This is a genomic window from Rhizobium sp. L1K21 (assembly GCF_024055895.1).
GTDB lineage: Bacteria > Pseudomonadota > Alphaproteobacteria > Rhizobiales > Rhizobiaceae > Ensifer_A.
Genome location: NZ_JAMXLE010000003.1, coordinates 115344 through 172645 on the forward strand (window position 1 = coordinate 115344; position 57302 = coordinate 172645).

Consider the following 57302-nt stretch of genomic DNA (forward strand, 5'->3'; position numbering starts at 1 on the left):
CGGTATCGTGGCGGGCGGTCAGCAATTGGCCGGCATGCTGGTGCTGATTTCCGACGTTAAAAGTCTGGGAACCGATGTCGCCAACGGATTGAGTTTCACGTCTGCCTGGTATTGGAACCACGACGAGGAGTCCCGGGCCTGGAAGGAAAAGTACATGGCCTATTCCAACAATGCCGCGCCGACCTTCCCGCATGCTGCAGACTATTCGCTGACCATGGCTTATCTGAAGGCCATCGAAGCTGCTGGAACGGACGATGCCGATGCCGTTCGCGAACAGCTTGGCAAGATGAAGATCGACGACTTCTTTGCCAAGGGCGGCACGATCCGCAAGGATGGCCTGCTGCTGCATGACATGTATCTGCTGCAGGTTGAGCCGGGCAAGGAAGACCCGTGGGATGTGGCGAAGGTGGTTCGCACCATTCCGGGCGACGAGGCCTATTTCTCGCTCGCCGATGGCGGTTGTGCGCTGACACAGGAATAAAGCTTCACGCTTTGAAACCAGGGGCGGCCGCTCAAAACGGCCGTCCCGCTCGTGCGAACCGGGATTGCGACAACCCCACGAAAGCAGCAGGCACTACATGGGCGACTTCATTCTGGAGACCAAGGGGCTGACCAAACGCTTTGGCGGGTTCACCGCCGTCAACAAGGTCAACCTCCAAATCGAGCGCGGCACCATTCATGCCCTCATCGGGCCGAACGGTGCGGGAAAAACCACCTTCTTCAACCTTCTCACCAAATTCATAACACCGAGTTCCGGGCAAATTCTCTATAACGGCGAAGACATCACCCGCTGGGAACCGGCAGAAATTGCCGAACATGGCATTATCCGATCATTCCAGATATCTGCCGTTTTTCCCCATCTGACGGCGCTTGAAAATGTAAGACTATCCTTACAAAAACGTTTGAATGTGAGCTACCAGTTCTGGCGCTCGGCGCGGGTTCTTGCATCCTTGAACGACGAGGCCATGCAGCGGCTCGACCAGGTGGGTTTGAAACGCTATGCGGATCTGCATGCCGTGGAATTGCCGTATGGCCGCAAGCGGGCGCTGGAAATTGCCACAACGCTCGGCCTGGAGCCGGAGCTGATGCTGCTCGACGAACCAACGCAGGGCATGGGGGCGGAAGATGTGGGACAGGTCTCGGACCTGATCAAATCCGTTTCCGTCGGGCGGACCATTATCATGGTGGAGCACAATCTCGGCGTTGTCGCAAAACTTGCCGATCGTATTACCGTTCTTAACCGCGGCGAGGTTTTGGCCGAAGGCGGCTATGAGGAGGTTTCCAAAAATCCCGAGGTCATGGAAGCCTATATGGGCGTAACGGCGGAAGAGGCGAGCGCATGAATATTGCATCAAGCCAGCAAGCGCCGCTTCTGAAAATCAGCGATCTCAATGCCTGGTATGGCGAATCGCATGTGTTGCATGGGATAGATCTGGAGCTCGGGGAGGGGCAGTTGATAACCCTGCTCGGTCGCAATGGCGCAGGACGCACCACCACCCTGCGCGCCATCATGGGCATGGTGGACCGCAGAACAGGCTCCATCCTCATCCACGGCGACGAGTTCATTGACAAGCCCGCCCATCGCATCGCCCATCTGGGGCGCATTGGCTATTGCCCGGAAGAGCGCGGCATCTTCGCAACCCTCAATGTTGAAGAAAACCTGATGCTTCCGCCAACGGTGGGGGAGGGGGGAATGAGCGTTGCGGAAATCTACGACATGTTTCCCAACCTGAAGGAAGTGCGCAAGCGCATGGGCACCCGGCTTTCGGGCGGTGAGCAGCAGATGCTGGCGATTGCGCGCATTCTGCGCACCGGCGCGCGGCTTCTGCTGTTGGATGAAATTACCGAAGGGCTTGCGCCGGTGATCGTGAAAGCACTCAGCGAAGCCATTCTCGACCTGAAACAGCGTGGCTATACAATCATGCTGGTGGAGCAGAATTTCCGCTTTGCCGCACCGCTTGCCGACCGCCACTACGTGATTGAAAACGGCAAGGTGATAGACCGGATCGAAGCCGGCGAGGTGGAGGCCAAGATGGACAGGCTCAACCACTATCTGAGCGTTTGAGGAGGAGGCGCCGATGATGCTGAAACTGATACTCGCACAGGGCATGCTGGGGCTGAACAATGGTGTCTTCTATGCCATGCTGAGCCTTGGCCTGGCGGTGATCTTCGGCCTGCTGAATGTGGTGAATTTCGCCCATGGGGCGCTCTACATGAGCGGGGCATTTCTGGCCCTCATTCTTTATTCCTACCTCGGGGTGTGGATTGGTCTTGATGATTTCCATGTGAATTTCTGGTTCGCCCTCATCCTGGTGCCGTCGATGGTGGGCGGGCTTGGAATGATCATAGAACGCACGCTATTGAAATGGCTTTACCGCTTCGACCCGATATATAGTTTGCTATTGACGTTCGGGATCACGCTGATCTTGCAGGGTCTGTTCATCAACTTCTTTTCAGCCTCCGGCACGCCTTATCCGGGCCAACCCGAGAGCCTGAAAGGGGTGGTCAATCTGGGCTTCATGGTGTTTCCGAAATACCGGCTGTTTGCCATTGTCTTCTCGATCGCCGTCTGCCTGGCCGTGTGGTTTGTAATCGAACGGACACGCATTGGCGCATTGTTGCGTGCGGGCACGGAAAACCCGGATCTCGTCAAGGCGTTCGGCATCAATGTGCCGCTCATGGTGACGCTGACATTCGGTTTTGGAACGGCGCTCGCCGGGCTGGCGGGGGTTCTCGCCGCCCCGATCTATTCCGTCAGCCCGCTCATGGGTGCTGACCTGATCATTATCATTTTCGCCGTGGTGGTGATCGGCGGAATGGGATCAATCATGGGTTCGGTGGTGTCCGGCTTTGCGCTGGGGCTGATCGAGGGCGTAACCAAGGTTTTCTATGCACCTGCGGCCAATACCGTGATCTTTTTCCTGATGGTGGTGGTTCTGCTGGTACGCCCGGCCGGACTCTTCGGTCGACAGACTTGAGTGAGGATTTGATGAACCAGACTGCGAACGAAATGGGCGAGATGGGCGAGAGGGTTTCAATGGAAACCGGCAAGCGCAGCCAGATAGCACAGGGGATTCTCTGGGCGATCCTGATTGTATCGGTGCTGATTGCGCCAATGTTTCTCTATCCAATCTTCGTGATGCAGCTTCTGTGCTTTGCGCTCTTTGCGCTCGCCTTCAACCTGCTGATCGGCTTTACAGGGCTTTTGTCCTTCGGCCACGCCGCATTCTTCGGCAGTGCGGCCTATATCGCCGGTCACGTGATCAAGATGTGGGGTTTTCCACCGCTCCTCGGCATATTGGCGGGTGCTCTTGTCTCCGGCGCGCTCGGCCTCGTCATCGGCAGCCTCGCCATTCGCCGACAGGGCATCTATTTCGCCATGATCACGCTGGCGCTGGCGCAGATCGTCTTCTTTCTGGCTCTGCAACTTCCCTTTACCGGCGGAGAAAACGGGCTTCAGGGCATTCCGCGCGGCTATCTGTTCGGCCTTATCGATCTGAACCAGCCGCTTGCCATGTACTATTTTGTGGCGGCGATTTTCATAGCGGGTTTTCTGATGATCTTCCGGGTCATTCACTCACCCTTCGGACAGGTGTTGCAGGCCATACGCGAGAACGAACCGCGAGCGCTTTCGCTCGGCTACAATGTCAACCGCTTCAAGCTGATCGCCTTCGTCATTTCCGCCACCCTGGCGGGGCTTGCCGGTGCAACCAAGGCCGTGGTGTTTCAGTTCGCCTCGCTGACGGACGCCCATTGGCAGATGTCAGGCGAAGTGATCCTCATGACCCTGCTCGGCGGCATGGGAACGATCTTCGGGCCGATTGTCGGGGCCGTGGTGATCGTCACCCTGCAACATGAATTGAGCAGCATCGGTTCCTGGGTTCAGGTGGTGATTGGCGCAACATTTGTGGTTGCCGTCCTTCTCTTCCGCCGCGGCATCATTGGCGAACTGGCGCGCGCGCTCAAACTTTCTTCAGTCTAGTTCAGGCTTCCAACCGACTGATCGTGTCACGCCTGCCGGACGAGGGAGGCGGTGATCGGTTACGCCTGCTGCCCACCGCCCGCAGCCTTTGCGCCACCATAGCGTTGAACAGTTCACCACCGTCATATGCTGGAAAGCAAGGCTTCCAGGCAACCATGCATTCATCTGCCCATCAAGCAACTGCAGTCTAGCAAACAGTTGTTGACATATGCATCTGTTGTATGTGAGTTCAGACTGAAGCTCATTTGAAAGTTGGAACCATGAAGACTGAACTTAGCGCGCAGGAAGCGGCCGTTCTCGAAATCATCCGCGCGAACCCCTTTGCCGGTCAGCAGGAGATTGCAGGCGAAATGGGTCTGGCGCGCTCGACGATTGCGGCACATATCGTGCAGTTGATTCAAAAGGGCTATCTGCTCGGTCGGGGTTATCTGTTGCCGGACGCGCAACGGGCCGTATGCGTTGGTGGCGCTGTTCTGGACCGCAAATACCATGCGCACAGGCCGTTGATTGAAGGAACGTCCAATCCGGTGAACGGCTCACGCAGTTTTGGCGGCGTCGCGCGCAATGTCGCTGAAAATCTGGCGCTGCTCGGCACGCCAACCAGCTTTGTCTCGATCGTTGGCGACGATGAAACCGGACGACAGCTTCTGCGCCATCTGCGTGATCGGGGTGTCGATGTCAGCCAGGTCATAACTTCAAGCGAAAAGCCAACGGCCGAATATGCCGCCGTACTGGACCCGGCCGGTGATCTTGCCTACGGCATTGCCGACATGGGCATATTCGATCTTTTTGCCCCGGCTCATCTTGACCGCATATGGCCGCATCTGGCGTCTGCCTCCTGGGTGTTTGCCGATTGCAATCTGCCGGGAGAAACCCTTCAGGGGCTGATTTCGCGCAAGCATGCCGTCGGCTTCAAGCTGGCTGTGGATGCCGTTTCAACCCCGAAAGTGGCCAAGCTGCCGCAAAGCCTGAACGGCATTGACCTTATCTTCATGAACCTCGACGAAGCGCGTGCCTACCTGAAGACCGATTTCGGCTCGGGGCCAGAAGCAGCGAAAAAGGCCGCGCAGGGCCTTTTGGCTGCCGGGGCAGGGGAGTCTGTCGTCTCCATCGGCAGCAACGGGATTGCAGTGGCCAACGGCCAGCGCGCCGCGGCCTTTCCGGCCGTCACGGCCAATGTTGTCGACATCACCGGGGCAGGGGACGCCATGATTGCCGGTACGCTGCACAATCTGTTGAGCGGCGAAAATATATTCACCGCCGCCCGCATTGGTGCGCTGATCGGCACACTCACCACCGAAAGCGACGCGAGCGTCTGCAGCGAGCTTTCCGAAAATTTCGTACGGGCCAACATGCACCGCATGCCGGCCTGAAGCAGTCTTGTCCTGAGGAGTATCTTCATTGAAACCCAATGTTCACCTGAGCCCTGATGTGGCTGCCGCGCTTGCCGCAGGCAATCCGGTTGTCGCTCTGGAATCCACCATCATCACCCACGGCATGCCTTTTCCGGCCAATTATGAGACTGCCGTCGACGTGGAAGACGTCGTTCGCGCCAACGGCGCCGTGCCGGCGACGATCGCTGTCATTGACGGGCAACTGCGTGCAGGTCTTTCCGACGCGGAACTGAAAGCGCTGGCCGCCAGCGACGGCGCGGTGAAAGCGTCGGGCCGCGACCTTGCTGTGGCCATGGTGAAGAAGGCAACCGCCGGCACCACCGTTTCCGCCACCATGCGCATTGCCGCCATGGCGGGTATCGAGATTTTCGCAACCGGCGGTGTGGGCGGCGTGCATCGCGGTGCTGAAGATACATTCGATATTTCCGCCGACCTGACCGAGCTTGGCCGCACGGCGACGACGGTGGTTTGTGCCGGTGTGAAATCGATCCTCGATATTGCCAAGACGCTGGAATATCTCGAGACCCAGCGGGTTCCCGTGATTGCCTATGGCACAGATGATTTTCCGGCATTTTTCACCCGCACCAGCGGCTTCAAGGCCGATCACCGCCTGGACAGCGCCGAAGAGATTGCCGACGCCATGCGGCTTCATCACGCCCTTGAAACCGGCACCGGCCTGATGATTGCCAATCCCATTCCCGAAGAAGCGGCCCTGGAGCCGGCCTTTATCGACGGCACCATTGCCGATGCCGTGCGCGAAGCCGAAGAGCGCAAGATCGCCCGCAAGGACGTGACGCCGTTTCTGCTGGCGCGCATCAATGAGCTTTCCAAGGGACGCAGTCTCAAGGCCAATATCGCCCTGGTGAAAAACAATGCCGCTCTCGCCGCACGCATCGCCGCAGCTTATGCGCGGGCAGGGAAGGGGTAGCCCTTCCCGGCGGAATTTCCGCTTGGTCGCACTGTCTATCTTACGCTCACTCGCGCCGGCATGGCGTCAAGTTGGCACCGCCTGCTCATCGGCAAGACGTGAGGCAAAGACCTCCTTTGCTGTAAACAAGCCATTCAGCGCGGCGGGAAAGCCGGCATAGACTGCCATCTGCATCATGATCTCGATGATTTCATCCTTCGTCACTCCCACATTCAGACCGGCTTCCACATGCACTTTCAATTGGGGCGTTGCCGTTCCCATTGCTGTCAACGCCGCAATGGTCGCGATTTCGCGGGCGCGCAAATCAAGACCGGGGCGTGAATAGATGTCGCCAAAGGGGAACTCGAACAGGTAATTGGCGAAATCCGGCGCGATATCGGCCAAGGCAGCCACAACATTTTCACCTGCAGCGCCGTCAATTTCGGCAAGCGCGCGCTTGCCGCGTTCCAGCCGGGTTTCACCGGCGTTTAGTTTGTCTTGCATCATGAATTTTTATCCTCTCTTCGACGCCGGCATATCCGGCAATCTTGGTGTCGAGGACAAGAAGGCAGTCTTGCAGTTCGGCGACATGTGCGCGGACACGCTCGCGGTGCTCTTCCAGCAGTGCTTTGCGCTCAGCCTCCGTCTCCGTGCCGCGCGCCCGCAAAGCGGCATAAAGCAGCATGTCCCGTATAGGCATACCGGTGGTCTTCAGACGGTTCAGAAATTCTATCCAGGTCAGGATGGATACATCGTAGTCACGCTGGCCGGACCGGTCCCTGTCAGCTGGCGGCAAAAGCCCGATCCGCTCATAATAACGGATCGTATGGGCCGACAATCCCGATCGTTTCACCAGTTCGCCAATCTTCATGAATGCCTTCTTTCCTCACGACGCATGGGAAGCTACGGGTTAGAGTGCACTCTAAGTCAAGGCATAAAATGGAGACGCGTTCGGCAAGCTCACTTAAGGTCTGTTGATCGTGTTGCTGAAGCCGGCCCGAAATCCGCTCACATTAATAGGTCCTGACCCTTTGCCCATTCACCGCGCGGCAAAGCGCTTTTTGGCAGCCTCCGTCTCAGGCACGTAAAACGACACGGCTTCCGCCACTTTCGATGCGAGCGGATTCAGTCTGCAAACATTTGGGACCCGCCCATTGGGCTCAGACCTGGCGCGCTGCGACGCCGCTGGCAACGGTGGCGGGCAGAAGAGTTGTCTGCACTGAAAAGTCGCGCGTCTGAATAGAACCCACCCCATAGAACCCACCCCCTCCGTCGCACAAAGTTGCGAAAGACAGGTTATGGAACAAGGCGGAAGTTCGGGGCGAGACACAGCGACTATTCCACTATTTGTCAAACCTATATTTTAATTACCTATGGATTTCCGCGCCCGAACGTGGCATTGCTGTTGGGGTGTCAGGAAGGTTGCCAATCCATGGTTTTGAATTACGACACCGTTGTCAGGACCGGCATCGCCAAGCAGATTGCCGACAACATACGTCAGGCGATCTTGAATGGCGATCTCAAGGTCGATGAACGGCTGCCGACGGAAGAAGAGCTTGCCAAGCGGTTTGGCATTTCGCGACCGACTGTGCGCGAGGCATTGAAACGGCTTGCCGCGCAAAACCTGATCCGCTCCCGACGCGGCCCGACCGGCGGCAATTTCGTCAGCCGACCGGACCCCGAAGGCCTTTCCAAGACAATTACCGGAGCGGCAACCTTGCTTGTGGGCGTGGGCGCATTCGACATCGACGAGATCATCGCCGCGCGTATGGAAACCGAAGCCGTTTGCTGCCGGCTGGCATGCCAGAACCGGGAAGACGAACATCTCGACATCATGACGGCGGAAATTGCCGTGCAGCGCGACCGCGCCACGACGGACGAAGATTTCTGCGCCTCGGATGTGCGGTTTCACCGCGCACTGGTGGATGCCAGTGCCAACGGACCCTTGCGGCTGATGATGTACACGGTGATCGAGGCCTTCATTCCGATTACCAACATGATCACCTTCAAGGTGCGCGAGCGCCAACGGGTTGTGGAGCTTCACGAGGCCCTGATCGATGCCCTGCGCCGGCGCGATGACATAAAGGCGGTAGAACAGCTTTCCGTTCTGCTCGACTATCTCAAGGAAAATTACACCAAGGCGGTCGAGGCGCGCAGCCCCGCGGCTGAAGACAAGAACGCGAAGTGAGGAGCACGGATATGGAAAACACCTTTACCGCAATGATGATTGAAGATGTGGATGGCAAGCCGAAGGCGGGTTTTCGCACAATTTCCCTCTCTGACCTGCCCGATCACAGTGTTCTCGTCGAAGTCGCCTATTCGACCTTGAACTACAAGGACGGGCTGGCAATCACCGGCAAGGGGCGGATTGCCCGGCGCATGCCCATGGTCGCGGGAATTGACCTTGCAGGCACCGTGATCGAATCCGGTTCGGACGACTGGAAGCCGGGCGACAAGGTGATCGTCAACGGCTGGGGGCTTTCTGAAACGGAATGGGGTGCCTATTCGCGCTACCAGCGCGTCAAGCCGGAATGGCTGATCCGTCAACCCGAGGGCTTGAGCCAGAAGGATGCCATGGCGATCGGCACAGCCGGATATACGGCGGCTCTATGTGTCGAGGCTCTGGAACGATGGGGGTCGATCAAGCCTGGCGAAGGCGATGTTCTGGTGACTGGTGCTGCCGGCGGGGTCGGGTCCGTGGCCATCAGCCTGCTGGCGAACAAGGGCTACCGGGTGACCGCCGCCACGGGACGGCCCGAAACGCATGATTACCTGAAGTCACTCGGCGCGACTGCCTTTGTCGACCGGGCGGAACTGGCTGAAAAAGGAAAGCCGCTGCAAAAGGAAATCTGGAGCGGCGCGGTGGATGCCGTCGGCTCGACAACGCTTGCCAATGTGCTCGCCCAGACGGTCTATGGTGGCGCTGTCGCAGCGTGCGGCCTTGCCGGCGGTGCCGACCTGCCCGCAACGGTGATGCCGCACATTCTGCGCAGCGTGGCGCTGATCGGCGTCGATTCCGTGATGGCACCGCGCGAGAAGCGACAATCCGCGTGGACGCTTCTCGAAAAGCATCTCGACAAGGTGCATATCGACACGCTGACCATGGCGGTGGAACCGATGTCGAAACTGCCGGAACTGGCCGAGGCCATTATTGCCGGCAAAATCCGCGGCCGTGTCGTGATCGACATGTCGGCCTGACAGCGTCAGGCCTGACCGGCTGACATAGACGTGCCTTAGCCGCGCCGGGCAGCCTCGATGGCTGCGATATCGATCTTGTTCATGTCCATCATGGCTTCAAAGACACGCCTGGTTTCCTCACCGCCGGCTGCCAAAGCGACCGTCAGCACCCGCGGCATGATCTGCCAGGAAAGCCCCCATTTATCCTTGCACCAGCCACGAGTGCCCTCCTGTCCGCCATTGTCAACGATGGCATTCCAGTAGCGGTCGGTTTCCTCCTGGCTGTCGGTCGTAACCCGAAACGAGAAGGCTTCACTTTGCGGGAAAACCGGGCCACCATTCAAGCCCATGCAGTGCGTACCCAAAACGGTGAAATGCACCACCAGCAGATCGCCCTGCTTGCCACCGGGATAGTTACTCGGCGCATGAAATATGGAATCAACCGAACTGTTGGGAAACGTATCGGCATAAAATTGAGCAGCAGCCTCGGCGTCTTTGCTGAACCAGAGGCAAATGCAGTTCTTCGGAACGTCCATCTTCGTTCCTTCCTTCTGTTGTTTGCATTTGACCTCAAGAAGAGGAATATCCTCAAAAGCCGCCTCTCCACAACTGCCGATTTCGCATTGAGGCCAAGGCATAAGGCCGCAGCCTCCTCAACGTCCTGCCGCATAGGTGTTTCTGAAGCCATGCGCTGGGTGCACATCTCCAATGCACCTATTGAACGTTTTGCCAAAGCGGCATAGTTCAGACGTACCGTTTGCCGCCAGACAGCGCGATAAGCGACCTTGAAATGCTTAATAACCGGCAGGGGACGAAATGCCCATCGCAACGCTTGAAACGGCACGCATAGCCATCATCGGCCTCGGCTATGTCGGACTTCCCCTCGCCGTGGAATTCGGCAAGACCTTTTCCGTTGTCGGTTTCGATGTCAAAGACGAGCGCATTGCGCAACTGCGCGCGGGCGCAGACAGCACGCTGGAAGTGTCTGCCGAAGAGCTGCATGCGGCTGCGCATCTCACATTTTCTTCAAACCCTGACGATCTGAAGTCGTGCAACACGTTCATTGTGACCGTGCCGACACCCATCGATGCCTACAAGCGGCCTGACCTGACCCCTTTGCTGAAAGCCAGCCGCACCATTGGCGGCGTGCTGAAAGCAGGCGATATCGTGATTTATGAATCGACGGTCTATCCCGGCGCGACTGAAGAAGACTGTGCGCCGGTGCTGGAAGAGGTCTCAGGGCTCAAGCGCAATGTGGACTTCTACCTCGGCTACAGTCCCGAGCGGATCAACCCCGGCGACAAGGAACACCGGCTGCCGACGATTCCGAAAGTGACCGCGGGCTCAACGCCGCAGGCCGCCGACTTCGTGGATGCGCTCTACGCTTCCATCGTGAAGGCCGGAACCCACAGGGCACCCAGCATCAAGGTTGCCGAGGCTGCGAAGGTGATCGAAAACACCCAGCGCGATCTCAATATCGCACTCATCAATGAGCTGGCGATTATCTTCAACAGACTGGATATCGACACGGAAGCGGTTTTGAAGGCGGCGGGAACCAAATGGAATTTCCTGCCCTTCCGCCCCGGCCTGGTGGGCGGCCACTGCATCGGCGTCGATCCCTACTACCTGACGCACAAGGCGCAGGCGATCGGTTATCACCCCGAAATTATTCTGGCCGGCCGGCGTCTGAATGACGGCATGGGCTCCTATGTCGTCTCGCAGCTGGTAAAGACCATGGCGCGCAAGAACATCCCGGTCAGCGGCGCACGTGTTCTGGTCATGGGCCTGACATTCAAGGAAAACTGCCCGGATTTGCGCAATTCCCGCGTGATCGACATTATTGCAGAGCTGAAAGACTACAGCAGTGCGATCGATGTCTTCGATCCCTGGGTTGATCCCGAAGAAGCGCTTGGGGAATATGGCGTAAGTCCAATTGTTGAACCGGAAACCGGTGCTTATGACGCGATTATTCTGGCCGTGGGACACAAGGCCTTTCAGGATATGGGCGCCGACCGCATCCGCAGCTTCGGCAAGGGCGCACACATCCTTTATGACCTGAAATACCTGTTCAACGAGGATGAAACCGACTTGAGACTGTAAACCCGGTGACACGTGCAAAGCGTGTTTTCCAACGCGCTGTTTGGCGAAGAACCGTCTGCGAGACTGCGCCAAAAGGTAACAGGACTTTTCGACGTTCAAAAAAACGTGACAAACTTCGGTGTAATGTAACCTGGAACTTTAATTCTTCGCTATGAAAGCTCAAAAAAGGCGTTTATTGGAAGCTACAGGCTTTTGTCGCGACGTTGATGAATTTGACGACAGAAAGATATTTGATGCGAGTTCTTTTATACAGCCATGACACATTCGGTCTTGGCCACCTACGTCGATCCAGAACAATTGCGCACGCATTGACTGCACGCTTTCCGACCGCCGAGATTGCGATCGTCACCGGTTCGCCGTTTGCGGGGACGTTCAATTTTCACGATCACATCATCTATCTGCAGATACCGCCGGTCACGAAGCGATCCGACGGGACCTATACGTCTATGGAAGCCGGTGTTGCGCTTGACTACACCGTTGGCCTGCGCACGCAAGCCATTGTCGATTTCATGACCGACTGGAAGCCGGACCTCTTCATCGTCGACAAGGAGCCGCTCGGCTTCCGCCACGAACTCGTGACCGCGCTTGAAATTGCGAAAGAGCGCCGCATCAAGGTTGTCCTTGGCCTGCGCGATGTTCTCGATTCGCCCAACATCCTGCAGGAAGAATGGGAGCGGAAGGGGATTTTCGGCAAGCTCGAACATTTCTACGATGAGATCTGGATCTATGGCCCAGCCTCCTTTTATGACCCGCTGCAGAAGCTCCCGCTTGGCAAAGACGTGCACGACAAGATGGTCTATACCGGCTTTCTGGACCGCAAGCACGATCCCTTTCCCGATGACGATGGCGCGCCCAAGAAGCATGTCTTTGACGACTATATTCTGGTGACCGTTGGCGGCGGTGGCGATGGTTATCTGCTGATGAAATCGGTCATCAACATGGTGAAGACCCACCCCTCAGACAAGAACAATTATCTGATGGTGCTCGGCCCCTTTATGGGGCGGACAGAGGGTGAAGAGTTGCGCGGCGATGCGGCCGGCATTTCCAATATCGAGATCATAGACTTCGATCCGGAGCTTGAAGACTACGTTGAACGAGCCCGGGCCATCATCGGCATGTGCGGCTACAACACGTTCTGCGAGGTTCTGACCTTTGACAAGCCGGCCATGTATGTGCCGCGCTCGGTGCCACGGCTGGAACAGCAGATCCGCAGCTACCGGGCAGCCTCCATGGGCTGGTCGTCGGTTCTGGAAGCCAGCGAGGCACAGAACCCGGAAGTGCTCTACAATGCCGTGGAGACGCTTTTGACCCGCAAGCCACCGTCTGCCGCCCATTACCAACCGGACATGGCAGGCCTCGACACGATCTGCGAACGGGTTGAGGCATTGGTACCCGATATCCGCCGGAACAATGTTATTCGAATGAGCTGACATAATGGACGACAAACTGATCGTCCTTGTGCTCAAGGGATATCCGCGCCTGTCTGAAACATTCATCGCGCAGGAAATTCATTCCCTTGAGCAGAAGGGCTTCCGCATTCACATCGTGTCGCTTCGCCGGCCCAATCACCGCAAGCGTCATCCGGTTCACGAGATGATCAAGGCTCCGGTCACCTATCTGCCTGAATATCTCTATCAGGAGCCGATGCGGGTGTTTCGTGGCTGGCTTTCAGCGCGCAGGCTACCCGGTTATCGCAAGGCACTGAAAAGTTTCCTCAAGGATGCCTGGCGCGAACGAACGCCCAACCGGTTTCGCCGTTTCGGGCAGGCGCTGGTGCTGGCCGCCGAGTTTCCGGAAGGCGGCAAGCTGCTCTACAGCCATTTCATCCACACACCATCATCCGTGACGCGCTATGCAGCCGAGATGCTGGGCATTCACTGGACAGCGTCTGCGCATGCCAAGGACATCTGGACGATCCCTGACTGGGAGCTGAAGGAGAAGCTCGACAGTCTCGACTGGATCGTGACCTGTACAAGTTCCGGACGCGATCATCTGGCCGAACTGGCCAGCGACAGAAGCAAAGTCAATCTTGCCTATCACGGGCTCGACCTCGAGCGCTTCTCCTCATCCGCGCGTGTTGAAAGTATACGTGACGGGATAACCGGCGGCCCGGTGCAGATCCTGACCGTTGCGCGCGCGGTGGAAAAGAAGGGGCTCGACACGTTGATTGACGCGCTTGCCCTTCTGCCACCCGACCTGCAATGGCAGTGGCGCCATGTGGGCGTTGGCGAAGACTGGGAAAAGATCAAGCACTATGCCGCTGAACGCGGGATTGCCGAGAAGGTGGCGTTTCTGGGCGAGATGGCGCAGGCGGAAGTGATTGGCGAATATATGAATGCCGACCTCTTCGCCCTGCCCTGTCGCGTGGCAAGCTCGGGCGACCGAGACGGATTGCCCAATGTGCTGGTGGAGGCGCAAAACACCGGCCTGATGTGCGTTTCGACAACGGTTTCCGGCGTGCCGGAACTGATTGAGGACGGGCGAAACGGCCTGCTGGTGCCTCAGAACGATGCCATAAGCCTTGCGGCCGCACTCGAAAAAGCCATTCGCAATCCGAAGATGCGCGCCGAGATGGGCCGCATCGGCAGCGAGATTGTGGCGCGCGATTTTGAGCATGAAGCCTCGATCAAGCCGCTGGTGAAGCTGTTGCAGACCTCCCTCGACAAGGCTTGAAGCGCCAAATGACAGCCGATCATGAATAAGGATCGGCTGCATCACGCAATCCATCGCCCATGAAGTTGAAGGCGAGGATGACGAGTACGACCGGGATGACCGGAATGATCAGCCACGGATAGATCACCACGACGTTAATATTCTGCGCCTCGTTGAGCAGCACGCCCCAGCTTGTGACCGGCGGGCGCAGACCGAGGCCGAGGAAGCTGAGCGCCGTTTCGCCCAGGATCATGTTGGGAATGGTCAGCGTTGCCGAGGCAATAAGGTGGCTCATGAAACCCGGTATGAGGTGACGCCCGATGATGCGCTGCGGGCTTGCGCCCTGTAGCTCTGCGGCAAGAACATAGTCTTCCTCGCGCAAAGACAGGAGCTTGGAGCGCACCGCGCGCGCCAGTCCCGTCCAGTCGAGAAGGGCAAGCACGATGGAAATGGCGAAATAAACGAGAACCGGGCTCCAGTTGACCGGAATGATGGCCGCAATGGCAAGCCAGAGCGGAATGCTTGGAATGCTCTGCAGAACCTCGATGATGCGCTGAACGACGAGATCGACCCAGCCACCGTAATAACCGGCAAGCCCGCCGATCACCAATCCCAACACAAAGCTGATCGCAACGCCGATGAGACCGATGGTCAGCGATATGCGCGTGCCATAGATGATGCGCGAAAGCATATCGCGGCCAAGCCGGTCGGTTCCCAGAAGAAACACCGTTCCCGGTTTATCGACACAGAAGAGATGCCGGTTGGCTTCAAACAGTCCCCAGAACTGATAGCTGTCGCCCTCACAGAAGAACTTGAGCTTGTAAATATGTGACCTGTCCTCGGGATATTCGCGTTTCAGCGTTTCCATATCGAGACCATATGTCGTGTCATAGACAAACGGACCGATGAACTCTCCCTCGTGGAAAAGGTGCACCGATTGCGGCGGCTGGTAGATATGCCGGATGTGGCGATTGTTGAGATTATAGGGTGCCAGAAACTCGCTGAAGAGCACCGAAACATACATGATGCCCAAAAAGATCGCGCAACCGACAGCAACCTTGTGCAGCTTGAATTTCCACCACATCAACCGCTTTTGTGAGGCGAGATAGTAGTCTTTCTGCTCGGTATTCAGCGTTTCGATCGACAAGGGATCGAAAGGTGCGGCAGACACAAAATGGCCGATCTTCTCGCCATCGGCAGGCAACGGGCTTTTCATCGGGTACGCCCTCCGCTCAAGCGAATTCTCGGATCAAGAAGCGTGAGCGCGATATCGGAAATCAAAACGCCGATCACGGTCAAAACCGCAAGGATCATCAGGAAGGAACCGGCCAGATACATATCCTGGCTTTTCAGCGCGCGAATGAGCAGCGGGCCAGTCGTTTCCAAAGAGAGGACGATGGCCACGACTTCTGCCCCGGAAATGACCGAGGGCAGAATGCTGCCAATATCGGCGATGAAGAAATTGAGCGACATGCGCAACGGATATTTGACCAGCGCGCGGAAGGGCGGCACGCCCTTGGCGCGGGCAGTGATGACATATTGCTTTTGCAGTTCATCCAGAAGGTTGGCCCGCAAGCGGCGGATCATGGCCGCCGTTCCCGCCGTTCCAATCACGATCACGGGAATGATGAGGTGCTGGAGAATGGAGACGAATTTATCCCAGCTCATCGGCTCGCCCAGATATTGCTGATCCATGAGATGGCCGATGGAAATGCCGAACCATCGGTTGGCGAGATACATGAGGATGAGCGCCAGAAGAAAGTTCGGCGTTGCAAGACCCAGCAGGCCAACAAATGTCAGGCCGTAATCGCCCCAGGAATATTTATGCGTGGCCGAATAAACGCCGATCGGAAAAGCAACCAGCCAGGTGAAGACAATGGTGACGAAGGAGACCAGCATGGTGAGATAGACGCGGCTTCCAATCACCTCCGTGACCGGCAATTCATATTCGAAAGAATAGCCGAAATCGCCATGGAGCATGCCTACAACCCAGTCGAAATAGCGCTCGACAACGGGCTTGTCGAAACCATAGGTCTCTTTCATGAACTCGATTTTGGCTGGATCAACCGTTTCGCCAAGGGCTTCCTGTTCAGCGAGATAAGTCTCGAAATAATTGCCCGGCGGCAGCTCGATAATCGTGAAAATGAGCATGCTGATGAGGATCAGCGTGGGGACGGCGGTGGCAAGGCGGAAGAGCACATATCTGAACATGGAACTCACTCCTGACCGAAATAAAAGCTGTCCATCAGCGCAACACCGAAATAGGCAGTGGGCGAGAAGGTGAAGATGCCGCCGTCCGGCACGTTCTTCAGGCTTCGGCGCCGCACGATGGGCTGCAGGGCCTGATTGACGGTTCCGATGGTGAACACCTGATCGGAATAGATATTGAGCATACGATGCCAGATTTCCCGGCGTTGTTCCGTATCGGCTGACGTCGACCATTCTTTGAGAAGGTTCAACAGGGTGCGCGCCTCAGGCAGATCAGGGGCGCTGCCGCTTTTGCCGGCGCTATCGTAATAATTGCCCCATTGCGGCCAGTTCATCTGTGCCTGCGAGGTGGGCGCCAATTCATCCGGCGGCAAATCTGCCGTTGCCAGCCCGAAATCGAACCCCTGCCCCATGGCCATAACCGTGTTTCCGGCGAGCGCACGACGGCGAAGATTGTCGCGCGGCATGTCCCGCCCGAAGATGCGAATGCCGATATCCTCGAAATAGTATTTCAGGAGTTCAATAACGTCAGCTTCTTCGCTGCCGCCCGAACGCTCGATCACCAGTTCCGCCAGACGCCCATCGGGCAGCAGCCTGATCCCGTCATCGCCACGTTTGAGGCCCATTTCATCAAGAAGCGCATTGGCTTGTGCGGGATCATAGGCGCTCCACGCCTTTGCATAATCCTCACGGAAAAGCGGTGATTGCGGCATGACGGTATTGGCGCTTTCATGCGCCAGCCCGAAATAGAATTGCTGGTTGATTTCCTCACGGTTAATCGCCAGCGACAATGCCCGGCGAAAGCGCACATCGCGCATGACGCTGCGCCACGTATCATCATTGGTGTTCAAGTTGGGATAGAGTGCAATCTGCGAGGTTTTACCCTCCATCCAGAGGCTCGTTTCAATATCGTGCGTCTTGCTGGCAGACTTCAGGAAGGTGTAGTCGGAAAAACGCAAGTACCGCCCCTGCAAATCGACTTCTCCGCTGCCCGTTTTCGCCGGAATGATCTCCTCAGATGAGATACCGACAACGATGCGGTCGATGTAAGGTAACTGATTGCCCTTCTCGTCGGTGCGATGAAAATAGGGATTGCGCACGAAGATGAACTGCTCGGCCGGTGGTGCTGTCGTGTTGATCCAGGGGTCGAGACGCGGCAGATCGGGATTCTCAGGCCGGTAATAGCGGCTTTTGTCCACATGCAGCGCTACCCAATTGCGCGCGCCTTCTGCCTCGACCTCCTCTTTCAGCTTTTCCGGGTCTGCATATTTTTCGTGGAACTGACGCATGTAATGCGCTGGCATGTAAATCTGGTTCGGCACGGCGGCAGCCAGCGATGGCAGGAACAGCGGATTGGGCTTTTTCCACGTATAGCGAACCGTCAGATCATCGATCACCTCGAATGTCGGCAGTTCGCCGTTGACCGTCATCTCGGTCATCACGATGCTGCGGGAAAGCTCTTCGTTGAGCGCCACATCTTCCCAATAATAGCGGAAATCTTCTGACGTGAAGGGATGACCATCGGACCATTTATGGCCCGGACGGATGTGCAGCGTGAAAATCCGCCCCTCTTCCACATCGAAACTTTGGAGAATGTCGGGGACGATATTGAGGTTCTCATCAAAGACCACGAGCCGCGAATAGGAATAGACAACCAGCATGCGGATGTCTTTGGAACTGCCCATCAGCGTGTGCAGATCGCCGCCATAGGTGCCGATTGTCTTGCCCATCGCCTCAAGGTTCATGACCCGTGGCACCTGTGGCAGACGGTTCTTCATGGGTGGGAGTTTGCCGGCCTCCACATCGGCAGCAAGCAGCGGCGGCTCCTCGGCCAGGGCGAGACGTGGCTGGGTCAGCGCGAACGAACAGACGAGGCTGACAAGCAGGCACAGGAAGACCACGCCGGACAAAGGACTGCGTTGAAAAGACTGGCATTCACGCATTCGAAAGCACCCAATGACGATCGGAAACCTCGCGCAGACGCGTGTCCGGCGAGGGCATGGACCAGCAGCGATATTTCTCCTCCCAGAGCATTTCCACGTCCTGGATTTCCATATCGGGAACGGAGAAATCGAGCGGACTATCCGGGTCCGTGTTGGGGACTGCGTTCAGGAGCGCCTGCGTATAAGGATGAATGGGATTTGCAAAGAGCGAATCCCGGTCTGCAATCTCCACGATCCTGCCTTTGCGCATGACGGCGATGCGGTCGGCAATGTAGCGGACTACGGCGAGGTTGTGAGAGATAAACAACATGGTCAAACCGATTTCACGGCGCAGCGCATTCAACAGGTTGAGGATCTGGGCCTGGACGGAAACATCAAGTGCCGAGACTGGCTCATCGCAAATGAGCAGTTCCGGCGCCAGCGCCAGCGAACGGGCAATGGAGATACGCTGCCTCTGGCCACCGGAAAAACTGTGCGGATAACGGTTCAGCACGGTTTCATCCAGCCCGACCATGCGCACCAGATCGCCGGCCATCTTGCGGCGGCTCTGCGCTGTGCCAATCCCGTGGATTTCCAGCGGCTCCATCAAGAGGTTCAGGATTGTCGCGCGTGGCGTCAGCGAACCGAACGGGTCCTGGAAGACGAATTGTGCGCAGCGGCGATAGGTTTTGAGCGCCTCGCCCTTGGCGGTCATGACATCGATATCGCCCTTGGCGCCGTGAAAGGTGATGTCGCCATTGTCCGCGGTGAGCGCACGCATGATGAGCTTGCTCAGGGTTGATTTGCCGCAGCCGCTTTCGCCAACGATGCCAAGACATTCGCCGCGCCTGACCTTGAGGCTGACATCATCCAGCGCCAGGAAGGGTTTCGACGAACTCGACAGCCAGCTGCTTTCACGCACCTTGTAGGTCTTGGAAACATGCGACACGCTTAAAAGCGGGCCATCACCTTTTGGTCTTTCGCGGGCATAGAGCATGTCCGGCACAACATGGTCGACCTCGCGAAGGGCCTTGAGCCGTTCGTCGCAAGGCGTTGCAAGGTCGGGAACGGCTGCCATAAGCGCACGCGTATAGGGATGGCCCGGTTCCTTGAAGATGGTGCGCACATCCCCGCTTTCGAGGATATTCCCGTGATAGATGACGACCACCTCATCGGCCATGTTTGCGACGACACCCAGATCGTGGGTAATCAGAAGCATCGACATGTTCAGGAACTGCTGGGCGCGCTTCAAAAGGCCCAGAACCTGGGCCTGGACAGTCACATCAAGTGCGGTCGTCGGCTCGTCGGCAATCAAAAGGGCAGGCCTGCAGATGAGTGCCATGGCAATCATGGCGCGCTGGCGAAGACCACCGCTCAATTCCATGGAGTACATGTCATAGGCACGGGCCGGATCGGGAAAACCGACACGCCCCAGCATTTCGATGGTGGTCTGGCGGGCTTCCTTGCGGCTCACCTTGTGATGCAGGGTCAAGGCTTCCTCGATCTGATCGCCCACCTTGTGAATGGGCGAGAGTGAGGTCATTGGCTCCTGAAAGATCATGGAAATGCGGCTGCCGCGCATGGATTGCATATAAATGCCATCCGGACGTTCTGCCGCATGGTCGAATTCGAGCTGGTCCATTGCCGGATCCCGGAACAGAATGGAGCCGCTGGTAATTCTGGCAGCGCCCGGCAAGATGCCCATGATCGCCTGCGCGATGATCGACTTTCCGGACCCGGATTCGCCAACCAGCGCAACAGTTTTGCCGGCTGGAACGCGAAAGCTCGCGTTTTTGACGACATTCAACTCAAATTTATGCGTTTTAATTGCAATGCTGAGATTTTCCACGCGCAGAAGATCCCGCCCCGCAACAGGAACATGCTCACGCTGGAGAATTGGCTCCGACGCCAAATCCGTTGTCATTCCAGTGTATCTAACCTCTTCCCAACCCCTATGGCGGGACGTTATCACCGGCAAAAAGTGATTCAAAGTGAATTGTTAGGCCGTCGGTGAAAGGATATTATCACCGATCATTGTGATATATTGCGGCGTTTCATATATGTCCCTCTGATATCACACAGCAGGAATCGCTGTTTCATGACAGACTTTAGACGTCCATCCATTTCCCTTTTGGCAGTTTTTCTTGGCGTGCTTTGCCTCGCCTTCGCGCAATTTGGCACACCGGCCGCAGCCCAGAGCATTCCGGGTGTAAGCAGTTCAAGCCAGGATTCGACCTCCGAGGCACTTTCCCAGGTCATTGAAGATGCCAAGTCGAACGGCGCGCGCATTATCGTCATTGAACCCCAAAGCCAAACGGCAGCGCCAGCCGAGCAAATGTCGATGATGACGGTTTTTTCGTCCACCTCGCTTTTGAAGGCCCGTTGGCTGTTTGTCGATATGGTCGATGACGCGATCAAGTTCTATCAGGAGCTGCCGCGCCGCATGGCGGCCATGGGGCCGGATGGAACCTCCGCGTGGCTTCTGCGCGCAATCGCGACAGCAACAGCGGGCTTTCTGCTCGGAGCCTTCGTTTTCAGAATGGTGACACGCTGGGGCCGCAAACGTTTTGCCGAGGAATCGCTGGCCGCCAGCAGAAGCAAGCGTCTCTCCAACAAACTCGGGGCAACGCTCTTTCGCGTGGGCTGGATGGTTTTCAGCCTGATCATCGCCTTTGTCACGGCCATGTTCGTCGCTGTGATCTTCGATAGTGATCACCAGCCCACACGGGAGTTCATCTGGGATATCCTGACCACGTATACGGCCTACCGTTTCATCCGGACGGTGGTGTTCTGGAATTTCTTTGCCCCCGACATATCCGACTTCCGGCTCATAAACCTATCCGACCAAAGGGCACAACGGCTCTTTCGCGATTGGGTCATCGTCTTGTCGGTGGCGGCTTTGCTGGTGTGTTTCTGCCGTCTGATCGGTCAGGTGAAGGGTGATACGCTGGAAGCCTCCTATGAAGTCTCCGCAGCGGTTCGCATGACCATCATCGCTTGCGAGGTGATTGTCACGCTCATGCTTTTGGCGCTGACCATTTCGCACAGAGCAGACACCGAGATGATGGTACTCGGTGAAGGCGACCCCAGGTCCAAGCCGACATGGCGCAGGATCATGGCCGTTCTCGCCACGCCGCTGATGATCATTTACATCCTGTTTGCGTTTGCGACCAGTTCGCTGCGCATCATCCTTCAGGCCGAAAACGGGCTTTTGCCGCTTGCCGCACCGTTCATGGTCTTCATGGCTGCCATTTTCGTTTATGGCGTCGCCCTGTTTCTGCTGGAGAAAATATACGAGCGGGCGGAGCTCAATTATTACCGCCGCCGCAAAGACAAGGCTGTTACCGAAGCGAAAATGCGCCGGCGCGAACTGCAGGCCATGCGCATGGCGCAGGGGATGGACGACGAAGATGCGCGTCTGGCAAGCGGCGAAGAGATGGAAGTTCACCTGAGCGAAGACACGCCCATCCGCACGGTGAAATATTTCCCCGCCTTCAAGCCCTTCTTCGAGACTGCAATACAGGCAACCGTGCTGATGATTTCGATTGGCGAACTCTTCCGGCTATGGGGTTACGGCCACACGATGGAAGCGGGACATCCGATCTCCGCCGCATTGAATACGCTGCTGGTGGTCATCATCGCCTGGGGTGCTTATCGCGCGCTCAACAAATTTATCGATTTCAAAATCATCACCGAAGGCGGGACACTCGACAGCGATCCCATACAACCCGGTGAAAGCGATGGCGAAGGTGGCAAGGGACAATCGCGACTGGTGACGCTTCTGCCGATTTTCCGAAACGTTCTTGTTTCGCTTATTGCGGCCGTCGTTATCGTTGTCGTGCTTTCCAATATGGGTGTGGATGTGGCCCCACTCTTCGCCGGTGCCGGTGTTGTCGGTATCGCGGTGGGCTTTGGCGCACAGACCCTAATCCGCGACATTTTCTCCGGCGCATTTTTCCTGATCGACGACGCATTCAGAAAGGGTGAATATATCGAGATCGACACCACCCGCGGCATTGTCGAGAAAATCTCCATGCGCTCCTTCCAGCTGCGCCACCATCTTGGTGCGGTTCACACCATTCCGTTTGGCGAGATCAAGCGCATCACCAACTATTCGCGCGATTGGGTGATGATGAAGCTGCCGCTGCGGCTCACATACGACACTGATGTGGAGCGGGTGCGCAAACTCATCAAGAAGCTCGGCGAGCAATTGGCCAACGACCCGGAAACCGGCCAATACTTCCTGCAGCCACTAAAATCGCAGGGCGTCTATGCCATGGAAGATTCAGCCATGATCATCCGGGTGAAATTCATGACCCGTCCGGGCGATCAGTTCATCATGCGCAAGGCGGTCTATGCCGCCATCCGGGACCTGTTTCAACGTGAAGGCATCAAATTTGCCCATCGTGAGGTCACGGTGCGGATTGCCGATACCGGCCATCACCATGAACTGACGCCTGAGGAGGAAAAAGCCGTGACGGGTGCAGTGCGCACCATTCTCGACGAGGATGATGAAAAGGCGGCTGGCGGCAAAAGAAAGGCCGCGTCTTACGAGGATATGTAGGACACCTGAAAAGGCAGTTCACTTTTCAAGGGCAGCAAGCTCGAGCACCGATGCGGTTTGAAGGACTGTGTTTTCACAGATGAACTGCATCAGTGCCTCGCAGGTCTCCCATGCGGTTTCGTCGTGAACGAGGTGATGGGAGAGAATGCCGATGTGGTCGCGCCCGGTTTCGCGCGCAAAGCGCAGCTGCGCCTCCAGTTCCACGAGAATGGCCGCCAGCGCCTTACCCTTTTTGACGGGACGCCATTCCATCAGATCCAGATGGCAATCCATCTGCGCAACCGCAGGATTGAACCGCCGCTCGGCAAAGCCTGAAACGACCTTGAAGCCGGCCTGTGGAAGTGCCGCGGCAACCGCATCTGACATGCGGTTCCACGGCGGCACAAGCAGATCGGCAGCGGCATCTCCAAACAGCTGCCGCATACGTTGACGGGCGGTTTCGAGTTCGGTGAGGACCGTCTCCACGCTGCGGGACGGCAGGTTTTCGGTCAGCTCCGTCTTCTTCTGCTCTTTCGCTGAATGGTCGGTGTGCATATAGCCGTGGGTTGCCACACACACGCCTTGCGTTGCATCGAGACACACGCCTAACTCAGGCGTTACAAGACCGGGAATGACAGCAACACAGATCGGGAACCGAAACCGCTGCGCCAGACCCAGGAGCCGGTCAAGCGCCGCACTCGGCTCAATCGCATCGTCATCGCGCCACCATATGACCGGCTTGCGACCGGCTCTCGTCCAGGCGGCAAGCTCGTCTTCCAGCACAGAAAGCCATGTTTCAGTCATTTGAAGCCGGCTCCTTCAGGCAGGACGCAATTGTCTCGGCAAGGACTTGCGCGGCCGCCTCGAGGCTGTTGAGCCTGGCAACACGGGCCGGCCCCGCGGCACCGAGACGTTCACGAAGCTGCGGATCGGTTATCAGCTTTTCAAGAATGGCGGCATATCCGGCAATATCATCCTCGGCTGCCAAAAGACCCGTTTCATGATTGCCGACCACCTGGGAAACACCGAGCGAATCGAGTGCTGCGACCGGTAATCCGGTTGCCTGTGCCTCCAGATAAACCATGCCGATCGGCTCACGGTAACCCGGCCAGGCAAACAGGTCACTTGCGCGCATCAAGCCACGCACCTCCTTTGGCGTCACCGTTCCGCAAAACCGGATACGATCAGGCGCAACGAAGGAAAACCAGCTTTCGATATTTTCCCGTTCCGGCCCATCGCCGACCAGAAGCAAATTCCATTTGTCGCTTGAAACGCGATCAAGCGCATCGGCCAGGATGCGATAACATTCCGCCTTTTTTCCAGGCCGCATCATACCGACGGCAAGGATGACAGGATCGTCGTTTGCGAAAGGCTTTTCAGCAGCCAGACCGCGCTCTGCCTCAAACGGGCTCGTATCGATAAACGGCTTCAGCGGGACAATTGAGCCCGTGTCTTTCAAGACCGTTTCCAGATAATCGCGATCCGAGGATTTCAGGCAAAAGTTTGCCGCAGCCTGATGCATGCCCGCCTCGACAATCGCACGCCCTGCGGCCCAATCCTGCGGTTCGTTCTGACCGGTCCTGCAGGCCTCCGCCGTGAAATAGGGAATGCCGAGCGCCTTACTCACACGCGGGCCGATGGAATCGGGCGCTTTCCAATAGGTATGATAGGTGAACCATGCATCCGGCCTCTGATGCGGCTCGGCGCTCTTGTAATGCGCAATCAGCCTCTCGGCTTCGTCAATGGCCCCTGCCCGCCGTGCTTCGAACAGTTCAGCACCGGGACGCTTCTGATAACAGATATAGCGGGATGCAAGCTCGACCTCAAAACCACCGAGAGACAGCGCCTTGATGATGAGCCGCGCAATCTCGCGGTCGCCCGAGGGGATTGGATGATCCGGCGGCTTCAACGGGGCATAAAAGGCGATCCGGGTCATGGCAAGCGGTCGATAATAGCTTGGGCTGAATTGCCGGCACCGTTCAAATCGAAGCCGGATCTGTCGGGAACCGGTTTTGCCATCGCCGCATCAATGGCTGCGGCCAGCGTTTGCGGTGAGAGATCATCGGGGTGAATGACCTCGGCAAAACCAAGTTTTCGTAAAGCCTCACCACGATTGAGCTGCTCGGTTTCGACACCATCCGAAATCGGCACAACGACGGCGCGGGTGCCGGACTCAAACAGGTCGGAAATCGTGTTATAGCCGCAGCGCGAAATCGAAAGCTTCGTCTGCCGCATCACGCCCCTGAGATTATCGACAAAGGGAACGAGCGTCACATTGGGGCCGACCTCGCTTTTGAGCCTGCCGACAGTATCATCATCCATGTTGATGCCGTAGGCGATCAGCCATCTGGCGTCTTTCATGGAAGAAAGCGCCATCGCATCGATCACTGCCAGCAGCAATTCGTGCCCCAGCACACCGCCACCAACGGACACGACCACATCGGCATTGACCTCCGGAACCGGCTTGGTGTCCGGCTCCGGTGCAACGATGCCGGTGTAAATCAGCTTTTCGGCAAAGCGTGTTGCCGGAGGGAATGTTTCTTCAAGCCGATTGAGCGCACTGTCGCCGTGGACCAGGATGTGATCGAAATATTGCTCGACATAACCCACCGCTTCCTCATAGCGCTCCGGCTTCCAGTTTTCCTGCAGAATGTCGCGCACGGACGAAAAGATGCGGATATCGCGCCCGCTTCGGCGGGCCGCATCCAGCAGGGGCAGAAGCTCAAAGCGCATCTGGCGGCGACCGAGCGGGAAGGTTTCCGTGACAATCGCATCCGGCTCACTCTGGCGGAAAATATCGAGCAGCATATCGGTGCGGCGCTGCTTATAGGCGTCGTCGGCGACCGTGCCGTCCGGCGCTTCCATCTCCCGAAACACCTTGCGCCCGCCCCGCAAGGCAGGGAGATAGTGGATATTGGCACCATCGACGGAGAAATTCGGAACCGGCTCACCGCCGAAGACAAAATCCACCTGCTGGCCGGCCTTGACCAGAGCACGTGCAATCCGCATCGAACGGAACACATGGCCGACACCCATAAGGTGTTGCATATAATAAAGAATCTTCCCCACGGGAACCTTTCTCAAAGACTTTTGATTGCGTCGGCAAGCATTGCTGTGTAACTCAATAAGTCAACATCAATCACAGATGAAAACGAGAAATTTATGGGCAAGCCACCGGATTGGGTTCGCGTTGTCATGCACCGCGAAACAGAAGAATGGGTTCGCGAACTTGGACCCGAGAATATGGACGCTTTCGAGATTTCGGGGCACAAATGGCAGCGCTTCCCATTTCGCAGTTTTTCCAATTCCAGCTTTCCCGAACTGGATATTTGTGAACAGAAACCGGAAGGCGAATATGACATCGTGTTTGCCGAGCAGGTTTGGGAACATCTGAAATATCCCTATCGCGCGGCAAAAAACGTTCTGTCCGTGCTGCGCCCCGGCGGCTGGTTTCTGGTCACCGTGCCGATCCTGATCCGCTACCACCCTCACCCGATTGACTGCAGCCGCTGGACGGCAACGGGCCTACGTTACTTTCTGGAAGAATGCGGGTTTGACCCTGCACAAATCCGCACCAACCAGTGGGGCAACCGCGACGCTCTCATCGCCAATCTCGATCGCTGGGTCCGCTTTGAAGAGGGCAATCACCGGCTGGACAATGAAGAGAATTTCCCGGTCTCTGCCTGGGCGCTTGCCCGCAAACCGCTTGGCTGACAATAGCCAAACTGGAGCTTGAAAAATGCGCACTGCCCTTGTCACCGGCTCGTCCGGCTTTATCGGCTTTTTTCTCAGCCGGCGTTTGCTGGAAGACGGTTTCCGCGTGATCGGTATCGACAATCTGTCCGACTATTATGATGTCGGGCTGAAACAGCGCCGCCAGGCGATGCTGCAGCAAAATGCCCATTTCCAGGTGATTAACGAAAGCATCGAGACACCCGGCCTCCTGATGAAGCTGTTTGAGGCCGAAAGGCCCGATGTGGTTGTTCATCTGGCCGCACAGGCAGGCGTTCGCTACTCCATAGAAAATCCACGCACCTATCTGGAAAGCAATATCGTCGGCACATTCGAATTGCTGGAGGCCGCGCGCGCCTTTCCGCCGCAGCATACGCTGATGGCGTCCACCTCGTCGGCCTATGGTGCCAATACGGAAATGCCGTATCGCGAGACGGTCAAGGCCGATCATCAGATGTCGTTTTACGCGGCGACGAAAAAAGCAAATGAGTCCATGGCGCATTCCTATGCGCATCTCTTCGGCTTGCCGGTTACCATGTTCCGCTTCTTCACGGTCTATGGACCCTGGGGCCGCCCTGACATGGCGCTCTTCAAATTCACCAAGGCCATTTTGAACGGAGAATCCATCGACGTTTATAACCATGGCGACATGAAGCGCGACTTCACCTATGTCGAAGACTTGGTACACGCCATCCGCCTGCTGATTGATGCCGTGCCGGTGCGGCCCGAAGACGGCGTGGTGCCGGATGGCGACAGCCTCTCACCGGTTGCGCCCTGGCGGGTGGTCAATATCGGCAATTCCAACTCGGTGCAGTTGACCGAATACATCAGCGCCATCGAAGCGGCGACGGGCCGCAAAGCGGAGCGCAACCTGATGCCGATGCAGGCGGGTGATGTGCCGGCCACCTGGGCCGATGCCTCGCTCTTGAAGTCGCTGACGGGCTATGCGCCGCAAACCAGTATCGAACAGGGCGTGAAGGCCTTTGTCGATTGGTATCGCGATTATTACAAAACCTGACACAGGCGCTCACGCTGTGGAAGCCACTTGCAGGAATTGCGCCTGAACCTCCATTTGTTCAGCCCCCATGTCATCGCCGCTGATGATCGTCTTGCCCATGTGGCGGGCGGCGGCGACAAATCTGGTATCGGTCGGGCTGGTCACTGCATCACAGCAAAGCAAGGCACGTTCGATCACCATCTCTGAAAACGGCAGCGGATCGGTGTCTTTCTTGCCAAGGGTGGTCGCGTTGATCAGAATATCACTTTGGGCGGCGGAAGCTGTGATTTCGACATTTGGCCAATAGATATCAAGCAGACGCATGAGGTTTTCCCGTCGATCCGGATCAAGCTCCTCGATTTCCAGCCTTGTAATGCCCTTTTCACAAAGGCAATCGACAATGGCCAACCCGGCACCACCGCCAGCACCCACCACATGTGCGGTGCGCCCTTCGGGAGCAAACCCTGCCTTTTCCATGGCGTGGACCATTGCAAGGCCATCTGTCGCTTCGCCCCACAAGCGGCCGTCATTTTCCCGTCTGATCGTATTCAGCGCCCCGAGCCGCCGGGCTCTGTCGGTCATGCCGTCCACGGCGAGAAACGCAGCCTGCTTGTGCGGATAGGTGACGGAACAGCCGAGCATATTGCTGCTCGCACGCATCATCTGCCAAAATGCATCAAGCCCCGCAGGCGCGATGTCGAGGCCGAACATGACCGCATCAATCCCGCCTTCCTGAAAATAGCGGTTGAATGCGGGCGGGGAAAAAACGCCGGCCACCGGATGGCCGATAATGGGAAAAAGCCACGTCGCACCCGTAATTTGCATTTCCTCGCCCTCCATGTCCGATGCTTGACAGCTTTATTGGGAATTTCTAAAAATCTCCAACATTTTTCGAAATAGGGAACAGCATGTTCTTCGGCAGATCACAGGAAGATGACGATACAGTCGTGGCGATGCTGGCCTCTGCGCTCAGGCGTGACATTTCGTTCGGCGTCTTGCAACCCGACCAGAAATTGAAGATCGATGTTCTTCGCCAGCGTTATGGCGGCTCGAACCATTCCATGCGCGAAACGCTGCGGCTGCTCTCGGCAGAAGGTCTTGTGGAGGCCACAAGCCAGCGCGGCTTTCGGGTGACGTCGGCGACCGAAAGCGACCGTCGCGATATTCTCATGATCCGTCTGGAAGTCGAAAGACTCGGTCTTTCCCGGTCGCTTGCAACGGCCGGTGTGGAATGGGAAACGCGCATTGTGGCTGCCTTTCACGCGGCAGACCGCGCCGATCTGAAGGTTCAGCAAGAGCCGGACGACCTGACAGCGCTGGAGTGGGACGAGGCGTCGCGATCCATGTCTGCGGCGATCATGAGCGCCTGCGGTTCGCCGCGCCTTGCTGATCTTGCCGAGAAGTTTTTCAACCAGTCACGCCGTTTCCGCCTTGCCCTGTTGCGGGAAGGACGGATCGATTTTACGGCCCGCAAGGCGCGACGCGACGCCTTGCAGCAAGCAATCCTGACCCGGCAAAACGACCGGGCGCTGTCGCTTCTTGAAGAGGAGATCACCGCCGATATCGGCGGACAGGAAAACTAAAACCAATAACCAGGGAGGAAATCATGGTTTTATTCAACAGACGTCAGACACTCGGGCTTATGGGTGCTGCGGCGGCAAGCCTCGCAACGCCGGCGATTGCACAGAACAAGAAAATTGTGGTGGGTGCGCTCAACCTTGCCAGCCATTCGGGCAGCTTTATTGCTCTGGAGCGCGGCTACTTTGCAGATGCGGGCCTTGATGTTGAACTGAAGTTCTTCCAGGCTGCCCAGCCCATGGCCGTTGCGATTGCCAGCGGCGACGTCGATTTTGGTGTAACGGCCATCACCGGTGGCCTGATTTCACTGGCCGATAAAGGCGCAGTCAAGGTCTTCGGCGGTGCTCTGACGGAAGAACCCGGCATCGAAGGACAGAAGATCCTGGCCTCGAATGCAGCATTTGATGCAGGCGTGAAAACGCCGAAAGACATGGACGGCAAGCGCTTTGGCGTGACCACTGCCGGCTCATCTTTCCATTACATGGGCTCCAAGGTCGCAGAGAAGGAAGGCGTAAAGCTGGAATTTGTGCCACTGCAAAAGGTAGGCGCAGTGATTGGGGCGCTGAAGTCGGGTCAAATCGATGCGTGGTCCATCGTGCCGAATATTGCAGGCGGTCTCACCGGCGCTGACGCGGCCCATGAAATCGGCATTATTGCAGACTACCTGCCGAACTATCAGGTCACAACGCTGTTCACCTCTGCCAAAAACGCCAGTGACCGGCGCGAAGAGACGAAAGCGTTTCTCACGGGCTACAATCGCGGCGCAGCCGACTACAACGCAGCTATGGTGGACAAGACGGCTGATGACGCCGATGCACTCGTCGAAATCATCCACAAATATGTCTATTCCGACCAACCGATTGAAACGGCGAGCGCATCGATCAAGGCCGGCTCCATGCGGCTTAGCAAGAATGCTGCGCTGAACCTGGCCTCAGTGCGTGATCAGCTGAGCTGGTTCCAGTCCGAGGACCTTGTCGACAAATCGATTTCCATCGAAACGCTGGTCGATACGTCCTACGTCGACATTATTGAAAATTAAGGTCGGGAAGCGCCGGCGGCAATTATCTGTCGCCGGCCTGTGCCTGCAAGGAACGCCTTGAAATGGATATCAGACTGGATGCCATAAATCACTTTTATGGCAAGACCGAAATATTGAAGGACATAACGATCGATATTCCGTCGGGAAAGATCGTGTGCCTCGTCGGGCCATCCGGCTGCGGCAAATCCACTTTGCTGCGTTTTGCAGGCGGTCTGGAGAAACCGACTTCGGGACGTGTTCTGCAGCTTGGCGAGCCGCCGGAAGGCTGTCTCAACACCCTGACCTATGTGTTTCAGGATTTCGCGCTGCTGCCCTGGCGCAGCGTTCGCGGCAATATTTCCCTCGTGCTGGAAGACCACGGCATACGCGGCACCAAGGCTGATGCGATCATCACCGATGTGCTGGCCCGCACGCGCCTGACAGATTTCGACAAGGCGCTTCCCAAGCAGCTGTCCGGCGGCATGAAACAACGTGTCGCGATTGCCCGGGCGCTTGCCGTCAATCCGGCAGTGCTGCTGATGGATGAGCCCCTGTCTGCGCTCGATAGCCAGACGCGCGAACTCTTGATGGACGATCTCGTAACGCTTTGGACACGCACGCCTTTTACAGCACTTTACGTGACCCATAATCTGGCCGAAGCGGTGCGTCTTGGCCACCGGGTGGTCGTGCTTTCACGCCGACCCGGTCGCATCCGCGAAATCGTGGAAATCGACAAGCCGCTCGCCGAGCGCGGCTATGCCGATGCCGATCTGGAAATCATCCAGAAGCACCTGTGGGACTTGATGCGCGACGAAGCCCGCGCAGCCGAGGAGGAGTTGATCGATGTCTGATACAGCCTTCGCCAATACGCCCCTGGCAGAAGAGACCCGGCAAAGCGAAGTCCGTTTTCGCGGTGGCGGTTTTGCGCCGCGCAATCGTCGCTGGGTCGGTTTTGTCGTCTTTGCGGTGCTGATCGGCTTGGCGGAGATTGGAACGCGCACCGGCTTCATCTCCAATCTTACCCTGCCTCGCCCGTCGGATGTGCTCGAAACCATCGTGCAGCTCTATCAGTCCGGCCTTCTGTTCAAACATCTTGTCCCCTCGCTCACCCGTCTGGTGGTTGGCGCGGCCCTGGGTGCCAGCATCGGCATTTCGGTCGGCGTCATGGTTGGGCTCTTCTCCTATGTGCGGGCCGGTCTGGTGCCCCTTCTCGCCGCCCTGTTCCCTATCCCCAAGATCGCGCTTCTGCCGCTTTTCGTTATCTGGTTCGGGATCGATGAAGGGTCCAAATATGCGCTCATTGCCTTTGGAACATTCACGCCGACGGCGGTTGCAACCTATAGCGCAGTGGACAATGTGGACCGTTCACTGATCCGCATGGGACAGAGCTTCGGACTTTCCTGGTTTTCCATCGTGCGCAAGATCGTGCTGCCCGGCGCCATGCCCGGCATTCTCTCCGGGCTGCGCATCAGTCTCGCCATCGCGATCATTCTGCTGGTGGCCGCCGAAATGCTTGGCGCGCAATATGGTATCGGTGCCTATATTCTCGAGGCCGGTTCGCTCTATGACCTCGAGCGGCTTTTTGCCGGCGTGGTGATCCTCTCGCTGCTGGGCGTTCTCGTCAGCACCGTCATTGGCATTATCGAGCGCAGGCTTCTGGGGTGGCGCACATGATCCGCCAGCCTGAGACAGATTATGACGTGATCGTTGCCGGAGGTGGTGCCGGAGGCGTGGGTGCAGCGCTCGGTGCCGCGCGCGAAGGCGCGAAAGTTCTGCTGATCGAAAAATATGGCTTTCTCGGCGGTGCTGCCACGACATCCAACGTGCTCGCCTATTGCGGCTTCTTCCAGCAGGGACCTGAACCCGTCAAGGCCGTTGGCGGGGTTGCCGATCTCGTTCTCGACGAGATGCGCGCGCTCGGTGTTTCCGCCGATCCTTTCCGCTCGCCGACAACGCATAACTGGATCATTCTGCTGGAGCCGGAAACGGTGAAGCTGGCGCTCGATAATGTTCTGCGCAAAAATGGCGTCGATGTGCTGCTGCATACTCGTGTGGCAGCCGTGACGCGCACCGCAGACAGGCTTCATGCGCTGACCCTCGCCGGCATGGAAGGACGATGGCGTGTCGAGGCGGAAAACTATGTGGACGCCACGGGTGACGCAAACCTGGCGCTGATTGCCGGCATTCCAAGCCGCATCGGCAATGAAGACGGCAGGCTGCAAGCCGCCTCCGGACCGATCCGTGTCGGCGGACGCAACCCCAATGTGCCGATTGACCGCAAGGCCATTATTGCGGCTTTTGAGGACTATAACAAAACCGGAGATTGGCCGACGGCGCGCACCGATGGCGGCATTTATACCGAGATCCCCATGACCGGCGAGATGTGGTGGATGATCTTCGATCATCCCATGGCCGATCTCAGTTCAGCAAGTTTCACCCGCGCAGAACAGGCCTCTCGGGCCGCTGCCCACGACTATATCAACGTCTTGCGAAAATCCGTTCCGGGGTTTGAGAACGCCTATCTGGTGCAGACCGGACCGCAAATCGGCATCCGCGAAAGCCGGCACCCGCAGGCACGATATGAGCTCACCGGCGAAGACCTGCTGACCGGTCGTCGCAGAGCCGATGGCGTTGCCTATGCCGCATGGCCGATCGAGGATCATTCGGTGGCCGGCAAGCCGGTTTACAGATCGGTGGGCGGCGATGGTATTGCCGACATTCCACTCGACAGTTTACGGGCCAAGGGCGTTGATAATCTCTGCTATGCGGGCCGTGTGATCGGGGCCGACAGCGCGGCATACGCTTCAATCAGGGTTATGGGCACCGCCTTTGCCACCGGTGAAGCGGCTGGTCGTTTCAGTGCTTCCGGCGCGAACGGACTGAAAAATCTCTGGAAATAGAGAGACGCTGCACGGCCTGTATTGCTCGACATGACAGCGCAAACAGGCTTGACCGTGCGCTATGGGCAAAGGTTAATAGAGGCCACGCCGCTTTCTGGCGCTGGCCAGGTCAAAAGCGATTGTCGCGCAAACGGTCGGCCCCGATAGCGTAACCAATGGGGCCTCGCTTGACTGATTTTCTGCTTCTTGCCTTCATCTTCCTTGTTGCCGGCGTGATTTCCGTGCCGATTGCATCGCGGCTCGGACTGGGTTCCGTGCTCGGCTACCTGCTGGCCGGCATTATCATATCGCCCATACTGGCGGGCCTGCATGTCGATATCCACTCGATTCAACAGTTTGCGGAGTTCGGCGTGGTGATGATGCTGTTCCTGGTCGGACTGGAACTGGAGCCGCAGCGGCTATGGGAGATGCGCGGCAGGCTTCTGGGTCTTGGAGGCCTGCAGGTTTGCGGCACGGCGCTCGCAATCACGCTTGCGGCCATGGCCCTCGGCCAGCCCTGGCAGACGGCGCTGGCGATCGGCCTCGTGCTTTCCCTTTCCTCCACTGCAATCGTCCTGCAGACGCTGGGCGAAAAGGGCCTTCTGAAATCGGATGGCGGCCAGTCCAGTTTTTCGGTGCTGCTCTTTCAGGACGTGGCAGCCATTCCCATGCTCGCACTCATACCGCTGCTTTCGCTGCCGGCACTGATGCTGACAATGGGTGGCCACGGTGAGGTTGCGGATGCCCATGGCGGCGGCATCAGCCTGGTGGCTGATCTGGAAGGCTGGCAGGTGGGTCTCGTCAACATTGCGGCCATCGCCGCTGTCATTCTGGGTGGCAACTATCTTACGCGGCCGATCTTTCGCTTCATTTCCAATGCGCGCCTTCGCGAACTCTTCACCGGCACCGCGCTGATGATTGTCATCGGCATTGCACTTCTCATGTCGCTGGTGAACCTGTCCCCTGCCCTTGGCACATTTCTGGCCGGTGTGGTTCTGGCCAATTCGGAATATCGCCACGAGCTTGAATCCGACATCAATCCATTCAAGGGGCTGCTTCTCGGACTGTTCTTCATCACCGTTGGTGCGAGCGTCAATTTTGACCTCCTATCCGGCAATTTCCTCGTCATTCTGGCGCTGACGGCGGCGCTGATTGCCATAAAGACCGCGATACTCTGGCTTCTCGGTGTGATGTTCAAGCTGCAGGGTGCTGACCGCTGGCTGTTTGCGCTGGGGCTTGCGCAAACCGGCGAGTTTGCATTCGTTCTCTTGTCCTTCTCTGTCGCCAATGCGGTGATACCGCAGCAGATTGCCGACCTTCTTCTTCTGGCCGTAGCGATTTCGATGATGCTGACGCCGGTGATGTTCATCATCTACAATCGTGTCGTCATCCCGCGATTTGCGGCGGAGGAAGCGCGCGAAAACGACGAGATCACCGAACAAAGCGATATTATCATTGCCGGCCACGGCAGAGTTGGCGGCATTGTCAACCGCATGCTGCGCTCGGCAGGTTACAAGACCACCGTGATCGACTTCAGCGCTGCGCAGCTGGATATGCTCAGAAAGTTCGGGTTTCACGTCTATTATGGCGATGCCACCCGGCCCGACCTTCTGCACGCTGCCGGCATCGCCCGCGCCCGTCTGCTGGTCATCGCCATCGACGACAGGGATCAGACAACAGAGCTTGTGCGCTATGTCGTCAAGCACTATCCGCATCTCCATGTGATCGCCCGCGCGACCGACAGGTATCACGTCTACCATCTGTGGCATGCCGGCTGCCGCGATATCATCCGCGAGACCTATGACAGTTCCATCCGCATGGGCCGTTCGGCTTACGAGGCCTTGGGCGCGCCGCATGAGGCGGCCGTTGAAATGGCCGCCGCGTTCGAGGAGGTCGACCGCTCCTCCATGGTCGAACTTGCCGATCTCTTCGACCCCGACAAGCCCGGCAGCGAAAACGATGCCTATATCAAGCGCACGCTTGAGCTGCGCGATGAATGGGATAAACAATTGCTCGGCAAAGCGCAGGACCTGATGAAGAAATACGCACCCGAAAAGGAGTAGATTCCTTCAGGTGAGTGCCTGCGCCCATGAAAAAAGCGGCGGTCGCTGAATGCGCCGCCGCCTATTGTTTTCATCTTGCAACCCGCCGATGGGAGGATTCGTCAGGTTGCAAATTCCGTTTCCTAAAGGGCCTGTTCAAGCCGAGCCGTTGATGCTTTTTCGATTGCAGAACGCGGATCGCCGATTTCGCTTGCATTGGCGGCTTCAAAGCCGAAGAAACCGGTCAACAGCAGCAAAAATATAACAAAAACAGCGGCATTGAGGATGATGACAACCCCCAGAAAAAAAGAATTATTCTCCATTTTTTTATCCTATTATTGTATCGCGGCCATACGGAACCGCATCCGCTGCCGAATTGCAGCGGCCTTCAAATCGGTCTCAATCACTTGAAATCTGTTCGGGCGAGCCGATTACGCCTGCACGCACCGGCTGTCAATCAGCCTGTTATAAAAATGTCATAAAAGCTTAAAATTCGGGCATTGCCGGCCACGGCGGTTTCGGTTGCTCCTCGTTTTGATGTCGTGCTGGTGGGCAATCTGACCGTTCGAATCAAGTCAGTGTCACCGGCTCCTGAACCAGATGGACCCCGAAACGCTCAGCGACCCGTCGCCGGGCCTCATCTGCCAGCGCCTTGACGTCGCTGAAATCTGCGCCACCGTGGTTGACGAGAACGAGTGCGTGCTTTTCGGAGAAACCAGCACCGCCGAGACGATAGCCCTTCAGCCCGCAGGCCTCCAACAGCCAGCCGGCCGACAGTTTCAAACCATCGTCCACAATATGAAAAGGTACGCCTTCCAAGCTTGTTCTTCGCTCCTGCGGCACGACCGGATTATGGAAGAACGATCCCGCATTGCCGGTTTTTCGCCAATCGGGCAGCTTTGAAGCCCGCAGCTGCAGCACCGCTGCACTTACCTGCTGCGGTGTGCAGCCTACACCCAGTTCACCCAGGCCGGCATAGGAAAGATGCGCTTGCCAGGCACGCGGCAGGGCCAGCACAACTTCCGTGATGAGATAGCGACCCGGCTCATCCTTGAAGCGACTGTTGCGATAGCGAAACGCGCACTCATTCCCGCGAAATGTGCGCATGCAATGGTCGCGGGTGTCATGGGCAATCACACGTTCCACGAATTGGCTGATTTCCCGGCCATAGGCACCAATGTTCTGCACCGGGGCAGCTCCGACTGTGCCTGGGATACCGGAGAGATTTTCAAGCCCGCCGATACCCTGGGCAACCGTCCACTCGACGAGATCCGGCCATGACTCGCCGGCCTTTGCCGTGATTTTAACGCTGTCGGGATCGCTGCTTTCGATGCTGCGACCGCGCATCGCCATCACGCCAATAACGGCTTCGATCTCCTGTCCCAAAACGCAATTGCTGCCGCCACCCAGAAGATGAAAAGGAAGGCCTTTCGACTGCGCCGCTGCGAGCCCGGCTGCCAGGTCTTCGAGAGTGTGGATCAAACCACCAAAGCGCGCTCGGGCCGGGAGCCCGAGCGTGTTGTGATGCCTCAGATCGAAATGCTCAATCAGGTGCATCGCGCGCACCGGGCATCGCTGGCCTTCATTGCACCTCGCGGATCAGATAGGTGCAACGCTGCCCACCCTCGACGATATGCGTGAGCCTTTCGATTTCCGTGTCAGGACCAAGCGCTTGTTCGAAAAGCGCAAGCTCGGCCCGGCAAAACCCCTGACAGAGAGTCGCTGCCGCACAAATCGGACAGTGGTTTTCTATGAGCAGCATACCGCCCCCCTCGGCAGCTTTTGCCTGGGCCATATAGCCTTCTGCACTGCGCAGCTCCGCAAGCCTGGAGACACGTTCTTCAAACGATCTGCACTTTGCAAGTTCGCGCTTGTAGAACGGGCCAGCACTGCGCTCGCGCCGCGTAATGACCTTGTCGAGTGCGCTCGGCCCCAAGACCTCACGTATACCTTCAAGAATCTCGATGGTCAGAGCCGCATGCGTATCGGGAAATCGCGCCTGCCCCTTCTCGGTCAGGTCAAAATAGCTCGACGGTCTGCCGCGTCCCTCGCCACGGCGCTCCTCAGACACGAAGCCTGATTCCACCAGTTTTTGAAGCTGTTGACGGGCAGCCTCCCCCGTAATGTCAAGCTTCCCCCCAATTTCCGACGCAGTCAGGGCACCATACATCTTCATCATCAACAGGACGCGTTCGGAAGGATTCCTCGGCGACCACTCATAATTTTCCAAGTTGCTGCTTGACATATTCCTCCAGATATTTTCAAAGCATATACTTGTTTTAATAACGCATCGCGGCAAAAGCGGCAAGCTCTGCCCCGGATGGAGAGACAACATGGCATTCGAACTTCCCCACCTCAACTACGCTTCTTCGGCGCTTGCCGACCGCGGCATGAGCCAGGAAACCCTCGAACTCCACCACGGCAAGCATCACCAAGCCTATGTTACGGCTTTGAACGGGTTCGTCGAGTCCAAAGGCGAGCTGACAGGCAAATCTCTTGAGGAGATTATCAAGCTTTCTTTCGAAAAGCCTGAAATGGCACCGATTTTCAACAATGCCGGCCAACACTGGAACCATATTCACTTCTGGCAGGCGCTCTCTCCCTCGGGAGGACAGATACCCGGGAAGTTGGAATCAAAACTCATTGAAGCCTTCTGCTCCGTTGATCAGTTCAAGGACGCCTTCAAGGCGGCAGCCGTCGGACAGTTTGGCTCTGGCTGGGCATGGCTCATTCAACGCGCCGACGGCACGCTGGCCGTCACCAAGACGGCGAACGGGTCCAATCCCATCGCCACGGGTGAAGGCACACCGCTTCTGGGCCTCGATGTCTGGGAACACAGTTATTACGTCGATTTCCGCAATCGGCGTCCCGATTACGCGGTAAATTTTCTCGACAAGCTCGCCAATTACGAGTTCGCCGAAGCAAATCTCGCGTAATAGCAGTCGCCCCCGTTTCCCTCCAGTCGCGGGGGCGACACTACAGTCTGGCGAATGCCGAAGGCCACCTTTGTTGACGGTGGTCAGCCACCTTTCAGCGGTTGCAGAAGAAAGACCTCGCTCCCCTCCTCCAGCGGAGCGAAGCGATTGTTGGTGATCTCACCATTGACCGAGACGGACACACCTGCATCAAGCGCAGGTGCGAGATCCGGGTAAGCCTTCTTCAACGCATTGATCATGCCGGCGACCGTTTCGGCTTCCACGGACACAATCTCTTCGCCGCCAGCAAAGCGGCGAAGGCTGGACCAGAGATTGACGTCGATAACCGGCATATCACAAAACCCTCACTCAGCCGCCTGCAGTGTCGGCCCCGAAGGAGCGGCGGACTTGATTGCCTTCAGCAATTTCGGCGGCGAAATCGGCAGGTGGCGGATACGCTGACCCGTCGCATGCTCGATTGCATTTGCAATCGCAGGCAATGGCGGCGTGATACCCGTTTCACCCACACCGCGAACGCCGTATGGATGGCCAGGGTTTGGCACTTCCACAATCACAGTGTCGATCATCGGAAGGTCGGAGGCAACGGGCACCCGGTAGTCGAGGAATATCGGGTTCTGCAAACGGCCATCTTCGCCGTAGATATAAGCCTCGTTCAAAGCCCAGCCGATGCCTTGCACCGCACCGCCCTGATACTGACCTTCTACGTAAGCAGGGTGGATCGCCCGACCGGCATCCTGCACCACGAGATAACGAAGGATCGTCGTGCGGCCCGTTTCGGGATCGACTTCCACATCCACCACATGCGTGCCGAAGCTTGCGCCGACGCCTGAAGGCAGGCCTTCGTAATGGCCGGAAATCGGACCACCTGTCGAGCCCATCTTGGCAGCGATTTCCTTGATTGTCATCGGCGCGAATTTGCCGGCGTTGGAGCTGGTCGGTTGAGCAGCACCATTCACCCATTCAACGGCCTCCGGATCAATGCCCCATTCCGCGGCAGCGCGGCGACACATTTCCTTGATGGCCTGATTGGTGGATTCCACTGCAGCCTTGCCGCTGGCAAAAGTTGCACGGCTGCCATGGGTCGGTTCGTTCACACCGAGCGCGCCGGTTTCGACAACGTTCACGCGTACATCGTCGTAATCGATGCCAAGCGTTTCAGCAACCATAAGGGCGATTGACGCACGGCCACCGCCGATATCCGGCGTACCGACAGAAACTGTCGCGGTGCCGTCTTCGCCGATTGCCATGGAAACAGAGGTCTCTCCGCCGTGGTTGAACCAATATCCGCAGGCCACGCCGCGGCCCTGGTTGGGACCAAGCGGTGCCTTGAGGTTCGGGTGGGCCTTGGCAGCTTCCAGTGTTTCGACAAGACCGATGGAACCGAATGTCGGACCATAGCTTGCCTTGTCGCCTTCGCGCACAGCATTTTTCAGGCGAACATCCAGCGGATCAAGACCAAGCTTGCGGGCCATCTCGTCTACAAGGCTTTCAACCGCAAACGCACCCATGGGCGAGCCCGGTGCGCGGTAGGCCGCACATTTCGGGCGGTTGGCCAGCACGTCATAACCAACATGTTTGACATTGGCGAGCTTGTAACCGGCAAAGGCGCAATAGAGTGCCATGTCGACCGGAGCGCCTGGGAAAGCACCGCCCTGCATGCGAAAATTCGCATAGCCTGCGGTGATCGTGCCGTCCTTTTTCATGCCGATCTTCACATCCATGGAGGCGGAGGCCGTCGGACCCGTTGCACGCAGCACTTCAGAACGGCTCATGACGATCTTGACCGGCTTACCGCCAGCCTTGCGGCTCAGCGCCAGTGACAGCGGCTCCATGAAGATCGTCGTCTTGCCGCCAAAGCCGCCACCGATTTCAGATGGCGTGACGCGAAGCTGCGCAGCCTCGATGCCGAGGACGGCTGCGCACATGCGCCGGATATACCACTGGCCCTGGGTGCAAACCCACATCTCGCCCTTGCCGTCAGCGCCAAGCTGACCAACACAGGCATGCGGCTCGATGTAGCCCTGGTGGGTGGCCTCCGTCTTGTAGGTGTTTTCCATCACCAGATCGGCCTCAGCAAAACCGGCTTCGATATCGCCGTGGCCGAATTCCAGATAGCGCACGACATTCGGCGGGCTGCCCTCGGGCACGGAATGATCGGCGGCACCTGGACGAATGGCCGGGGCATCCGGCTTGATCGCATCATCGACATCGATGACATGCGGCAGAACCTCGTATTCGACCTCGATCAGGCGGGCCGCTTCCTGCGCAAGAAGAGGCGACGTGGCGGCAACGGCGGCAACGGCATGCCCGTCGTAAAGCGCCTTTTCGCCCGCCATCGTGTTTTCCTGCAGGTCCCAGTCTTCACCGGTCAGGCCGGTGGGGAAATCTGCGCGCGTGACAACACCCTTCACGCCCGGCAGTGCCTCGGCCTTGGATGTGTCAATTTTGACGATCCGCGCATGCGCATGCGGCGAGCGCACGACAGCACCATGAAGCATGCCCGGCATGGAGGCATCGGCACCGTAGCGTGCACGACCGGTCACCTTATCCAGTCCGTCCGGACGATTGGGGCGGGTACCGACAAGTCTGAATTCGCTTGATCCGTTCTTCGTCATCACGCTGCTCCTCGCATTTCCGCCGCCGCATCCATCACGGCGCGTACAATCTTGTCATAGCCTGTGCAGCGACAGAGATTGCCGGCCAGCCAATAGCGAACCTCCGTTTCCGTCGGGTCGGGGTTCTTTTCCAACAGAGCCTTTGAGGCTACCAGAAAGCCCGGCGTGCAGAAACCGCATTGCAAAGCGGCATGTTCGATGAACTTGCGCTGCAGCGGATGCAGCTCGCCATCCTTGCCTGCCATGCCTTCAATGGTCTCGATTTTCTTGCCCTCGGCCTCAACGCCGAGCATCAGACAGGAACTGACCAGGGTTCCATCAACCGTGACCGAGCATGCACCGCAATCGCCTGTGCCGCAGCCTTCCTTGGAACCCGTCAGGTCCAGATGGTCGCGAAGACAGTCAAGTAGCGTTTCGCGCGGGTCGGTCAGAAACTCCACCTCATCACCATTAACGGTGGTCGTCACGTGGATCTTGCTCATTTCGAAACTCCTTTCGCACGGTCGTAGGCGATGCGTGCGGCGCGCCTGGCAAGCACACCAGCCACATCGACGCGGAATTCGACCGTTCCGCGTTTATCATCAATCGGCTTGCAGGCGGCACGCGCCGCAGTCGCAAGCGCTTCCAGTGCAGCATCATCGAGCGTGCTGCCGATCAGCGCATCGGCGGCGTCCGAAACGAGGAGAACCGTTGGGGCGACTGCGCCGAGTGCCACGCGCGCTTCCACGATCTTGTGGCCATCAACGCGCAGGCTCACCGCGCAGCCGACAACGGCGATGTCCATTTCGGTGCGCGGGATGAAACGCAGGTAGGCGTCGCCCGCATTTTCGCCGCGTGGCGGCAGATTGATCGCTGAAATCACCTCACCCTGCGCAAGCGAGGTTTTACCAGGGCGGGATGGAATATCCTGAACCGCGACTTCGCGAGTACCATTTGCACCGGTAACAGTCACAGTCGCACCGGCGGCCACCAGGCCCGGAACGCTGTCTGCAGCAGGCGATCCATTGCAGAGATTGCCCGTCAAGGTCGCGCGGCCCTGAACCTGGGTCGAGCCAACCAGCTCCATACCTTCAACGACCCCTGGCCAGTCACGACAGAGTTCTTCATGGGCACCAAGCTCGGCACCGGAAACGGCGACACCGATCTTCCAGCCGCCATCCGGCGTCCTGGTGATGTCGCGAACGCCAGGAATTTTCTTCACGTCAATCAAATCGTCGGGCAGTACGGCGCCCGCTCGCATCTGAACCAGCACATCCGTGCCGCCCGCCAGAAACCTCGTCACGCCTTGCGCTTTCGCTGCAATGCCGACCGCTTCGTCAAATGATGTAGGGCTATGATAGCGCATTTTTTCTCCAACTCATTTAAGCAGGCTTTGGTAAGCCGCCGTCTGCATATGCTTTCGCAGACTGCCATCTCCAACACATCCAAAAACCGGTTGTTGGCGATCCTTCTTCAACAGCGAAGACAGATCTGTCTTCGCCAGCAATACCAACCGCGCCGCAGCAAATCTGCGCCCGCCTGTTACTTCGAGCATGCCCGGCTCGATACCGTCAAGCCGTTTCAGCACGTCTTTCAGCCTCTCTGTAAAGGATTGCGAAATTGTGGTCGCATGCCGAAACAAGAACCTGAAAGATCAGCCGGCGGTTACGAAAATGTAAATCTTGCGGGTGCGCTCATGCAGCGTCCACTCTCCAGTCCAGCCGAGCGGAAGGGAGAACATTTCACCAGGCCCAATGTCCTGGCTCGTGCCGTCGCTGTTATGAATCGTCACACGTCCGGAAAGAATGTGGCACATCTCCGAGGCCTTGGTGCGGTCAGCAGTGAAGCGCCCAGGCGTACATTCCCACACACCCGTTTCCATCTTGCCGTCGGCGCTCTCCCACAGAGCAAGTGCGGCTTCCTCCTGGCCGGGTGTCAAAGTGGTTGGCTTCGGCTTGAATGTGCCGAGATCGATTTTCATCAGATCGCCGAAGTTTTCAAATGCTATCATGGTCGTCCTGTTTTCTTGCAATTATGTGCAGCCAACAAATTCAATGTCCGGTGATCCTGTTGGCAAGGGTCGCGAAGCGGGAGGTCTTCTCAAGTCCGCCCTTTTCGCGCTGGTCAGCCAGTTTGAAAAGCTGATACATGGAATGCACGCCCAGCCAGCGCAGCGGCTCAGGCTCCCAATTGCGCACCTTTCGGTTCACCCACGGCAAGGACACAAGCTCGCTATCCCGCTTGAGAATGAGGTCGGCGAGTGTGCGGCCTGCAAGATTGGAACTGGAAACACCGAGCCCCACATAACCGCCCGCCCAACCCATGCCGGTTTTTTCGTCAAAGCCGGCTGTTGTGCACCAGTCGCGCGGCACACCCAGAACGCCGCACCATGCGTGATCGATCTTCACACCTTTGGTCTGCGGCAGCAGGCGCGTGAGAATGTCATGCAATTGATCGATGGTTGCCTGCTGGGTCTGGCCGTTGACATCCGTCCTGGACCCATAGCGGTAAGGCACGCCACGACCGCCCATGGCTATGCGGCCCTCTCGGGTGCGCTGCGCATAACAATAGGCATGCGCCGTTTCGCTCAAAAGCTCATGCCCCTTCCAGCCGATTTCCGCCCACATCGCCTCCGACAGCGGTTCAGTGGCAATGAGCGCGCTGTTGAGCGGCAGCCAAAGTCGCTCATGGCCGGGGAGACCGGCAGTGAAACCTTCGGTGGCGCGAATGATGACGGGCGCACGCACTGTGCCTCTGTCCGTTTCAACGATGCCCTTGCTGATCCGGCCAACCGTCGTGCCCTCGTAAATCGTGACCCCAAGTCGCTCCACCGCCGCCGCCAGGCCGCGCACGAGCTTCGCAGGCTGCACACGCGCCACATTGCGCAACAGGAGGCCGCCTTCGAGATTGGCGATGTTGATGCGCTCCGCGGCTTGTGCAGCAGAAAGGATGGCGAGGCTTTCCTTCGGCGTCTCCCAATCCAGCTGGAACTGATAGTCTTCTTCAAGACGCACCATCTGTGCCTTGTTGGTGGCAGCAAGCAGCTTGTCCACCCGGATCAGGTCGGCATCTATGCCTTCTTCGCGGGTGACACGCTCGACCTCGTCCACCGTCCCCGCCATCGCCCGCTGCATCGCGATAACCTTCGCCCGCGTGGCGTTTTTCAGATATTTTTCGCGCGACCACTCAAAACCGCCGGAAAGCCAGCCGCCATTGCGCCCGGATGCGCCGAAACCGGCAAACTCGCGCTCGACAATGACAATGGAGAGCGCAGGGTTGGCCTTTTTCAAATAATAGGCAGTCCAAAGGCCCGTATAGCCGGCACCGACAATACAGACATCGGCCTGCTGATCACCTGGCAATGGCGCGCGTTTTGCCGGCACGCCGCCGATATCCGCATACCAGAATGAAACGTCGCCATTCGTCTTGACCAACATCGTCTTAGGCTTTCTCTTCGACTCCCGGAACCGGGAATCGGCAATTGAACAACGAAAAAGCGGGCGGCCTGTTCGGCACCCGCGATTGCCTCAGCCTAAGGGTCGCCCGTCGCCTGTCAAACAGTTTTTGTCAGCCGTTGCGCAAAAGACGGCATATCGCCTCGACGACATCATCGGGTGTTTGAGAGCCATCGACTTTTGTCCAATCAAGCACACCGGCACCCCGGGCAAGCTGCTTTTCCAAAACACCGAGATCAGCATCAGACTGTCCGCCGTGGCGCGCACTCACCCGCGCGCGCAACACGGCTTCGGGTGTTTCGAGCCAGACTCCGATAAAGGCTGCACCGGCCTGCACCGCACTCTCGCGGATATCCTGGCGACGGTCTTCACGATCAAAGACAGCATTGGCAACAACGCTGCTGCCACATGAAAGAATATCAGAACTGCGGCAGGCGATTTCGGCATAAACACGCTCGGAAACAATTGGCTGATAGGCCTCGTCGCCGAGCCGGGTATCGACCGGCACACCATGAAGCGCCTTGCGGATGCGGTCGCTTTCGAGAACGCGCGCACCAGGTGCCGCACCCACCGTTTGCGCAAGCCGGTCGGCAATGGTGGTTTTACCAGACCCGCTGAAGCCGCCAATGGCGATCAGCCGGGCCGGACGCTCTTGCAACAATGTGAGCGCCAGATCGTAGTAGGTGCGAGCCGAGGCGGCGAGCGCTTCATCACCACCGGCCTCCTCAGCCTGTGTTGCCGTGACATGGGCACGCACGGCCGCGCGCAGCGCCATGAAAAAGGAAAGCAAGGCAAACCCAGCGTCGTCTTCCATCGCATCGATATAGCGGTTCGCGATCAGGTTGGCATAGGCTCGAAAGCCGATATGCCATAGATCCATCAGGAGAAAGGCAAGGTCGTAGAGCACATCGACCGTCGCAATCCTGTCGTTGAACTCGATGCAATCGAAGAGCCGCGGATGACCGTCGATCAGGCAGATGTTGCGCAGATGAAGATCGCCATGGCAAAGGCGGACCTTGCCCTCCTCTGCCCGCTGGTTGAGCAGACTGGAGTGCCGCTTCAATGCGCTTCGAAATTGGGCATCCATGGTCTTCTGCTCGGCTTTGGAAAAAACGCTGCTGGTGAGAAATCCAGCCTGGTTGATATCCAGAACGGCGGAAACATTGGCGGTGCCGCTTTCGCCAAAGACCGGCTCGGCAGCCTTGTGGAAGGCAACGATCATTTCCGTCAGATCAGACATCAAGGTCGCTGATAGCTGACCGTTCAGCGCCATCCGGTCGAAAAGACTATCCTGGTCGAAGCGCAACATTTCCACGACGGCATCAACCAGTTCACCGCCGGGATCAAACGTCAAAGTGCCATCTGTGCGACGATAGATACGGCGAACCCCGAGATAAAGCTCGGGTGTTGCGCGGGCATTCAGACGGACCTCCTTCAGGCAGGATTCCAACCTTAATTCCGGTGTGGAGAAATCGGCATAGGGAAGTTTGACCGCGCGTTTGAGCTTGAACGCCTTGTCGGCGACCAGAAATATGCGGGAGATATGCGTTTCCATTGTCTCCACGGGCCCCGAAAGCCCGTAAGACACAGCATCGCTCAAAAACGCCGTCGTGACATTCTGGTCTTGCGTGATCATGCGCTCACCTCACCACCATGTCGTGCTGCAGCAATGTCTGTCCGCTTGAGACATAGACTGCCTCAGTATGGGGCGCCTGACCTTGAGATATGTCAAGCGGCGAAGGCATTGTGCGCCGCTTGACGTCATATGCCTCTAGAGCCGCACGGCAATAAGATCATGGGGACCGAGAGGATTTTGCCCAATCAGAACCTCACGGCCTTCCAGCACATCGCCAACATCCACGGTTTCCGGGCCGTAGTTGAAGATGAAACGGACCTTGCCGTTGTCACGGATGCGCACATCGCGGTGGAGGCGTTTGCCTTCGATACCGGTTTTTGCGAGCAGTTCGCCAATAACAGAGGCTGCCAGTTCAGGATCGGGCCTGCCGCCGAGGTAAGAGACGCGTCCTTGCGACAGCTGTGCGGCATGACCGTCCTGCGAGGTGCGTACCGTTTCGACACCCTCACCCGGCACCAGGAATTCGCGCCAACCCTGGAACGCACCGCCCTCTGAGAGGGGAACATCGACAAAGGGTGGAATGCTCTCGACCCGGCGGATTTTCATGTCGATCAGCTTGCGGAATTTGCCGGGCGGCAAACCCTCGGCGATCTGGAAATCCGCCGATTTCGAGCCTGTGCGTGGCCCGAGGAGAATGGTTGCATCACCATCAACAAGCGCGTCCACCAGCGTTTCATTGTCGGCGAAGAGGCCCGGTACGACGACCAGCTTCCTGTCGGCCACCGCTTCCGCCGTTGGGGGAACGACATCGACCGAAACACCGTGTTGGCGAAGTGCTCGATAAAAGCGCAGGACAAGATCGAAGTAATCGAAATCACGCCCCTGGGGCTGCGTGTGCCAGGCCCAGGCGCTTTCGTAATCGAAAACCAGTGCGACATCGCTGCGCTGAGGCGCGGAAACGGCCCCGATTGCGGAGAGTTCGCCGGATATCTGCTTGCAGACGCCATAAGCCTCATTGGGTTCGGCATTGGGCAGCAACAGCGCCTCATGCATCTGTTCCTGCGCGAAAGACGGCTGGCGCCAGCGGAAATAGCTCACCACTTCAGCGCCCGCCGCAAAGGCTTCATAGGCCCACAGCCGGATCGCTCCCGGCACCGGCGCCGGGTTCCACGGTGCCCAGTTGACCGGCCCCGGCTGCTGTTCCATCACCCACCAGCGGCCTTCGGCCTCGCCGTTTCTGACCGCGCCGCAAGCTCGGTAAAGATCGTGATGCAGTGCCTGATTGTCGGGATCGCCAATGCCGAGATACCGCTTTTTGGTTTCAACATCATTGGCATCGCGGTCGAGAAAACCGATCGGATAGGTATCCCAGGAAGCAATATCGAGATCGGCGCTGACGGCGAAATGATCGAACTCCACAAACCGGCCCATGAAATTATGCGCAATCGGTATATTCGGAGAGTGGGCGCGGATGATATCGGTTTGCACCTTGTTGAAGGCAACGACCTGATCGGACGAATAGCGCCGGAAATCCAGAACATGCGACGGGTTGGGCTCGGTGACGGTCAGATTGGGAAGCTCGACCTCGTCAAAGGAGCGATATTCCATCGACCAGAACACATTGCCCCAGGCGCGGTTGAGCGCGTCCGGCGACTGATATTTCTGCGAAAGCCAGTCACGAAACCCTTTGCGCGCCGCATGGGAATAGCTCAAGACCGTATTGTGGCAGCCATATTCATTGTCGGTCTGCCAGGCAATCAGCGCGGGATGTTTGCCATAGCGTTTGGCAAGTGCAGTGACGATGCGCGCGCTTTCATCCCGATAGCCCTGATGGCTGAAACAATAGTGGCGGCGCGAGCCAAAGCCCCTCGGCCGGCCGTCCTTGTCGATCGCCAGCATGTCGGGCATCTTGTCCACCAGCCATTTCGGCGGTGTGGCGGTGGGTGTGCCGAGCACGACCTTCAGGCCGTGGGCGTGCAGGGTCTCGAAGGCGCGGTCGAGCCAGTCGAATTCCATTTGCCCCGGTTCCGGCTCCATGCGGCTCCAGGCAAATTCACCGATGCGGACATGGCTGATACCGGCCTCAGCCATCATGCGCGCATCGGTCTCCCAGCGCTCTTCCGGCCAATGTTCGGGATAGTAGCAAACGCCGAGCGTCTGTTTGCGTTCAACGGTCATGGTCGGACCAATCCTTCTAATCGCTTTGTGTCTTGCGAAACCCCTGTGCCCAGCATGTTTTACCCTGCGAACACGCGATCCCATTCGGTGACTGTGCGCTGGGCACGTTTGGCAATGTCAGATACCTCCATGCCGGGCTGGAAGATTGAGGAGCCCAGACCGAAAATGCGGATACCTGCCTTGCCATAGGCTTCGAAATCGGTTTCCGAGACACCGCCGACAGCCCCAATGGGTGTTCCTTTCGGCAGGACTGCGGAAATCGCCTTGATGCCCGAGGGGCCGAGCACGCTGGCGGGGAAGAACTTCAGTCCCGATGCACCGGCAGCCAAAGCCGCAAGCGCTTCCGTGGGCGAGAAAACACCGGGCATGGTGACCATTGAATGCGCATTGGCACGCGCCAGCACGGCTGTGTCGATGTTGGGAGATACGAGCAGCCGCCCGCCCGCATCATTCAACCGGTCAACATTTTCCGCAGTCAGAACCGTCCCGGCCCCGACAAGCACCGTATTGCCGAATTCACGGGCCACCATTTCAATGGACACGAACGGGTCCGGTGAGTTCAGCGGAATTTCAATGGCCTCAAAGCCGGCTTCCACAAGGGCGCTGGCGGTTTGAAGCGCATTTCTTGGCTCAAGGCCGCGCAAAATCGCGATCAGTTCGCGTTTTAATGTCGGCCATTTGGATGTCTTTTCCATCATCATTCGCCTTCAGTGTTTTCAAAAATTCCAGATCATGGCGGCGGCTTTTTTCGCGCCCTCAAGTACAAGTGTGTCGCCATCGTGGACCCGGCTGTCTATGGACGCGACCTGAAGTGCTGCGCTGTAAAGCGCGCCCAGAACACCGCCGCCGACGAGTTCCACCGATTGCCCAACAGCAAGGCGTGCTTTTGCGCCCGCAATCTCCTGACCGATGAGATAGCCGGACAGTCGGGCACTGGCAGCCTCGGGTGACAGGCCCTGCAGGAGACCGGCTGGCCTGATCGAGAAGAGGCGCGCCAGAATGTCGGATGGCGAGGCAAGGCTGGCTTCAACCCCCTGCAGAAAATCAGCCGAGTGCGCGTCAAATGTCGCGGTGCCGACCGAATGGCTGAGGACGGAATGGCCCGAGAGCGCAGCGAACATGTCGCCGGTCATGAAGCTCACGCAATCTCCCACTGTGCCATCCGACATCGACACCCATTTCGAATGCGTACCCGGCATGCAGACAGTCGTCTTTGCGCCTTTGTGTTCACCAATGGCTGCGAAAAGGCCAAGCAGCTGCGTCTCCTCACCGCGCATGACGTCCGGCGCGACCGGATCATTCTTGCTAAGCCCGGGCAAAATGCGGATATCGCGTTTGGAATGCGGCACCCGTACGGCGTTTGCACCGAGTTGGTCCAGTCCCGTGGGAATGGGAATATAGCCCGCTTCCGCCCAGCCCTGCCGCGATCCAACCATGCCGCACATGATGACCGGAACGTTCTCAGCAATCGCGAGAGCATCAAGATGGCTTTCAAGAACGCCTTCGAAACGATCGCGAGCGGTGGATGACATGCCTTCATTGGATTTGCGTTCGGCGAGCACCGCGCCACTGGAGCCGACAGCCCAAATTCTCAAGTGTGACGTTCCCCAGTCCACGACAGCGAGCACACTCTTTTCCTCTATCGCCATCATGGTGCCTCCAGTGGGAACCGAAAGCATGCGCTACTCCAGTTTTGTTGAATTCTCCGGCCCATGTTCAGCTACGCACCTTTCGGCCTTCGACGACAAAAATTGATGCTGGCACCGCATTCGGCAAGCGCAACCCGCCATTCATCAAGGCAGATCCCGAAAGGCGGATTGTCTCGCCCTTCATCAAACCGGTCGCTTCATAGCGATTGAGCAGACGCGTCACGTCTTCGGGGTTGATCAGCGTGATGTCATAGAGGGCATCGGGCGAGAGCCCGGCCAGGCGCATTCTTCGTGCCGCGATCGGTCCAGATGTCCCAGCCTGCCCCTTGAACAGGATGAAACGATCCCTCGCCTCATCGACATGCAACTCGGCAAAGACCGCCTCGTCATTGGAATCGAGCAGATATTGCCGCGCCGAAAACAGGAAATCACGATTTTCGCGCCACCAGGCGGTCACGCGTTTGAGCGTTTCGGCCTCGTCCTGCGTCAGTTCGCGCGGGTCCATTTCAAAACCCATATGACGCTGGGCGGCGACCCAAGCGCGAAATTCCATTGGCAGAACCCGGCCGGACGTGTGGCAGACGCGCGGGCCGACATGACTGCCGGCAATTTCCGGCGGCAGCCAGCGGGCTGCCTCATGCTGCATGCGCAGCCGCTCCAGGGCGTCGTTGGAATCGGAAAGCCAGACTCTCGTCGTGTAATTCAAAATGCCATAGTCGATGCGGCCACCGCCCGATGAGCAGCTTTCGAAATCGACCTTCGGGAAGGCCTTGTTCAGGCGCTCGAACAGGGCGTAGAGCGCGACCGTCTGCTGCGGCTTTGCGCCGGTGAGGACGCGATTGTGATCCCATTTCACGTAATCGACCGCGTAAGCCTGCAGGATCGCCGCGATATTCTCGTAAAGATAGTCGGTCACGCCCGGTTTGGTGAGATCGAGCACATGCTGGTTGCGACCCTCCGGCTGATGATCCGGTCCCAGAACCCAATCGGGATGTGCACGGTAGAGATCGCTGTTCTTGTTGACCATTTCCGGCTCGAACCAGATGCCAAAGCGCATGCCGAGCCCGGTGATGTGGTCGACAAGCGGGCCGAGGCCATCGGGATACTTGGCTTGATCGACGGTCCAATCGCCAAGGCTCGTCGTGTCATCATTGCGGTTCTTGAACCAGCCGTCATCCAGCACGAAACGCTCGGCCCCGAGATCGGCGGCGATGGTCGCGATTTCCTTCAATTCCTCCACATCGTGGCGGAAATAGACGGCTTCCCAGCAATTATAGTGGACTGGACGGGCAGCATGTCTGACGATATGGGTGCGCACATGCTGCTGCCATTGCTGCAGCAGGCCGTTAAAACCATCTTCGGAAACAGCCACCAGCATTTCGCGCTTATAGCCCGTGGTTGCGGCATCGTAACCGCACTGAACCTGGCGGCGACCGTCGGGCAGCTCTTCGGCCACGATCTTGTGTCCGCCCGACCAGGCCAGCGACACGCCCATGCAGGCACCGCTGTTTTCGTCGCAGGCATCTGCGGCAAAGGTCATGCCGGGAAAATGAGCATGGCCGGTGCGGCCTTCGAAACTCTCGCGGACATATTGACCAAGCGTGAAGCGGTGCTCCTGCCGCTGGAATTCGCCGGTCCAGCGTCCGCCATGATCGACAATACGCGGCATGTGATCGGGAACCGGGACGGCAGGTGCCAGCCATTGCAGGTCTGCTTCATCGCTGCCCTGGCAATCGATTTGAACGGAAAGAACCCCAGTATTACACAGCTCAACACGGATCGTCAGGGTTATCGCGACATCGACGCCGGACCCTTCCATGATCCATTGAATCGCATGCGGGCCGTTCTCATTCACGTCCGCAATCTGCCAGTCCGGCAGAAGGGGATTGCCGCCTTCTGCCCGGAAAACAACGCCAGGGTGACCCTGCCAGCCGTCGGTGCTCGTTGGGCAGAGCGTCAGGGGAACGAGCGGGTCGAGCTGACCTGCGGAAACATTCGGGACCGTGGCGCGGGCCACGCTCTCGAGGTTTTCCTGCCTTGGCAATCGGGGGCCGAAGGCGATGAGTGCTGGAATGCCGTTTGAAAAGCTTGCAAACGCAGCCGTTCTCTCGCCACAGTCCAGTCGCCAGCATTTGACCGGCTCTAGTCCGGAAGTCTTGGATGTCATTGTCATTACTAACCTTTGGTCGCCCCAAGCGTCAGCCCGGCGATGAAATGGCGCTGCATCAGGAAGAACATCAGCACCGGCGGAAGCGCTGCCACGATGGAGCCCGCCGAAACGAGATGCCACTGGGCAATCCACTGTCCGTTGAGCGAAAAGAGGCCAGCGGTCACCGGCTGTACTTCGGCACCTTGCGTCAACACCGTTGCCCAGAAATATTCATTCCAGATGAAGGTGAAAACGAGCACCGACAGTGCAGCAATGGCGGGGCGCATCAGCGGTAGCACGATATAGCGGAAAATCCGCCATTCGCTGACACCTTCAACACGCGCAGACTCGATGAGTTCAAAGGGCAGTGCCTTGATGAAATTGCGCATGAAGAGCGTGCAGAAGCCGGTTTGAAACGCCACATGAAAGAGAATGAGGCCGGTATAGGTGTTATAGAGCCCGGTGCTGACGGTCAGATCGCGCACCGGCACCATCAGGATCTGAAACGGCACGAAATTGCCCGCCACGAACATGAAGAACACCAGGAGATTGGACCGGAACCTGTAAACGCCCAGCGCAAAGCCTGCCAGACAGGACAGCGTGACGGCGCCGATCACCGTCGGGATCGTGACGAAGAACGAATTGCGGATGTAATTCGCCATGGGTGTTTGTGTGAAGATTTCGAGATAGTTGCCGAAGGCAAGCGTTGACGGCATGCCGAAATAGTTGCCCTGCGCCAGGTCGCTCGCCGGGCGCACCGAGGTGACTGCAACGCCCAGAAGCGGCAGGAGCCACAGCACCAGCGCGAGCGGCAGCGCCAGCGCATATAGCCACTGCATGGCGGGCGATGCTTTTTGAATGGGTTTGGGAAACATGGATCAGCCCTCCCGCTCGTCTTTGACCATCTTCCAGATGAAGCCGCTGATGAACACCATCATGATCAGGAAGAGGATGACCGCAATCGCCGCGCCATAGCCCATGCGATAACCATATTCGGAAAGCGCCTGCTCATACATGTAGAAGGAGAGGACGCGCGAGGACCCGAACGGCCCGCCGTCGGTCATGATCGAGACAATATCGAAAGACCGAAGCGCGCCGATGACCGTAACCACGATGGCGATGAAGGTGGCCGGACGCAGCTGCGGAATGACGACATACCAAAGCATGCGCCAGCCTTTGGCACCATCAAGGCGGGCAGCCTCGATCTGGTCCGGGGAGATATTGTTCAGGCCCGTCAAATAGAGGATCATGCAATAGGCGATCTGCGGCCAGAGGCCGGCGACGACCAGGGCATATGTGACATAGTTCGGCTCAGCCAGAAAGGCGATGCCTGTTCCCGTTGCCCATTCCACCAGCTTGTAGAGCAAGCCGAAATTCGGCGCATAAAACCAGGAGAAGATGAGGCCGACCACGACCTGCGAAATCACGAAGGGAAAGAAGAACAGGGACTTGTAGATCCTAATTCCGGTGACGGTCTGATTGAGAAAGATTGCAATAAACAGCCCGATTGGCACTGCGAGCATGAACAGGACAAGCCAGATGACGTTGTTTTTCAGCGAGATGTAAAAATTCTCGTCGTCGAGAAGCTCCGCATAATTGGCCAGACCCAGCCAGGTTTTCTGTCCGAGACCGTCCCAGTCGTAAAATGAAAGCCAGATGGAATTGGCAATCGGCCAGATGACATAAATCAGAAACATGATGACGCCGGGCGCGAGAAAGAGCCATGGCGCAAGGCGGCGCTGATTGCGCCTCCAATAGCTGCGTTTCGGTGCAGATGCCACCGGCATGGCGGCGGTAGATGAACCGGTCATGCGTGTTTCCTCCGGGCAACCATCTGCCGCGAGACGGAGATTGCCATAGGTTCCAAACGAAAAGGCCGGGCGACCGACGGGGCCGCCCGGCAAGCGATTTTGTTATTTGTAAATGCGCTGACGTGCTTTCTCGAGACGCTCGAGGATGTTGTCGAGCTGATCCGGCTGGACCATGAATTGCTGGAAGCCTTCCATGCCGACCTTGGCCATTTCAGCCGGCGCATCGCGGTCGAAGAATTGCGCGATACCGCCGTCAGCCGTTGACAGCATCTTGAAGCCTGCCTGCAGAAAAGGATCGTCGCCCACTTGCGCATTCTTGTTGGTCGGCAACTGGTTGACCGCAGCGTTATACTTGGTCTGCGCCTCCGGCGAGGTCACGAAAGCAAGGAATTTCTTGGCGTCCTCGACATTCTTGGCACCGGCGGGAATGTGAATCGTGTCGGTCGGTGCTTCTTCAGCGCGCGGAATACCGGGCGTGATTTCAGGGAATACCATGAAGCCGAGATTTTCATCGGTCATGCCGCCTTCCTTGAAGTTGCCAACCGCGAAATTGCCCATGATGTAATGGGCGGCCTTGCCCTGAACCATCAGTGCTGCAGCGTCCTGCCAGTCGATCGCCGCATGATTCTTGGTAATGTAGGGCTGGATCTTGGCCCACTCCGCAAACACGGCCTTCACGCGGTCATCCGTCCACGGAATCTTGCCGGAGGTCAGCTCCATGTGAAAATCATAGCCGTTGGTGCGCAGATCAAGATAGTCGAAAATGCCTGCAGCCGGCCAGAGCGCCTTGGTGCCGGTGGTGATGCAATCGATACCCGCTTCTGAGAACTTCTTGCAGTTTTCGACAAACTGGTCCCAGGTCACGCCATCGTCGCCCGGAAGCTCCACCCCGGCAGCCTTGTAGGCGTCGCGGTTATAATAAATGCCCCACTGGTAGTAGGTGTAGGGAACGCCCCACTTTTTGCCGTCCATGGTCATCGAGGGGGCGGATGAGGCCAATGCCTCATTCAGGCCGTTTTCGTCCCAAACGTCGGTGACATCGGTGAACTGACCGGCATTGACGAAGGGCGCCATACGGTTACCCGCATACCAATTGGCCAGATCAGGCGCATCGGCAGACAGGAAGTTGCGGATCGCGGTCTTGTAACCCTCGTGGTCGAAATTGGTGAGCTGGATGTCGATATCCGGATTGGCCGCTTCGAAGTCAGCGATGATGGCCTCCATGCCCGCAAGCGGAATGGGATCATAGTCGGCGTTGTACTTCACCACGCGCTGCTGGGCGAATGCCACCGACGCCAGAAGCGACGCAGTCGCAAAGCCCAATACGGCTGTCCTTGCATAATGTTTCATAAAATCAATCCTCCCGATTTCGCGACGGTCGCCTGACCGCGCTGAAAGTAAAAACCGCTCCGCCCGAACCGATCTCCCATCCGTTCGAAGCCTCCAAACGAGAAAGCGAAGCCCAGTCAAATAATTCCACTATTTGGAATAGTGTTTGACTATTCAGAATTATCGCCTATATTGGCAGAATGTCAAGAGCGGTGTGGAGACCGCTTGAGGGAGGAATATGGCAAAGCAATCATCTGACACCGGCACGCTCGGAAAGGCTATCGCCGTGCTGGAAGCCGTTGCGTCTTCGCCGCGTCCGCTGCGCTTTACCGATCTTCTGGCGCTGGTTGATCAGCCGCGCGGCACGCTGCATCGGCAGATTTCCAATCTTGTTGACGAAGGCCTGCTGCATACGAACCCGGATCACTCCTACGAACTGGGGCTGAAACTGCTGCAATTTGCATCTAACGCCTGGGCAGGGAACAAATTCCGCAATATTGCCGAACCGCATCTTGCCGCCCTGCACGACAAGGTGGGCGAGACGATCCACCTTGGCGTGCTGCAAGGGGTGGATGTGGTTTATCTCGACAAGGTGGAATCCCGTCAGGCAGTGCGCATGCACAGCCAGATCGGCAATGTTTCGCCCTGCTTTTGTACGGGTGTCGGCAAAGCAGCCTTTTCGCTTCTACCTGCCGATGAGGCCGAACAGCGCATCAAGAATATTCAATTTCGGACCTTTACGCCGACGACGATTACCGATGCGGAAGCCTTTCGCAGTGAAATCGAAGACATTCGCGGCAAAGGCTACGGGTTCGACCGCGAGGAGCATGAAACGGGTATTCACTGTGTTGCAGCGCCCATCATCTCCGAAACTGCAAAATCGATTTATGCAGGCATTTCCATCACCGCGCCGGTCTATCGCGTGCCCATGTCGCAGCTTGAAAACTGGTCTGGGCTCGTGCGTGAAACGGCTGCACAAATTGCTGAAGACATGAGTGTGAAACTAGGCCCGCGTGGCTGAAACAAATTTTTGGGAGGAACCAGAATGGCAGATGTTGAACTGAAGAAACTGAAGAAATCCTTCGGATCGGTGGATGTGATCCACGGCGTGGATCTGTCCATCAAATCCGGCGAATTCTGTGTTTTTGTCGGCCCATCCGGCTGCGGAAAATCGACGCTGCTGCGCCTGATTGCCGGCCTGGAAGATTCCAGCGCCGGCCAGATTTTTATCGGCGAAAACAATGTCACCGGCATTGAGCCGGCTGATCGTGGCGTTGCGATGGTGTTTCAGTCATATGCGCTCTATCCGCATATGTCGGTGAAAGAGAACATGGGCTTTGGACTGCGCATGACCGGAACCGACGCCCGTGTGGTGAGCGAACGCGTTGAAAAGGCAGCCCAGATTCTGCATCTCGAACAGCTGCTTGAGCGTAAACCCAAACAGCTTTCGGGTGGCCAGCGCCAGCGTGTGGCCATTGGCCGGGCCATTGTGCGCGAGCCGAAAGTTTTCCTCTTCGACGAACCCCTCTCCAATCTGGATGCGGAGCTGCGCGTGCGCATGCGGCTGGAAATCGCCAAGCTGCACAGCGATCTCAAGGCCACGATGATCTATGTGACGCACGACCAGGTGGAGGCCATGACGCTCGCCGACAAGATCGTGGTGCTGCGTGCCGGACGCATCGAACAGGTGGGCGCGCCGCTCGAACTTTACGGCAATCCCGACAATATGTTCGTGGCGGGCTTCATCGGCTCACCCAAAATGAACCTCATGAACGCCAAGGTCGTATCGCACGAAAACGGCGCTGCGACGGTGCAGTTGACCGGCTTTGAGAGCGCCCCTTTTGCCGTAACAGACATTACTGCAGCAACCGCCGGCCAGGAGGTCGTGGTCGGCATCAGACCGGAACATTTCAGCGCGGACGGCAGCGCCCACATCAATGCCCATATCGATGTGATCGAATATCTTGGCGGGGTTTCCTACGCCTATGCAGGCGCATCCACCGACGATCCGCTGATTGTGGGACTTCATGAAGGCGATAATGCACGGCCAGGTCAGGCTTACACGGCACATTTTGATCCGCAGCGCGCATTCCTCTTCGATCCCAAGACGGGTTTGCGCATCCGCTGAGAATGTTCAAAGCGTGAAGGCGTTGCGGAAGGCTTCAAGTGCGGCTTCCGCTTCGCCTGACGCGTAGGCTTCCATGCTGACCGGACCGCGATAGCCCATCTCCTGGAGCGCGAGAGCAACGCCCTTGTAATTGACTTCGCCTGTACCCGGCTCAAACCGGCCCGGATTATCCGCAACCTGCACCTCACCAATCCACGGCAGGCAATTTTCGCACCAGCGGATCAGATCGCCTTCACCGATCTGCGTATGATAGAGGTCGAGATTGATCCTGAGCTGCGGCCGGTTGACCGACGAAACCAGCGCCAGAACATCCTCGGTCGAACCGAAGGGACAGCCTGGATGATCGAGCGGGTTCAGGTTTTCCAG

54 protein-coding genes (2 of these 54 cut by a window edge) are annotated in these 57302 nt (G+C 57.7%); 24 read left to right on the forward strand and 30 right to left on the reverse strand.

All coding sequences use genetic code 11. The annotated features are described in order from the left end of the window. From NHF56_RS15535 to NHF56_RS15565, 7 genes are all read left to right on the forward strand, one after another. Positions 1-481, forward strand: partial view of an ABC transporter substrate-binding protein gene (locus NHF56_RS15535; RefSeq protein WP_252806177.1) — the end only. 734 nt of this gene lie to the left of the window's left edge; only the last 481 of its 1215 coding nucleotides appear in the window; its start codon lies beyond the left edge, outside the window; the stop codon is at positions 479-481. 97 nt (positions 482-578) lie between these two features. Beyond that, entirely contained in the window at positions 579-1343 is a 765-nt protein-coding gene (locus NHF56_RS15540) for an ABC transporter ATP-binding protein (RefSeq protein ID WP_252806179.1), read from the forward strand. Next, entirely contained in the window at positions 1340-2065 is a 726-nt protein-coding gene (locus NHF56_RS15545; protein WP_252806182.1) for an ABC transporter ATP-binding protein, read from the forward strand. Before NHF56_RS15540 ends, NHF56_RS15545 begins: the two co-directional genes overlap by 4 nt. A 19-nt stretch (positions 2066-2084) precedes the next feature. Continuing rightward, positions 2085-2978, forward strand: coding sequence for a branched-chain amino acid ABC transporter permease (locus NHF56_RS15550; protein WP_252806763.1), 894 nt, complete (start codon positions 2085-2087; stop codon positions 2976-2978). Between the two features lie 41 nt (positions 2979-3019). After that, positions 3020-3982, forward strand: coding sequence for a branched-chain amino acid ABC transporter permease (locus NHF56_RS15555; RefSeq protein WP_373456329.1), 963 nt, complete (start codon positions 3020-3022; stop codon positions 3980-3982). A 260-nt stretch (positions 3983-4242) separates the two neighbouring features. Continuing rightward, complete coding sequence (locus NHF56_RS15560; protein ID WP_252806184.1) at positions 4243-5355, forward strand: carbohydrate kinase; 1113 nt, start codon at positions 4243-4245, stop codon at positions 5353-5355. 28 nt (positions 5356-5383) lie between these two features. Beyond that, positions 5384-6304 carry a pseudouridine-5'-phosphate glycosidase gene (locus NHF56_RS15565; protein ID WP_252806186.1) on the forward strand — a complete coding sequence of 307 codons (921 nt, stop codon included), beginning with the start codon at positions 5384-5386 and terminating at the stop codon, positions 6302-6304. Positions 6305-6370: 66 nt separating this feature from the next. On the opposite strand, the gene NHF56_RS15570 is transcribed toward NHF56_RS15565, so the two are convergent. Both NHF56_RS15570 and NHF56_RS15575 read right to left on the reverse strand, forming a co-directional pair. After that, complete coding sequence (locus tag NHF56_RS15570) at positions 6371-6787, reverse strand: carboxymuconolactone decarboxylase family protein (RefSeq protein ID WP_252806767.1); 417 nt, start codon at positions 6785-6787, stop codon at positions 6371-6373. Beyond that, positions 6762-7154, reverse strand: coding sequence for a MerR family transcriptional regulator (locus NHF56_RS15575; RefSeq protein ID WP_252806188.1), 393 nt, complete (start codon positions 7152-7154; stop codon positions 6762-6764). Before NHF56_RS15575 ends, NHF56_RS15570 begins: the two co-directional genes overlap by 26 nt. A 561-nt stretch (positions 7155-7715) precedes the next feature. Here NHF56_RS15575 and NHF56_RS15580 point away from each other — a divergent pair. Both NHF56_RS15580 and NHF56_RS15585 read left to right on the forward strand, forming a co-directional pair. Then, positions 7716-8471 carry a FadR/GntR family transcriptional regulator gene (locus NHF56_RS15580; RefSeq protein WP_252806190.1) on the forward strand — a complete coding sequence of 252 codons (756 nt, stop codon included), beginning with the start codon at positions 7716-7718 and terminating at the stop codon, positions 8469-8471. An 11-nt stretch (positions 8472-8482) separates the two neighbouring features. Continuing rightward, on the forward strand, positions 8483-9481 hold the full coding sequence (locus NHF56_RS15585) for an MDR family oxidoreductase (RefSeq protein WP_252806192.1): 999 nt from the start codon (positions 8483-8485) through the stop codon (positions 9479-9481). Positions 9482-9516: 35 nt separating this feature from the next. On the opposite strand, the gene NHF56_RS15590 is transcribed toward NHF56_RS15585, so the two are convergent. After that, positions 9517-9996: a VOC family protein gene (locus NHF56_RS15590; RefSeq protein ID WP_252806194.1), complete on the reverse strand. Its 480-nt coding sequence runs from the start codon at positions 9994-9996 to the stop codon at positions 9517-9519. Positions 9997-10276: 280 nt separating this feature from the next. Between NHF56_RS15590 and tviB the strand changes: the two genes are divergently transcribed. From tviB to NHF56_RS15605, 3 genes are all read left to right on the forward strand, one after another. Then, on the forward strand, positions 10277-11560 hold the full coding sequence (gene tviB / locus NHF56_RS15595) for a Vi polysaccharide biosynthesis UDP-N-acetylglucosamine C-6 dehydrogenase TviB (protein ID WP_254007741.1): 1284 nt from the start codon (positions 10277-10279) through the stop codon (positions 11558-11560). Positions 11561-11793: 233 nt separating this feature from the next. Continuing rightward, entirely contained in the window at positions 11794-12990 is a 1197-nt protein-coding gene (locus NHF56_RS15600) for a glycosyltransferase family protein (RefSeq protein WP_252806196.1), read from the forward strand. A 4-nt stretch (positions 12991-12994) separates the two neighbouring features. Beyond that, complete coding sequence (locus NHF56_RS15605; protein WP_252806198.1) at positions 12995-14233, forward strand: glycosyltransferase family 4 protein; 1239 nt, start codon at positions 12995-12997, stop codon at positions 14231-14233. A gap of 19 nt (positions 14234-14252) precedes the next feature. Here the strand turns inward: NHF56_RS15605 and NHF56_RS15610 are convergent, their stop codons facing one another. The 4 genes from NHF56_RS15610 to NHF56_RS15625 are packed head-to-tail and all read right to left on the reverse strand — an operon-like array spanning position 14253 to position 20266. Beyond that, positions 14253-15428 (reverse strand): ABC transporter permease, encoded by a 1176-nt coding sequence (locus NHF56_RS15610; protein ID WP_252806200.1) that lies wholly within the window; start codon positions 15426-15428, stop codon positions 14253-14255. Then, entirely contained in the window at positions 15425-16423 is a 999-nt protein-coding gene (locus NHF56_RS15615) for an ABC transporter permease (protein ID WP_252806202.1), read from the reverse strand. The genes NHF56_RS15610 and NHF56_RS15615 overlap by 4 nt, the downstream gene beginning before the upstream one ends. Positions 16424-16428: 5 nt before the next feature. Then, positions 16429-18363 carry an ABC transporter substrate-binding protein gene (locus NHF56_RS15620; RefSeq protein ID WP_252806204.1) on the reverse strand — a complete coding sequence of 645 codons (1935 nt, stop codon included), beginning with the start codon at positions 18361-18363 and terminating at the stop codon, positions 16429-16431. Then, positions 18356-20266 (reverse strand): ABC transporter ATP-binding protein, encoded by a 1911-nt coding sequence (locus tag NHF56_RS15625; RefSeq protein WP_252806206.1) that lies wholly within the window; start codon positions 20264-20266, stop codon positions 18356-18358. Before NHF56_RS15625 ends, NHF56_RS15620 begins: the two co-directional genes overlap by 8 nt. Before the next feature lie 174 nt (positions 20267-20440). On the opposite strand from NHF56_RS15625, the gene NHF56_RS15630 reads away from it, so the two are divergent. Next, positions 20441-22906 (forward strand): mechanosensitive ion channel family protein, encoded by a 2466-nt coding sequence (locus tag NHF56_RS15630; protein ID WP_252806208.1) that lies wholly within the window; start codon positions 20441-20443, stop codon positions 22904-22906. A gap of 18 nt (positions 22907-22924) precedes the next feature. Here NHF56_RS15630 and NHF56_RS15635 read toward each other — a convergent pair whose 3' ends face one another. From NHF56_RS15635 to NHF56_RS15645, 3 genes are read right to left on the reverse strand one after another with little or no spacing between them, the layout of a single operon-like run. After that, positions 22925-23689 (reverse strand): polysaccharide deacetylase family protein, encoded by a 765-nt coding sequence (locus tag NHF56_RS15635; protein ID WP_252806210.1) that lies wholly within the window; start codon positions 23687-23689, stop codon positions 22925-22927. Further along, positions 23682-24821: a glycosyltransferase family 4 protein gene (locus NHF56_RS15640; RefSeq protein WP_252806211.1), complete on the reverse strand. Its 1140-nt coding sequence runs from the start codon at positions 24819-24821 to the stop codon at positions 23682-23684. Before NHF56_RS15640 ends, NHF56_RS15635 begins: the two co-directional genes overlap by 8 nt. Next, positions 24818-25933: a glycosyltransferase family protein gene (locus NHF56_RS15645; protein WP_252806213.1), complete on the reverse strand. Its 1116-nt coding sequence runs from the start codon at positions 25931-25933 to the stop codon at positions 24818-24820. Before NHF56_RS15645 ends, NHF56_RS15640 begins: the two co-directional genes overlap by 4 nt. A 114-nt stretch (positions 25934-26047) precedes the next feature. Between NHF56_RS15645 and NHF56_RS15650 the strand changes: the two genes are divergently transcribed. Continuing rightward, positions 26048-26599, forward strand: coding sequence for a methyltransferase domain-containing protein (locus NHF56_RS15650; protein ID WP_252806215.1), 552 nt, complete (start codon positions 26048-26050; stop codon positions 26597-26599). Positions 26600-26624: 25 nt separating this feature from the next. Continuing rightward, entirely contained in the window at positions 26625-27635 is a 1011-nt protein-coding gene (locus tag NHF56_RS15655) for a GDP-mannose 4,6-dehydratase (RefSeq protein ID WP_252806217.1), read from the forward strand. Between the two features lie 9 nt (positions 27636-27644). On the opposite strand, the gene NHF56_RS15660 is transcribed toward NHF56_RS15655, so the two are convergent. Beyond that, complete coding sequence (locus NHF56_RS15660) at positions 27645-28439, reverse strand: shikimate dehydrogenase (RefSeq protein WP_252806218.1); 795 nt, start codon at positions 28437-28439, stop codon at positions 27645-27647. An 83-nt stretch (positions 28440-28522) separates the two neighbouring features. Here NHF56_RS15660 and NHF56_RS15665 point away from each other — a divergent pair, with 83 nt between their 5' ends. The 6 genes from NHF56_RS15665 (at position 28523) to NHF56_RS15690 (ending at position 35152) form a co-directional block, all read left to right on the forward strand. After that, a complete protein-coding gene (locus tag NHF56_RS15665; protein WP_252806220.1) occupies positions 28523-29197 on the forward strand; it encodes a GntR family transcriptional regulator in 675 nt (224 codons plus the stop codon). A gap of 20 nt (positions 29198-29217) precedes the next feature. Beyond that, positions 29218-30231: an ABC transporter substrate-binding protein gene (locus NHF56_RS15670; protein WP_373456330.1), complete on the forward strand. Its 1014-nt coding sequence runs from the start codon at positions 29218-29220 to the stop codon at positions 30229-30231. Between the two features lie 62 nt (positions 30232-30293). Beyond that, complete coding sequence (locus NHF56_RS15675; RefSeq protein WP_252806224.1) at positions 30294-31061, forward strand: ABC transporter ATP-binding protein; 768 nt, start codon at positions 30294-30296, stop codon at positions 31059-31061. Next, positions 31054-31884 carry an ABC transporter permease gene (locus NHF56_RS15680; RefSeq protein ID WP_252806226.1) on the forward strand — a complete coding sequence of 277 codons (831 nt, stop codon included), beginning with the start codon at positions 31054-31056 and terminating at the stop codon, positions 31882-31884. Before NHF56_RS15675 ends, NHF56_RS15680 begins: the two co-directional genes overlap by 8 nt. After that, complete coding sequence (locus NHF56_RS15685; protein ID WP_252806228.1) at positions 31881-33110, forward strand: FAD-dependent oxidoreductase; 1230 nt, start codon at positions 31881-31883, stop codon at positions 33108-33110. The genes NHF56_RS15680 and NHF56_RS15685 overlap by 4 nt, the downstream gene beginning before the upstream one ends. Positions 33111-33277: 167 nt before the next feature. Continuing rightward, entirely contained in the window at positions 33278-35152 is a 1875-nt protein-coding gene (locus NHF56_RS15690) for a monovalent cation:proton antiporter-2 (CPA2) family protein (protein ID WP_252806230.1), read from the forward strand. A gap of 122 nt (positions 35153-35274) precedes the next feature. Here NHF56_RS15690 and NHF56_RS15695 read toward each other — a convergent pair whose 3' ends face one another. The 3 genes from NHF56_RS15695 to NHF56_RS15705 all read right to left on the reverse strand — a co-directional run bounded on the left by NHF56_RS15695 (position 35275) and on the right by NHF56_RS15705 (position 37376). Continuing rightward, positions 35275-35454 (reverse strand): hypothetical protein, encoded by a 180-nt coding sequence (locus tag NHF56_RS15695; protein WP_252806232.1) that lies wholly within the window; start codon positions 35452-35454, stop codon positions 35275-35277. Between the two features lie 247 nt (positions 35455-35701). Next, entirely contained in the window at positions 35702-36688 is a 987-nt protein-coding gene (gene murB / locus NHF56_RS15700; RefSeq protein WP_252806234.1) for a UDP-N-acetylmuramate dehydrogenase, read from the reverse strand. Positions 36689-36713: 25 nt separating this feature from the next. Next, positions 36714-37376 carry a metalloregulator ArsR/SmtB family transcription factor gene (locus NHF56_RS15705; RefSeq protein WP_252806236.1) on the reverse strand — a complete coding sequence of 221 codons (663 nt, stop codon included), beginning with the start codon at positions 37374-37376 and terminating at the stop codon, positions 36714-36716. Between the two features lie 88 nt (positions 37377-37464). Between NHF56_RS15705 and NHF56_RS15710 the strand changes: the two genes are divergently transcribed. Next, entirely contained in the window at positions 37465-38067 is a 603-nt protein-coding gene (locus tag NHF56_RS15710) for a superoxide dismutase (protein WP_252806238.1), read from the forward strand. An 83-nt stretch (positions 38068-38150) separates the two neighbouring features. Here NHF56_RS15710 and NHF56_RS15715 read toward each other — a convergent pair whose 3' ends face one another. The 15 genes from NHF56_RS15715 to NHF56_RS15785 form a co-directional block, all read right to left on the reverse strand. Continuing rightward, positions 38151-38399, reverse strand: coding sequence for a MoaD/ThiS family protein (locus tag NHF56_RS15715; protein WP_252806240.1), 249 nt, complete (start codon positions 38397-38399; stop codon positions 38151-38153). Between the two features lie 12 nt (positions 38400-38411). Continuing rightward, positions 38412-40682 (reverse strand): xanthine dehydrogenase family protein molybdopterin-binding subunit, encoded by a 2271-nt coding sequence (locus NHF56_RS15720; protein ID WP_252806242.1) that lies wholly within the window; start codon positions 40680-40682, stop codon positions 38412-38414. Continuing rightward, a complete protein-coding gene (locus NHF56_RS15725; protein WP_252806244.1) occupies positions 40682-41164 on the reverse strand; it encodes a (2Fe-2S)-binding protein in 483 nt (160 codons plus the stop codon). The genes NHF56_RS15720 and NHF56_RS15725 overlap by 1 nt, the downstream gene beginning before the upstream one ends. Beyond that, complete coding sequence (locus NHF56_RS15730) at positions 41161-42027, reverse strand: xanthine dehydrogenase family protein subunit M (RefSeq protein WP_252806246.1); 867 nt, start codon at positions 42025-42027, stop codon at positions 41161-41163. The genes NHF56_RS15725 and NHF56_RS15730 overlap by 4 nt, the downstream gene beginning before the upstream one ends. Positions 42028-42039: 12 nt before the next feature. Beyond that, positions 42040-42249 (reverse strand): hypothetical protein, encoded by a 210-nt coding sequence (locus NHF56_RS15735; RefSeq protein WP_252806248.1) that lies wholly within the window; start codon positions 42247-42249, stop codon positions 42040-42042. Positions 42250-42315: 66 nt separating this feature from the next. After that, the gene (locus NHF56_RS15740) at positions 42316-42672 is read right to left on the reverse strand and encodes a cupin domain-containing protein (protein ID WP_252806249.1); all 357 of its coding nucleotides are present in this window, start codon (positions 42670-42672) and stop codon (positions 42316-42318) included. A 40-nt stretch (positions 42673-42712) separates the two neighbouring features. Further along, on the reverse strand, positions 42713-44098 hold the full coding sequence (locus tag NHF56_RS15745) for an FAD-binding oxidoreductase (RefSeq protein ID WP_252806251.1): 1386 nt from the start codon (positions 44096-44098) through the stop codon (positions 42713-42715). Between the two features lie 130 nt (positions 44099-44228). After that, a complete protein-coding gene (locus tag NHF56_RS15750; RefSeq protein ID WP_252806253.1) occupies positions 44229-45752 on the reverse strand; it encodes a bifunctional aminoglycoside phosphotransferase/ATP-binding protein in 1524 nt (507 codons plus the stop codon). Positions 45753-45887: 135 nt separating this feature from the next. Continuing rightward, positions 45888-47870 (reverse strand): beta-galactosidase, encoded by a 1983-nt coding sequence (locus tag NHF56_RS15755; RefSeq protein WP_252806255.1) that lies wholly within the window; start codon positions 47868-47870, stop codon positions 45888-45890. A gap of 59 nt (positions 47871-47929) precedes the next feature. Continuing rightward, positions 47930-48565 carry a 2-dehydro-3-deoxy-6-phosphogalactonate aldolase gene (locus NHF56_RS15760; protein ID WP_252806257.1) on the reverse strand — a complete coding sequence of 212 codons (636 nt, stop codon included), beginning with the start codon at positions 48563-48565 and terminating at the stop codon, positions 47930-47932. A 21-nt stretch (positions 48566-48586) separates the two neighbouring features. Continuing rightward, complete coding sequence (locus NHF56_RS15765; RefSeq protein ID WP_252806258.1) at positions 48587-49549, reverse strand: 2-dehydro-3-deoxygalactonokinase; 963 nt, start codon at positions 49547-49549, stop codon at positions 48587-48589. Positions 49550-49586: 37 nt separating this feature from the next. After that, positions 49587-51686, reverse strand: coding sequence for an alpha-galactosidase (locus NHF56_RS15770; protein WP_252806261.1), 2100 nt, complete (start codon positions 51684-51686; stop codon positions 49587-49589). 8 nt (positions 51687-51694) lie between these two features. After that, positions 51695-52543: a carbohydrate ABC transporter permease gene (locus tag NHF56_RS15775; protein ID WP_252806263.1), complete on the reverse strand. Its 849-nt coding sequence runs from the start codon at positions 52541-52543 to the stop codon at positions 51695-51697. A gap of 3 nt (positions 52544-52546) precedes the next feature. Then, a complete protein-coding gene (locus NHF56_RS15780) occupies positions 52547-53455 on the reverse strand; it encodes a carbohydrate ABC transporter permease (protein WP_373456331.1) in 909 nt (302 codons plus the stop codon). A 126-nt stretch (positions 53456-53581) separates the two neighbouring features. Next, a complete protein-coding gene (locus NHF56_RS15785; protein WP_252806267.1) occupies positions 53582-54829 on the reverse strand; it encodes an ABC transporter substrate-binding protein in 1248 nt (415 codons plus the stop codon). A gap of 217 nt (positions 54830-55046) precedes the next feature. Here NHF56_RS15785 and NHF56_RS15790 point away from each other — a divergent pair, with 217 nt between their 5' ends. Together NHF56_RS15790 and NHF56_RS15795 are read left to right on the forward strand one after the other, a co-directional pair. Further along, positions 55047-55829: an IclR family transcriptional regulator gene (locus tag NHF56_RS15790; protein ID WP_252806269.1), complete on the forward strand. Its 783-nt coding sequence runs from the start codon at positions 55047-55049 to the stop codon at positions 55827-55829. Positions 55830-55853: 24 nt separating this feature from the next. Beyond that, on the forward strand, positions 55854-56936 hold the full coding sequence (locus NHF56_RS15795; RefSeq protein ID WP_252806272.1) for an ABC transporter ATP-binding protein: 1083 nt from the start codon (positions 55854-55856) through the stop codon (positions 56934-56936). Positions 56937-56942: 6 nt separating this feature from the next. Here the strand turns inward: NHF56_RS15795 and NHF56_RS15800 are convergent, their stop codons facing one another. Then, positions 56943-57302, reverse strand: the end of a protein-coding gene (locus NHF56_RS15800; RefSeq protein WP_252806274.1) for a TIM barrel protein. The gene runs 420 nt beyond the window's last position; 360 of the gene's 780 nt are visible here — the last part of the coding sequence; its start codon lies off the right edge, out of view — the gene reads right to left on this strand; it ends in the stop codon at positions 56943-56945.

Excerpts from the sequence above, each read along its gene's own strand:
- NHF56_RS15695 (WP_252806232.1), bottom strand. The coding sequence starts at position 35,454 with ATGGAGAATAATTCTTTTTTTCTGGGGGTTGTCATCATCCTCAATGCC.
- NHF56_RS15790 (WP_252806269.1), top strand. The coding sequence starts at position 55,047 with ATGGCAAAGCAATCATCTGACACCGGCACGCTCGGAAAGGCTATCGCC.
- NHF56_RS15665 (WP_252806220.1), top strand. The coding sequence starts at position 28,523 with ATGTTCTTCGGCAGATCACAGGAAGATGACGATACAGTCGTGGCGATG.
- NHF56_RS15725 (WP_252806244.1), bottom strand. The coding sequence starts at position 41,164 with ATGAGCAAGATCCACGTGACGACCACCGTTAATGGTGATGAGGTGGAG.
- tviB (WP_254007741.1), top strand. The coding sequence starts at position 10,277 with ATGCCCATCGCAACGCTTGAAACGGCACGCATAGCCATCATCGGCCTC.
- NHF56_RS15785 (WP_252806267.1), bottom strand. The coding sequence starts at position 54,829 with ATGAAACATTATGCAAGGACAGCCGTATTGGGCTTTGCGACTGCGTCG.
- NHF56_RS15730 (WP_252806246.1), bottom strand. The coding sequence starts at position 42,027 with ATGCGCTATCATAGCCCTACATCATTTGACGAAGCGGTCGGCATTGCA.
- NHF56_RS15765 (WP_252806258.1), bottom strand. The coding sequence starts at position 49,549 with ATGCTTTCGGTTCCCACTGGAGGCACCATGATGGCGATAGAGGAAAAG.
- NHF56_RS15750 (WP_252806253.1), bottom strand. The coding sequence starts at position 45,752 with ATGATCACGCAAGACCAGAATGTCACGACGGCGTTTTTGAGCGATGCT.
- NHF56_RS15590 (WP_252806194.1), bottom strand. The coding sequence starts at position 9,996 with ATGGACGTTCCGAAGAACTGCATTTGCCTCTGGTTCAGCAAAGACGCC.
- NHF56_RS15755 (WP_252806255.1), bottom strand. The coding sequence starts at position 47,870 with ATGACCGTTGAACGCAAACAGACGCTCGGCGTTTGCTACTATCCCGAA.
- NHF56_RS15625 (WP_252806206.1), bottom strand. The coding sequence starts at position 20,266 with ATGACAACGGATTTGGCGTCGGAGCCAATTCTCCAGCGTGAGCATGTT.
- NHF56_RS15705 (WP_252806236.1), bottom strand. The coding sequence starts at position 37,376 with ATGTCAAGCAGCAACTTGGAAAATTATGAGTGGTCGCCGAGGAATCCT.
- NHF56_RS15710 (WP_252806238.1), top strand. The coding sequence starts at position 37,465 with ATGGCATTCGAACTTCCCCACCTCAACTACGCTTCTTCGGCGCTTGCC.
- NHF56_RS15770 (WP_252806261.1), bottom strand. The coding sequence starts at position 51,686 with ATGACATCCAAGACTTCCGGACTAGAGCCGGTCAAATGCTGGCGACTG.
- murB (WP_252806234.1), bottom strand. The coding sequence starts at position 36,688 with ATGCACCTGATTGAGCATTTCGATCTGAGGCATCACAACACGCTCGGG.
- NHF56_RS15545 (WP_252806182.1), top strand. The coding sequence starts at position 1,340 with ATGAATATTGCATCAAGCCAGCAAGCGCCGCTTCTGAAAATCAGCGAT.
- NHF56_RS15615 (WP_252806202.1), bottom strand. The coding sequence starts at position 16,423 with ATGTTCAGATATGTGCTCTTCCGCCTTGCCACCGCCGTCCCCACGCTG.
- NHF56_RS15745 (WP_252806251.1), bottom strand. The coding sequence starts at position 44,098 with ATGTTGGTCAAGACGAATGGCGACGTTTCATTCTGGTATGCGGATATC.
- NHF56_RS15740 (WP_252806249.1), bottom strand. The coding sequence starts at position 42,672 with ATGATAGCATTTGAAAACTTCGGCGATCTGATGAAAATCGATCTCGGC.
- NHF56_RS15760 (WP_252806257.1), bottom strand. The coding sequence starts at position 48,565 with ATGGAAAAGACATCCAAATGGCCGACATTAAAACGCGAACTGATCGCG.
- NHF56_RS15660 (WP_252806218.1), bottom strand. The coding sequence starts at position 28,439 with ATGCAAATTACGGGTGCGACGTGGCTTTTTCCCATTATCGGCCATCCG.
- NHF56_RS15775 (WP_252806263.1), bottom strand. The coding sequence starts at position 52,543 with ATGTTTCCCAAACCCATTCAAAAAGCATCGCCCGCCATGCAGTGGCTA.
- NHF56_RS15570 (WP_252806767.1), bottom strand. The coding sequence starts at position 6,787 with ATGCAAGACAAACTAAACGCCGGTGAAACCCGGCTGGAACGCGGCAAG.
- NHF56_RS15605 (WP_252806198.1), top strand. The coding sequence starts at position 12,995 with ATGGACGACAAACTGATCGTCCTTGTGCTCAAGGGATATCCGCGCCTG.
- NHF56_RS15610 (WP_252806200.1), bottom strand. The coding sequence starts at position 15,428 with ATGAAAAGCCCGTTGCCTGCCGATGGCGAGAAGATCGGCCATTTTGTG.
- NHF56_RS15580 (WP_252806190.1), top strand. The coding sequence starts at position 7,716 with ATGGTTTTGAATTACGACACCGTTGTCAGGACCGGCATCGCCAAGCAG.
- NHF56_RS15655 (WP_252806217.1), top strand. The coding sequence starts at position 26,625 with ATGCGCACTGCCCTTGTCACCGGCTCGTCCGGCTTTATCGGCTTTTTT.
- NHF56_RS15720 (WP_252806242.1), bottom strand. The coding sequence starts at position 40,682 with ATGACGAAGAACGGATCAAGCGAATTCAGACTTGTCGGTACCCGCCCC.
- NHF56_RS15685 (WP_252806228.1), top strand. The coding sequence starts at position 31,881 with ATGATCCGCCAGCCTGAGACAGATTATGACGTGATCGTTGCCGGAGGT.
- NHF56_RS15630 (WP_252806208.1), top strand. The coding sequence starts at position 20,441 with ATGACAGACTTTAGACGTCCATCCATTTCCCTTTTGGCAGTTTTTCTT.
- NHF56_RS15645 (WP_252806213.1), bottom strand. The coding sequence starts at position 25,933 with ATGCAACACCTTATGGGTGTCGGCCATGTGTTCCGTTCGATGCGGATT.
- NHF56_RS15600 (WP_252806196.1), top strand. The coding sequence starts at position 11,794 with ATGCGAGTTCTTTTATACAGCCATGACACATTCGGTCTTGGCCACCTA.
- NHF56_RS15585 (WP_252806192.1), top strand. The coding sequence starts at position 8,483 with ATGGAAAACACCTTTACCGCAATGATGATTGAAGATGTGGATGGCAAG.
- NHF56_RS15675 (WP_252806224.1), top strand. The coding sequence starts at position 30,294 with ATGGATATCAGACTGGATGCCATAAATCACTTTTATGGCAAGACCGAA.
- NHF56_RS15650 (WP_252806215.1), top strand. The coding sequence starts at position 26,048 with ATGGGCAAGCCACCGGATTGGGTTCGCGTTGTCATGCACCGCGAAACA.
- NHF56_RS15715 (WP_252806240.1), bottom strand. The coding sequence starts at position 38,399 with ATGCCGGTTATCGACGTCAATCTCTGGTCCAGCCTTCGCCGCTTTGCT.
- NHF56_RS15635 (WP_252806210.1), bottom strand. The coding sequence starts at position 23,689 with ATGACTGAAACATGGCTTTCTGTGCTGGAAGACGAGCTTGCCGCCTGG.
- NHF56_RS15575 (WP_252806188.1), bottom strand. The coding sequence starts at position 7,154 with ATGAAGATTGGCGAACTGGTGAAACGATCGGGATTGTCGGCCCATACG.
- NHF56_RS15795 (WP_252806272.1), top strand. The coding sequence starts at position 55,854 with ATGGCAGATGTTGAACTGAAGAAACTGAAGAAATCCTTCGGATCGGTG.
- NHF56_RS15555 (WP_373456329.1), top strand. The coding sequence starts at position 3,020 with ATGGGCGAGAGGGTTTCAATGGAAACCGGCAAGCGCAGCCAGATAGCA.
- NHF56_RS15640 (WP_252806211.1), bottom strand. The coding sequence starts at position 24,821 with ATGACCCGGATCGCCTTTTATGCCCCGTTGAAGCCGCCGGATCATCCA.
- NHF56_RS15680 (WP_252806226.1), top strand. The coding sequence starts at position 31,054 with ATGTCTGATACAGCCTTCGCCAATACGCCCCTGGCAGAAGAGACCCGG.
- NHF56_RS15540 (WP_252806179.1), top strand. The coding sequence starts at position 579 with ATGGGCGACTTCATTCTGGAGACCAAGGGGCTGACCAAACGCTTTGGC.
- NHF56_RS15780 (WP_373456331.1), bottom strand. The coding sequence starts at position 53,455 with ATGCCGGTGGCATCTGCACCGAAACGCAGCTATTGGAGGCGCAATCAG.
- NHF56_RS15620 (WP_252806204.1), bottom strand. The coding sequence starts at position 18,363 with ATGCGTGAATGCCAGTCTTTTCAACGCAGTCCTTTGTCCGGCGTGGTC.
- NHF56_RS15560 (WP_252806184.1), top strand. The coding sequence starts at position 4,243 with ATGAAGACTGAACTTAGCGCGCAGGAAGCGGCCGTTCTCGAAATCATC.